59 protein-coding genes, 1 riboswitch and 1 other annotated feature (2 of these 61 running past the window's edge) are annotated in these 57,671 nt (G+C 35.6%); of the genes, 43 read left to right on the forward strand and 16 right to left on the reverse strand.

Going from position 1 to position 57,671, the window contains the following annotated elements; translation table 11 throughout:
* The 7 genes from FS802_RS26300 to FS802_RS26330 form a co-directional block, all read left to right on the forward strand.
* Positions 1-613 carry the end of a methyl-accepting chemotaxis protein gene (locus FS802_RS26300; protein ID WP_098653557.1) on the forward strand. The gene continues 1,127 nt to the left of window position 1, outside the view, so 613 of the gene's 1,740 nt are visible here — the last part of the coding sequence; the start codon falls outside the window, past its left edge; it ends in the stop codon at positions 611-613.
* A gap of 61 nt (positions 614-674) precedes the next feature.
* Positions 675-776: riboswitch (TPP riboswitch) on the forward strand.
* A gap of 100 nt (positions 777-876) precedes the next feature.
* Complete coding sequence (locus tag FS802_RS26305) at positions 877-1,197, forward strand: MTH1187 family thiamine-binding protein (protein WP_000082898.1); 321 nt, start codon at positions 877-879, stop codon at positions 1,195-1,197.
* Positions 1,169-1,942: an ABC transporter permease gene (locus FS802_RS26310; RefSeq protein WP_141542814.1), complete on the forward strand. Its 774-nt coding sequence runs from the start codon at positions 1,169-1,171 to the stop codon at positions 1,940-1,942. Before FS802_RS26305 ends, FS802_RS26310 begins: the two co-directional genes overlap by 29 nt.
* Complete coding sequence (locus FS802_RS26315; RefSeq protein WP_098653558.1) at positions 1,939-2,937, forward strand: ABC transporter substrate-binding protein; 999 nt, start codon at positions 1,939-1,941, stop codon at positions 2,935-2,937. Before FS802_RS26310 ends, FS802_RS26315 begins: the two co-directional genes overlap by 4 nt.
* Entirely contained in the window at positions 2,934-3,683 is a 750-nt protein-coding gene (locus FS802_RS26320) for an ABC transporter ATP-binding protein (RefSeq protein WP_000016075.1), read from the forward strand. Before FS802_RS26315 ends, FS802_RS26320 begins: the two co-directional genes overlap by 4 nt.
* Before the next feature lie 66 nt (positions 3,684-3,749).
* A complete protein-coding gene (locus tag FS802_RS26325) occupies positions 3,750-4,523 on the forward strand; it encodes a hypothetical protein (RefSeq protein ID WP_098653559.1) in 774 nt (257 codons plus the stop codon).
* Positions 4,524-4,828: 305 nt separating this feature from the next.
* Positions 4,829-6,373 carry an ABC-F family ATP-binding cassette domain-containing protein gene (locus FS802_RS26330; protein WP_098653560.1) on the forward strand — a complete coding sequence of 515 codons (1,545 nt, stop codon included), beginning with the start codon at positions 4,829-4,831 and terminating at the stop codon, positions 6,371-6,373.
* A gap of 448 nt (positions 6,374-6,821) precedes the next feature.
* Here the strand turns inward: FS802_RS26330 and FS802_RS26335 are convergent, their stop codons facing one another.
* Positions 6,822-8,846 carry a glycosyl hydrolase family 18 protein gene (locus FS802_RS26335; protein ID WP_098653561.1) on the reverse strand — a complete coding sequence of 675 codons (2,025 nt, stop codon included), beginning with the start codon at positions 8,844-8,846 and terminating at the stop codon, positions 6,822-6,824.
* A 372-nt stretch (positions 8,847-9,218) separates the two neighbouring features.
* Between FS802_RS26335 and FS802_RS26340 the strand changes: the two genes are divergently transcribed.
* From FS802_RS26340 to FS802_RS26375, 8 genes are all read left to right on the forward strand, one after another.
* Positions 9,219-9,590 carry a DnaJ family domain-containing protein gene (locus FS802_RS26340; RefSeq protein ID WP_098653562.1) on the forward strand — a complete coding sequence of 124 codons (372 nt, stop codon included), beginning with the start codon at positions 9,219-9,221 and terminating at the stop codon, positions 9,588-9,590.
* 10 nt (positions 9,591-9,600) lie between these two features.
* Positions 9,601-9,915, forward strand: a complete 315-nt coding sequence (locus FS802_RS26345) for a thioredoxin family protein (protein WP_098653563.1) — start codon at positions 9,601-9,603, stop codon at positions 9,913-9,915.
* Positions 9,916-9,928: 13 nt separating this feature from the next.
* Positions 9,929-10,180, forward strand: a complete 252-nt coding sequence (locus FS802_RS26350) for a hypothetical protein (RefSeq protein WP_000394367.1) — start codon at positions 9,929-9,931, stop codon at positions 10,178-10,180.
* Positions 10,181-10,305: 125 nt separating this feature from the next.
* Positions 10,306-10,449 (forward strand): hypothetical protein, encoded by a 144-nt coding sequence (locus FS802_RS26355; protein ID WP_000817980.1) that lies wholly within the window; start codon positions 10,306-10,308, stop codon positions 10,447-10,449.
* Between the two features lie 80 nt (positions 10,450-10,529).
* Positions 10,530-11,111 carry a TetR/AcrR family transcriptional regulator gene (locus FS802_RS26360; protein ID WP_098653565.1) on the forward strand — a complete coding sequence of 194 codons (582 nt, stop codon included), beginning with the start codon at positions 10,530-10,532 and terminating at the stop codon, positions 11,109-11,111.
* A 66-nt stretch (positions 11,112-11,177) separates the two neighbouring features.
* On the forward strand, positions 11,178-12,410 hold the full coding sequence (locus tag FS802_RS26365) for an MFS transporter (RefSeq protein WP_144525591.1): 1,233 nt from the start codon (positions 11,178-11,180) through the stop codon (positions 12,408-12,410).
* 56 nt (positions 12,411-12,466) lie between these two features.
* The gene (locus FS802_RS26370; RefSeq protein ID WP_098653596.1) at positions 12,467-12,718 is read left to right on the forward strand and encodes a helix-turn-helix transcriptional regulator; all 252 of its coding nucleotides are present in this window, start codon (positions 12,467-12,469) and stop codon (positions 12,716-12,718) included.
* Between the two features lie 12 nt (positions 12,719-12,730).
* Positions 12,731-13,123, forward strand: a complete 393-nt coding sequence (locus tag FS802_RS26375) for a hypothetical protein (protein ID WP_098653567.1) — start codon at positions 12,731-12,733, stop codon at positions 13,121-13,123.
* A 44-nt stretch (positions 13,124-13,167) separates the two neighbouring features.
* On the opposite strand, the gene FS802_RS26380 is transcribed toward FS802_RS26375, so the two are convergent.
* Both FS802_RS26380 and FS802_RS26385 read right to left on the reverse strand, forming a co-directional pair.
* Positions 13,168-14,451, reverse strand: coding sequence for an MFS transporter (locus FS802_RS26380; RefSeq protein WP_098653568.1), 1,284 nt, complete (start codon positions 14,449-14,451; stop codon positions 13,168-13,170).
* 108 nt (positions 14,452-14,559) lie between these two features.
* Positions 14,560-15,873, reverse strand: coding sequence for an alkaline phosphatase family protein (locus FS802_RS26385; RefSeq protein ID WP_098708049.1), 1,314 nt, complete (start codon positions 15,871-15,873; stop codon positions 14,560-14,562).
* Positions 15,874-16,027: 154 nt separating this feature from the next.
* Here FS802_RS26385 and FS802_RS26390 point away from each other — a divergent pair, with 154 nt between their 5' ends.
* A complete protein-coding gene (locus FS802_RS26390; protein ID WP_000383868.1) occupies positions 16,028-16,321 on the forward strand; it encodes a YesK-like family protein in 294 nt (97 codons plus the stop codon).
* Between the two features lie 93 nt (positions 16,322-16,414).
* Positions 16,415-16,622, forward strand: a binding site (T-box leader).
* Between the two features lie 46 nt (positions 16,623-16,668).
* Positions 16,669-18,099: a proline--tRNA ligase gene (proS, locus tag FS802_RS26395; RefSeq protein ID WP_001040946.1), complete on the forward strand. Its 1,431-nt coding sequence runs from the start codon at positions 16,669-16,671 to the stop codon at positions 18,097-18,099.
* Positions 18,100-18,213: 114 nt separating this feature from the next.
* On the opposite strand, the gene FS802_RS26400 is transcribed toward proS, so the two are convergent.
* Entirely contained in the window at positions 18,214-19,371 is a 1,158-nt protein-coding gene (locus tag FS802_RS26400) for a cell wall anchor protein (protein WP_144525593.1), read from the reverse strand.
* Positions 19,372-19,678: 307 nt separating this feature from the next.
* On the opposite strand from FS802_RS26400, the gene FS802_RS26405 reads away from it, so the two are divergent.
* The 7 genes from FS802_RS26405 (at position 19,679) to FS802_RS26435 (ending at position 26,259) form a co-directional block, all read left to right on the forward strand.
* Positions 19,679-20,548 (forward strand): ROK family protein, encoded by an 870-nt coding sequence (locus FS802_RS26405; RefSeq protein ID WP_098653571.1) that lies wholly within the window; start codon positions 19,679-19,681, stop codon positions 20,546-20,548.
* A gap of 137 nt (positions 20,549-20,685) precedes the next feature.
* A complete protein-coding gene (locus FS802_RS26410; RefSeq protein WP_064477237.1) occupies positions 20,686-21,282 on the forward strand; it encodes a TerD family protein in 597 nt (198 codons plus the stop codon).
* A gap of 23 nt (positions 21,283-21,305) precedes the next feature.
* Complete coding sequence (locus tag FS802_RS26415; RefSeq protein WP_000146727.1) at positions 21,306-21,890, forward strand: TerD family protein; 585 nt, start codon at positions 21,306-21,308, stop codon at positions 21,888-21,890.
* Between the two features lie 82 nt (positions 21,891-21,972).
* On the forward strand, positions 21,973-22,551 hold the full coding sequence (locus FS802_RS26420) for a TerD family protein (protein ID WP_098653572.1): 579 nt from the start codon (positions 21,973-21,975) through the stop codon (positions 22,549-22,551).
* A gap of 73 nt (positions 22,552-22,624) precedes the next feature.
* Positions 22,625-23,416, forward strand: a complete 792-nt coding sequence (locus FS802_RS26425) for a TerC family protein (RefSeq protein WP_064477238.1) — start codon at positions 22,625-22,627, stop codon at positions 23,414-23,416.
* A gap of 110 nt (positions 23,417-23,526) precedes the next feature.
* On the forward strand, positions 23,527-25,158 hold the full coding sequence (locus FS802_RS26430; protein WP_098653573.1) for a YceG family protein: 1,632 nt from the start codon (positions 23,527-23,529) through the stop codon (positions 25,156-25,158).
* A gap of 18 nt (positions 25,159-25,176) precedes the next feature.
* Entirely contained in the window at positions 25,177-26,259 is a 1,083-nt protein-coding gene (locus tag FS802_RS26435) for a toxic anion resistance protein (protein ID WP_098707308.1), read from the forward strand.
* Between the two features lie 82 nt (positions 26,260-26,341).
* On the opposite strand, the gene FS802_RS26440 is transcribed toward FS802_RS26435, so the two are convergent.
* Together FS802_RS26440 and FS802_RS26445 are read right to left on the reverse strand one after the other, a co-directional pair.
* A complete protein-coding gene (locus FS802_RS26440) occupies positions 26,342-29,008 on the reverse strand; it encodes a cation-translocating P-type ATPase (protein ID WP_098653575.1) in 2,667 nt (888 codons plus the stop codon).
* 192 nt (positions 29,009-29,200) lie between these two features.
* A complete protein-coding gene (locus FS802_RS26445; protein ID WP_000366197.1) occupies positions 29,201-29,425 on the reverse strand; it encodes a DUF1128 domain-containing protein in 225 nt (74 codons plus the stop codon).
* Between the two features lie 173 nt (positions 29,426-29,598).
* On the opposite strand from FS802_RS26445, the gene FS802_RS26450 reads away from it, so the two are divergent.
* From FS802_RS26450 to FS802_RS26460, 3 genes are read left to right on the forward strand one after another with little or no spacing between them, the layout of a single operon-like run.
* Positions 29,599-30,063 carry a low molecular weight protein-tyrosine-phosphatase gene (locus FS802_RS26450; protein ID WP_098653576.1) on the forward strand — a complete coding sequence of 155 codons (465 nt, stop codon included), beginning with the start codon at positions 29,599-29,601 and terminating at the stop codon, positions 30,061-30,063.
* 53 nt (positions 30,064-30,116) lie between these two features.
* Positions 30,117-30,632 carry a DUF4075 domain-containing protein gene (locus tag FS802_RS26455; protein ID WP_016133535.1) on the forward strand — a complete coding sequence of 172 codons (516 nt, stop codon included), beginning with the start codon at positions 30,117-30,119 and terminating at the stop codon, positions 30,630-30,632.
* Positions 30,633-30,638: 6 nt separating this feature from the next.
* On the forward strand, positions 30,639-31,508 hold the full coding sequence (locus FS802_RS26460; protein WP_001226522.1) for a YihY/virulence factor BrkB family protein: 870 nt from the start codon (positions 30,639-30,641) through the stop codon (positions 31,506-31,508).
* A gap of 184 nt (positions 31,509-31,692) precedes the next feature.
* Here the strand turns inward: FS802_RS26460 and FS802_RS26465 are convergent, their stop codons facing one another.
* The gene (locus FS802_RS26465) at positions 31,693-33,618 is read right to left on the reverse strand and encodes a heavy metal translocating P-type ATPase (RefSeq protein ID WP_098653579.1); all 1,926 of its coding nucleotides are present in this window, start codon (positions 33,616-33,618) and stop codon (positions 31,693-31,695) included.
* 269 nt (positions 33,619-33,887) lie between these two features.
* On the opposite strand from FS802_RS26465, the gene FS802_RS26470 reads away from it, so the two are divergent.
* Together FS802_RS26470 and FS802_RS26475 are read left to right on the forward strand one after the other, a co-directional pair.
* Positions 33,888-34,838 (forward strand): DMT family transporter, encoded by a 951-nt coding sequence (locus tag FS802_RS26470; RefSeq protein WP_098653580.1) that lies wholly within the window; start codon positions 33,888-33,890, stop codon positions 34,836-34,838.
* Positions 34,839-34,960: 122 nt separating this feature from the next.
* Entirely contained in the window at positions 34,961-35,641 is a 681-nt protein-coding gene (locus tag FS802_RS26475; RefSeq protein ID WP_046958161.1) for a lysoplasmalogenase, read from the forward strand.
* A 55-nt stretch (positions 35,642-35,696) separates the two neighbouring features.
* Here FS802_RS26475 and FS802_RS26480 read toward each other — a convergent pair whose 3' ends face one another.
* Positions 35,697-35,981, reverse strand: a complete 285-nt coding sequence (locus tag FS802_RS26480; protein WP_141545879.1) for a hypothetical protein — start codon at positions 35,979-35,981, stop codon at positions 35,697-35,699.
* Between the two features lie 188 nt (positions 35,982-36,169).
* Between FS802_RS26480 and lepB the strand changes: the two genes are divergently transcribed.
* The gene (lepB, locus tag FS802_RS26485; protein ID WP_098274760.1) at positions 36,170-36,706 is read left to right on the forward strand and encodes a signal peptidase I; all 537 of its coding nucleotides are present in this window, start codon (positions 36,170-36,172) and stop codon (positions 36,704-36,706) included.
* Positions 36,707-36,748: 42 nt separating this feature from the next.
* Here the strand turns inward: lepB and FS802_RS26490 are convergent, their stop codons facing one another.
* A complete protein-coding gene (locus tag FS802_RS26490; protein WP_098653582.1) occupies positions 36,749-39,511 on the reverse strand; it encodes a tetratricopeptide repeat protein in 2,763 nt (920 codons plus the stop codon).
* Between the two features lie 474 nt (positions 39,512-39,985).
* On the opposite strand from FS802_RS26490, the gene FS802_RS26495 reads away from it, so the two are divergent.
* Positions 39,986-40,579 (forward strand): DedA family protein, encoded by a 594-nt coding sequence (locus FS802_RS26495; RefSeq protein WP_000434862.1) that lies wholly within the window; start codon positions 39,986-39,988, stop codon positions 40,577-40,579.
* 11 nt (positions 40,580-40,590) lie between these two features.
* Here FS802_RS26495 and FS802_RS26500 read toward each other — a convergent pair whose 3' ends face one another.
* The 3 genes from FS802_RS26500 to FS802_RS26510 all read right to left on the reverse strand — a co-directional run bounded on the left by FS802_RS26500 (position 40,591) and on the right by FS802_RS26510 (position 41,881).
* Entirely contained in the window at positions 40,591-41,019 is a 429-nt protein-coding gene (locus FS802_RS26500) for an EamA family transporter (protein WP_000100307.1), read from the reverse strand.
* Between the two features lie 144 nt (positions 41,020-41,163).
* Positions 41,164-41,310 (reverse strand): BH0509 family protein, encoded by a 147-nt coding sequence (locus FS802_RS26505; protein WP_000817786.1) that lies wholly within the window; start codon positions 41,308-41,310, stop codon positions 41,164-41,166.
* A 154-nt stretch (positions 41,311-41,464) separates the two neighbouring features.
* Positions 41,465-41,881: a pyridoxamine 5'-phosphate oxidase family protein gene (locus FS802_RS26510; protein WP_000550224.1), complete on the reverse strand. Its 417-nt coding sequence runs from the start codon at positions 41,879-41,881 to the stop codon at positions 41,465-41,467.
* 179 nt (positions 41,882-42,060) lie between these two features.
* Between FS802_RS26510 and cax the strand changes: the two genes are divergently transcribed.
* On the forward strand, positions 42,061-43,116 hold the full coding sequence (gene cax, locus FS802_RS26515) for a calcium/proton exchanger (RefSeq protein WP_000482130.1): 1,056 nt from the start codon (positions 42,061-42,063) through the stop codon (positions 43,114-43,116).
* Positions 43,117-43,197: 81 nt separating this feature from the next.
* Complete coding sequence (locus FS802_RS26520; RefSeq protein WP_002096879.1) at positions 43,198-43,995, forward strand: YfkD famly protein; 798 nt, start codon at positions 43,198-43,200, stop codon at positions 43,993-43,995.
* Between the two features lie 118 nt (positions 43,996-44,113).
* Here FS802_RS26520 and yfkAB read toward each other — a convergent pair whose 3' ends face one another.
* Entirely contained in the window at positions 44,114-45,241 is a 1,128-nt protein-coding gene (gene yfkAB, locus FS802_RS26525; RefSeq protein ID WP_098116137.1) for a radical SAM/CxCxxxxC motif protein YfkAB, read from the reverse strand.
* Positions 45,242-45,454: 213 nt separating this feature from the next.
* Between yfkAB and FS802_RS26530 the strand changes: the two genes are divergently transcribed.
* The 6 genes from FS802_RS26530 to truA all read left to right on the forward strand — a co-directional run bounded on the left by FS802_RS26530 (position 45,455) and on the right by truA (position 51,380).
* Positions 45,455-45,637, forward strand: coding sequence for an SE1561 family protein (locus FS802_RS26530; RefSeq protein ID WP_000513547.1), 183 nt, complete (start codon positions 45,455-45,457; stop codon positions 45,635-45,637).
* A gap of 206 nt (positions 45,638-45,843) precedes the next feature.
* A complete protein-coding gene (gene fumA / locus FS802_RS26535) occupies positions 45,844-47,364 on the forward strand; it encodes a class I fumarate hydratase (protein WP_098656108.1) in 1,521 nt (506 codons plus the stop codon).
* Between the two features lie 126 nt (positions 47,365-47,490).
* The gene (gene pdaA / locus FS802_RS26540) at positions 47,491-48,273 is read left to right on the forward strand and encodes a delta-lactam-biosynthetic de-N-acetylase (RefSeq protein ID WP_000875958.1); all 783 of its coding nucleotides are present in this window, start codon (positions 47,491-47,493) and stop codon (positions 48,271-48,273) included.
* A gap of 59 nt (positions 48,274-48,332) precedes the next feature.
* Complete coding sequence (locus FS802_RS26545; protein WP_098653584.1) at positions 48,333-49,196, forward strand: DNA-3-methyladenine glycosylase family protein; 864 nt, start codon at positions 48,333-48,335, stop codon at positions 49,194-49,196.
* Positions 49,197-49,206: 10 nt separating this feature from the next.
* On the forward strand, positions 49,207-50,586 hold the full coding sequence (gene rlmD, locus FS802_RS26550) for a 23S rRNA (uracil(1939)-C(5))-methyltransferase RlmD (RefSeq protein WP_000615214.1): 1,380 nt from the start codon (positions 49,207-49,209) through the stop codon (positions 50,584-50,586).
* 56 nt (positions 50,587-50,642) lie between these two features.
* Positions 50,643-51,380: a tRNA pseudouridine(38-40) synthase TruA gene (gene truA, locus FS802_RS26555; RefSeq protein ID WP_001067305.1), complete on the forward strand. Its 738-nt coding sequence runs from the start codon at positions 50,643-50,645 to the stop codon at positions 51,378-51,380.
* A 53-nt stretch (positions 51,381-51,433) separates the two neighbouring features.
* On the opposite strand, the gene FS802_RS26560 is transcribed toward truA, so the two are convergent.
* Both FS802_RS26560 and FS802_RS26565 read right to left on the reverse strand, forming a co-directional pair.
* A complete protein-coding gene (locus tag FS802_RS26560) occupies positions 51,434-51,631 on the reverse strand; it encodes a hypothetical protein (protein ID WP_000063919.1) in 198 nt (65 codons plus the stop codon).
* A 106-nt stretch (positions 51,632-51,737) separates the two neighbouring features.
* Complete coding sequence (locus tag FS802_RS26565) at positions 51,738-53,141, reverse strand: sigma-54 interaction domain-containing protein (protein ID WP_098653585.1); 1,404 nt, start codon at positions 53,139-53,141, stop codon at positions 51,738-51,740.
* Between the two features lie 274 nt (positions 53,142-53,415).
* Between FS802_RS26565 and FS802_RS26570 the strand changes: the two genes are divergently transcribed.
* From FS802_RS26570 to FS802_RS26580, 3 genes are all read left to right on the forward strand, one after another.
* Complete coding sequence (locus FS802_RS26570) at positions 53,416-53,670, forward strand: biotin/lipoyl-containing protein (protein ID WP_000784766.1); 255 nt, start codon at positions 53,416-53,418, stop codon at positions 53,668-53,670.
* A gap of 99 nt (positions 53,671-53,769) precedes the next feature.
* Positions 53,770-55,191: an amino acid permease gene (locus FS802_RS26575; RefSeq protein WP_000969249.1), complete on the forward strand. Its 1,422-nt coding sequence runs from the start codon at positions 53,770-53,772 to the stop codon at positions 55,189-55,191.
* A gap of 108 nt (positions 55,192-55,299) precedes the next feature.
* Positions 55,300-56,574 carry an acetylornithine deacetylase gene (locus tag FS802_RS26580; RefSeq protein WP_098707304.1) on the forward strand — a complete coding sequence of 425 codons (1,275 nt, stop codon included), beginning with the start codon at positions 55,300-55,302 and terminating at the stop codon, positions 56,572-56,574.
* Between the two features lie 99 nt (positions 56,575-56,673).
* Here FS802_RS26580 and FS802_RS26585 read toward each other — a convergent pair whose 3' ends face one another.
* Positions 56,674-57,327 carry a DUF1232 domain-containing protein gene (locus FS802_RS26585; RefSeq protein WP_001136878.1) on the reverse strand — a complete coding sequence of 218 codons (654 nt, stop codon included), beginning with the start codon at positions 57,325-57,327 and terminating at the stop codon, positions 56,674-56,676.
* A 130-nt stretch (positions 57,328-57,457) separates the two neighbouring features.
* On the opposite strand from FS802_RS26585, the gene FS802_RS26590 reads away from it, so the two are divergent.
* Positions 57,458-57,671, forward strand: partial view of a manganese efflux pump gene (locus FS802_RS26590; RefSeq protein WP_098116134.1) — the start only. The gene runs 398 nt beyond the window's last position; only the first 214 of its 612 coding nucleotides appear in the window; the start codon lies at positions 57,458-57,460; its stop codon lies beyond the right edge, outside the window.

Raw genomic sequence — 57,671 nt, forward strand, 5'->3', positions numbered from 1 at the left:
TGCAGTACAAGATTTATCTTCTAGCATTCATTCTTTGGAAACAAGGTCAAAAGAAATTAGTGATATTGTAAATGTAATTACAGGTATTTCAAATCAAACGAATTCGTTAGCGTTACATGCTTCTATTGAAGCTTCACGTGCTGAGGCAACCGGAAAGGGATTTGCCGTTGTTGCTGATGAAGTGCGTAAATTAGCAGAGCAAACGGAAGCATCAGCAAAAGATATAGCGAAATTAATAGGGGAAACACAAGTTGAAACGGAAGAAGCTGTTGTTTCAATACAAAAAGCTTCAAAAGAAGTAGAATCCGGAATTAAACTTTTTCAAAGTAGTGGTGCTTTCTTTGAAAAAATTTCAAAATCAGCACAATCTGTTACAAATCAAGTTAGAGTTGTTTCTAGCAATTCAAGTGATATATTGCAAAATAGCCAAAATATTGTTCTTGTTGTAAATGAACTATCACTTATTGCAAATAAGTATGCAAATAGTAGTAATAATATTGAAGAAAGTATGAAAGAACAGGAAATGTCTGTACAAGATATTGCTGAATTAGCCAGTTCTTTAAGCTGGCTTTCACAGGAGTTACAAGAGTTAATAGGGGAATTCAAAAGTTAAATGAAATGATTATACGTGCTTTTGTTTGTTCAATAAAATAAATCATGCTACAATGAAAACGAATTAAGGACCGGGGAGCCAATTGGCTGAGAGGATGTAAACAAACATCGACCCTCCACCTGATCTGGATAATGCCAGCGTAGGGAGTTACTTAAAGTGATGTAGCATATGTTATTCTATAATAACTTGCATACAAGGCTTTCCTACGCAGTAGGAAAGCCTTTTCTTGTTTTAATATTTCATTTTATAAGGGGGATTTTACTATGTCACAACAAGTTACGATTTCATTTTCAGTAGTACCACAAGCGAAGAACAAAGATGTGTATTCTGTTGTTGATAAAGCAATTGAAGTTGTACAACAATCGGGAGTTCGTTATGAAGTAGGGGCAATGGAAACAACGCTGGAAGGAGAATTAGATGTACTTCTTGATGTCATTAAACGTGCGCAACAAGCTTGTGTAGATGCTGGAGCAGAAGAAGTGATTACTTCTATTAAAATCCATTATCGTCCAAGCACTGGTGTAACGATAGATGAAAAGGTTTGGAAGTACCGTGATGAATATGCAAAACCAGAAGCAATCTAAAATAATTACAACAATTTGGCTTATCCTTCTCATAGCGATATGGGAAGGATCTGTTTTATTATTTAAAATTGAACCGTGGATTTTACCGAAGCCTTCTGCCATTGTTCAAGAATTAATTGGAATGAAAGATTTACTATTACCGAATACGATGCAAACGTTACAAGAGGTTCTAATCGGACTGTTTTTTGCGATTTTAATTGGGACGAGTATTGCAATTATTATGGATGTTATCCCTTTATTTCGTATTTTAATAAATCCGTTGCTTGTTATTTCTCAAACGATTCCAATCGTTGTACTTGCACCGTTATTTATTATTTGGTTTGGATATGGAATGCTACCGAAAGTAATGGTAGTAATACTCGTTTGTTTCTTCCCGATTGCGCTTAGCATTTTAGAAGGTTTTCAAACGGTAGATAAAAATATGTTGAAGTTGTTGCAAACGATGAAGGCAACGAAATGGCAAGTTTACCAGAAAGTAAAGTTTCCAGCAGTGCTTCCATACTTTTTCTCTGGTTTAAAAATTGCAGTTACATATAGTGTAATGGGAGCAATTATTGGGGAATGGCTCGGTGCAAGCGAAGGATTAGGAGTTATGCTTACAAGGGCTACAAAATCCTTTTTAACAGCCCGAGTATTTGGTGTGGCAGCAATTATTGTTATGGTGACATTATGTCTGTATTTTATCGTGGAGTTTATGGCAAGAATAACAGCACCATGGATATATAGAAAGGACGGCAGAAAATGAAAAAAGGTTTAAAAGTTATGTTGGCTGCCTTATTAGCAGTAGGTGTGGCTGGATGTAATCCGGCGAAGAAAGAAGAAAGTGCAAGTAAAGATCAAAAAGTAAAAGTAGTATTAGATTGGTTTCCGAATACGAATCATACTGGCCTATATGTAGCGCAAGCGAAAGATTATTATAAAAAGAAAGGCCTAGATTTAGAAATTATTCAGCCTGGTGATAATGTGACAGCGGAGCAAATGATAGCTTCCGGAAAAGCCGACTTCGCAATAAGCGCACAAGAAAATGTAACGTTGGCTCGTGTGGAAGGTATTCCTGTTGTATCTGTAGGAGCAATCATCCAACATAATACTTCAGCTTTTGCATCACTTAAAAAAGATAATATGACGTCACCAAAAGATTTTGAAGGTAAACGTTACGGTGGCTGGGGAGGACCAGCAGAAGAAGCAACGTTAAAGACAATTATGGAGAAGCATCAAGCTGATTTTAATAAAGTTGAAAAAATCATCTTAGGACAAACAGATTTCTTTAAATCAATCGGTCGTGATGCAGACTTTGAATGGATATATTACGGATGGGATGGAATTGAAGCGAAGCGCCAAGGAAAAGAGTTAAATACGATTATGGTGAAAGACTTAGACCCAGCGCTTGATTTCTATAGCCCTGTTATTATTACGAGTGAAAAACATACGAAGCAAGATAAAGACTTTGTGAAAAAGTTTATGAGTGCAACGACAGAAGGTTATAATTTAGCAATTAAAGAACCGAAAGAAGCTGCTGATATTTTAATTAAAGCAGTTCCAGATGTGAATAAAGAATTAGTACAAGAAAGTCAAAAATGGTTAAGTACGAAGTATCAAGATGATGCAAAAGCGTGGGGAGTACAGAAGGAAGAAGTTTGGACGAATTACATGAATTTCTTATATGATAACAAAGTTATTAAGAAGAAAATTGATGTGAAAGATGCCTTTACAAATGAGTTCCTTCCAAGTGAAAAATGAGTGGATTACAAATAAAAGAGATTGTAAAAGCTTTTGATGGAAAGAATGTATTAGCAAATATTAGTGCTTCTATACGAGAGGGAGAGTTTGTTTCCTTTGTAGGACCGAGTGGTTGCGGGAAAAGCACATTATTAAATATGATTGCAAATGTTGAAAGCCCAACAAGTGGGAATGTAACGTATAAGGATAGGCACGTACAAGAGCAAGATGTTGTAAGTTATATGCCGCAGCAGGATTTATTACTACCTTGGCGATCAGCTTTGCAAAATATAGTTCTTCCATTGGAAATCGAAGGGAAACCGAAAAAACAAAGGCTGACAGAGGGAATGGAAGCATTAAAGCAATTTGAACTAGATGAATATGCAGACCATTATCCAGATGAATTGTCTGGTGGTATGCGTCAAAGAATTAGTTTTTTGCGCACATATTTATGTGAAAAGCCAATTATGCTACTTGATGAGCCTTTTGGAAAATTAGATGCCTTTACAAAAATGGAAGTACATAGCTGGCTTTTAAACTCTTGGCACCAAGAGAAGCAAACAATCGTTATGGTCACACATGACTTAGATGAGGCAATCTTGCTTTCGGATCGCGTATTTATTTTATCTCAAAGACCAGCCTCAATAGTTGGTGAGGTACAAGTGAAATTACCTAGGCCGAGAACGATGGATATGTTAACATCACTTGAGTTAAAAAAGGATAAGGAAGAAATTCTGAGAGTATTAGCCCCGTATATGAAAAAATAGAAAAAGCCTTTTAACAGTTTTTGGTATAATCGCTGTTAAGAGGCTTTTTTATATAGGGGGAGAAAGATGAAATCTATAGAGCAAATAGTTGATTCGTTAACAGCTGATAATCTTGAAGAAGGAAAGTCCTTATTAAAAAATCATATTTTATTGATGAAGTATGGTATGGAACATCATGAATTAAAAGAAGAGGAAATGACAGAAGTTTTAAAGTGGGTGCAAGGCCGGAATCAATTAAGAGAAGATGTTCCAGAATTACGCGATTTACATTTAGTTGAAAAATTTCAAGTGTTATTAGATGAATTTATTCATTCTATAATTTCAAATGGTTATGTGGAAGATGCGGTAGAAGTTTTAGAGAGTGTATTAAAAAGTATGGGAGCAGTCGCTCATATTGTAAAAATTATGTTTGTTGGCAAAAGAAAAGTTAATAGAAATTCTTTAGAAATGGTAGAAGAGTTAAAACGAGAGTGCTACAACTTAATGGAACAGCGTGCTGCTGTCGGGTTACATGCTCAAATCTTTCATGTTTTAGGTTTTGTTCATTCCATTCAGTTTGATTTAGAAGAAAGGTCGCAGGAACATGGACGAACTGTAATAGGCCTTTTAACGGATTTTAAGACGAAGGAATTGAAATCTGTACAACAATTTCAAAACGAAGAACATATTCCAGAAGTGAAAAATATGGTTAGTAAAGAGTATGGGGTAGAACTACAAAGAAGAATTTATATGTGGAAATCGTTAACGCTCATCTTTACAAGTCCATATGCATTAGAAAAGATGTATAAAGAAATTTACGCAGAAAATGAAAAAGCGGAGAAGGAACAAAAGAAAAAATAGAGAATAGAATATAACAGAGTAGTTTATACTCTTAATATAACAAATGTTAAAGGAGTGAAAGGATAAAATGACTTTATCAACTGTTCTTCAAATGGTTTTAGCTTGATGCGGGAGAAGTCTGCCCATTTTTAACGATTAAGCTAAATTGAAGACAGCAGGTAAAGAACCTTAATCCTTTTTTACGATAATATGTAATGGGTAAGGTGTATTCACCTTACCCATTTTTTATATATACAATTAAATAAGGCTTTATACTGTTGCTCTCTCTATTTAGCTTATGAACTATAAGTAGAGGAGAGAAAAAAATGAGTATATTAACAGTAGAAAATTTAAGTCATTCGTATGGTGAGAAAACCATTTTATATAATGCGTGTTTTCGACTATTAAAGGGCGAGCATGTTGGGTTAGTTGGGAAAAATGGAATTGGAAAATCAACATTGTTAAGGATTTTAACAGGAGAACTTATACATGATGACGGAAACATTGAATGGTTTCCACATGTGAAGATAGGTTTTTTACAGCAGCATATGGATTTACAAGAGGGGATAACAATTGAAGGATACTTACAAAGTGCATTTTCTAATTTGTATGGGATTGAATGCGAAATGTTAAAAATTGCTGAAGAAATGAATGGAGCAGGAGAAGTAGAAAAACTGTTAGTAAAGTATGGAGAATTACAAACTATATTGGAAAGCTCTAATTTCTATCAAATTCATACAGAAATTGAAGAAGTAGCAATCGGTTTAGGTTTATTTGAAATAGGGTTGAAAAAGGATGTTTCACAGTTAAGTGGAGGTCAGCGAACAAAGTTATTACTTGGGAAGCTCCTTTTAGAAAAAGCTGATGTTTTATTGCTAGATGAGCCAACAAACTATTTAGATACAGCCCATATAGAATGGTTGCAATCGTATTTGAGACTGTATGAAAAAGCTTATGTAATCATTTCACATGACGAAGTATTTTTGAACAGTATTACGAATGTTATTTATCATCTAGAAGAACGGAAAGTGAAGCGGTACGTAGGAAGTTATGAAAAATTTGTGCAAAGTTATCAATTGCAAAGGAAACAATTACAATCGGCGCATGCGAAACAACAAAAAGAAATTGCTCAGTTAGAAACATTTATTCAAAAAAATAAAATTCGAAAAGCAAAACAGGCCAAAAGTCGAGAGAAAGTATTGGAGAAAATGCAAAGGATTGAAAAGGTTAATCATGTACCTCGATCCCGTTTTGATTTCAATGTTTATGAGGCGCCAGTTAGTCGCATATTACAGGCTGAAAAATTAAGGATAGGATATAGTTCTCCGTTATTTCCAGAATTGAATTTGCAAGTAAAAAAAGGAGAAAAGATAGCGATTGTTGGTCATAATGGAATTGGAAAAACGACAATGTTAAAAACGTTATTAGGTCAAATAAAGCCGCTAAGCGGTTCAATTTCTGTTGGAGAACGAGTAAATCCTGCTTATTTTGCACAGGAAGAGTTTGCTTCAGAAACAACACCATTAGAAAGAGTTTGGGCAGAACGACCAGATATGACAAAGAAAGAAGTACGCCAAGCATTAGCAAAGTGTGGATTGAAAGAAGAACATGTATTAAAACCTATTCGTTTATTAAGCGGCGGGGAACAAACGAAAGTACGTTTATGTGAACTTATCGTAACGAAAAGCAATGTTTTAATTTTAGATGAACCGACTAATCATTTGGATATAGAAACAAAGAAGTCTTTGCAGGAAGCGTTACAACAATATAAAGGAACAGTTTTACTTGTCTCACATGAGCCTTCTTTCTATGAAGCATGGATAACAAAAGTATGGAATATAGAAGAATGGGACGCTGAACGATATGAATAAAGAAAAGGCATTAGCTTCTATAAGCTAATGCCTTTTCTTTGTGATTAACATGATTTTCGAGAACTCTTACATGAGAATTGTATGAAGAAGCACTCTTATGGTGCGCTTATAAGCGTGCTTTTTCTTATGTTATGTTTATATTTAGATGCCTTTCCCTAACAGGCGACTATCTTTCTTTATATATATATAGATAGTTTGAAATGGAATAAAAATAATTCCTATATGTAAAGGATAATGTGATTAGTATAGGAAGACAATAGAACTTAAAGGAAATTCATGTAAAATTCAGATGAACTTCACATGAACTTCATATTATAAACTAAATATAATTATAATAGGTTATTGTAATATTGATTTGTGATTTTTCATAAAATTAAAAGTTTGAATTTAGGATAGAGCACTCAAACCTAAATTCAAACTTTAGTGAAATAATTAATGGAGGTTACGTTTAGTTTTCGCTAATAGAAGCATTTAAAAGTTCGGTAGGATTGCCTGTTCCTGCCCCTCCGATTGTAATCGATCCACCAGGAGGAATTTCACCATTCCATCCTGCATTCGTAATTACGTAATGATTATTTATTTTACTACTAATTTTAGAATCCCAAACTTGTGTTAAATTGCCGTTATAATCAAATTCTAATTTCCAGTTTTTAATAGGGGTCGTTCCGCTATTTTTAATTACAATCGAGAAGTTGTAACCACTTCCCCAATTTGAAGTGACTGAAAAGGTAGCATTGCTATTTCCACCAGGAGGTGTTGTGTTAGCGTCATCTGTTTTTACAAGAATGGAAGTAGGCTGTGATTTATTCCCAGCAGCATCCTTTGCTAATACTGAAAAGGTGTATTCTGTATTAGGTTTTAAGTTTTTAATTGTAATACTATTTGTTGTTGTACTCCATTTCTCTTCTCCGGCAGTAATTTCATATTCATTAACTCCTACGTTATCAGTAGATGCAATCCAGTTTAATTGAACTGAGTTTGAATTTTTATTTGTAACAGCAATATTTTTTACGTTTGTTGGTGGTTCAGTATCTTTTTGAGTAATAGGTCCACCAAGTAATTCTTTTACTAGCGTATCAAGTAATTTTGGCCCACTACAACTATATTTTGGACTTGTACGGCAATCCCCGCTTAGTTCCCAAAACATTGCGCCACTTAAACCCTTTGTCTTTATATAGTCTGTTTTATATTTCATAGATTCGTTGTCATCATAGCTAATAAACGTGCCTGTAGTCGCATTATATAAATAAGGTACTTTCGCTACATCGTTCCAGTGGCGAACAAAACCATTTTTATTAACATAATTAGCTGCTAAATCACCATAATCGTACACACCTGTGTCACCGGTAGAATAATCATCCCAAGTACCTTTAGAAGCGAGCTTTCCGTCACTACCTGGTTTACAAGGTTGGTATTGCCCATTATTTTCTTTTCCGCAACTTTTCCATCCACGTCCGTAAAAAGGTACACCTAATACGAGTTTATCCGCTGGAACCCCTTCATTTGTATAAATGTCTATCGCACCATCTACGTAAAATTTCGTATCCGCCGCTGGGTCATTTGGATCTTTGTATAGTGCTGCATTATGGTTAGAAGTAGCTTCCCAGCCACCGTGGAAATCATATGTCATAATATTAATCCAATCCAGTATTTCAGAGATTTTCTTTAGCTCTGTATGATCCGCATAACGTTGGCTTGCACCTGACGCGATTGTTAGTAAATATTGTTTCCCATCTTCTGCAGTAGCTTTCGTTAATGCATTTCGAACATCTTGAAGGAGTAGGGTGAAGTTTTGTTTATCTTCAGGACGATAACTACCACCAGGAATCGTTTCAACACCTGGGTATTCCCAGTCTAAATCAACGCCGTCAAATCCATATTCGCGAAGAAAAGCTACTGTAGATTCAGCGAATACTTTTCTTGTTTTTTCATCAGCGGCCATATCAGAAAAACGGTTAGACCAAGTCCAGCCACCAACGGAAATAATTGTTTTTAAGTGAGGATACTTAGCTTTTAATCGTTTCAGTTCTCCGAAATTTCCACAACGGGCGTATTTATCACAATCTTCCCAAGTAGTACCTGATCCCGGATAAGATTTTGTGACATCAGCCCATGGTTCACCGAGTACGAGAGTGCCATTAGGAACCTCTTTATTTTGCAGTGGTACACCAGACTCTTTACAGTTCCACGTTTGTTTATTTGGATTATCGGGGTGAGTAGAAGGGTTTCCATGTTTTCCATTCCAGCAAATATCAGCGAAAGCATAGTTTAAATGAGTTAGCTTTGATGCATCAATGTCTGCAACTTGATAATTACGTCCGTAAATGCCCCATGAAGGAAAATACCCAACAATTTTTTGACCTTGCTTTGGTGAATCTGCTAATGCAATATTTGGAGTAATAAAGTTTGTGAGAAAAAGAGGTAAGAAGAGTAGTAGGGATAGTAATAGCAGTGTGAATTTTTTTGAGCTCATAGTCATTTCTCCTTTCAAAATAAAAGATATATTTAAAGGCATGCGCCAATAAATCAAAGTGAATCTAGACGTATGAAACGTCTAGATAAAAATGATAAGACATCACGAAGTCTATACAAGGGAGCTGGGGGTGATTAAATCGTAGCAAATGTAAGATTTAGTGTAAACGCTTTATTTGATTCGCAAAGATTTTCTCAATATGAAATGGCTCTAATACAGACTACACATGAAAATAAAATATTGATTAGGGAGGAAAAGGCTCCTTGTAATTAAATTTGAGAAAAAATTGCATAAAGTCAATTTGTAATAGCGTAGCAAGATGAGAAAATATCATGTAAAATAATAGTAAAAATATGTAAAGGAGCGAATGGTGTGGATGTCTTTTTGAACATTGCTGAAGAAAAAATTCGACAAGCAATACGGAATGGAGACCTTGATCATATTCCGGGAAAAGGAAAACCACTACAATTAGAAGACCTTTCAATGGTACCTTCAGAACTTAGAATGAGTTATAAAATCTTAAAAAATGCGGGTATGATTCCAACAGAAATGGAACTACAAAAAGATATATTAAAAATAGAAGACTTAATTGCGTGCTGTTATGATGAAGTAGAGAAAAAAGAATTACAAGAAGAGTTAACAGCAAAAACGCTGCGTTTTCAGCAGGTAATGGAAAAGAGAAAGATTAAAGATAGTTCAGCTTTTCGTATGTATCAGGATAAAGTATTTCGTAAATTACGCTAAGAGGGATAAGATGAATACATTTGAAACGATAGAAGAATTAGCGACATATATTGAAGGACAACAATTAGTACTGCTGTTTATTAAAACGGAAAATTGTGGTGTTTGTGATGTTATGCTAAGAAAATTAAATTGCGTATTAGAGAATTATGATTACGTAGAGAAAGTAGAAATATTACTACAAGACATGCAAGAGATCGCGGGGCGATATGCAGTATTTACAGGACCAACAGTTTTATTATTTTATAATGGAAAAGAGATCCTTCGTGAATCACGCTTTATTTCACTTGAAAATCTAGAAAGAACCATTCAATTATTCGAAGATTAAGGGAGGTTTTTATATGGAATTTATTATTGTCATACTATTATTTGTTGTAGTTGGAACAATTGTAACAGCAGTTCGATCGAACAAAAAGAAGGTAAATCTTACGAAACAAAATAACATTCATAATTCATCTAACAACTCATCACCATTATTTTTCTTTGCTGGATCTGATAATGATAGCTCGCATGGAGGTTCACATGATTGTGGAGGATCTTTCGGTGGAGATAGCGGAGGCAGCTGCGATGGTGGCGGAGGTGGCGGTGATTGATGAAAATGCGCCTTATATAGGCGTATTTCTTTTTAAACAAACGTTTGATTAGTTGGCTTACATATGCATAACAACAGTTAAACAAACGTTTGATTAATATTTTTAACGTACTAAGGGGAATAGAAATGAAAAGGGAACCGAAAGTGAAAAATAAGGGGAAAGTAGTGTTATTTTTATTAGCTGCAGGAGGCGTATTTCTTATTAAATTAGGATTTAAAATTGGAATAATACATATGATTCGAACGTGGTTTGAAAGTACGTTTTCTTAAATAAGGAATATAGCCTCTTGCGATAGAGGTTTTTTATTTGTTATTATTAGACTGAACGGTCGGTTTAAAGAGGTGTAAATATGAGAAGAAGTGCAGAAGAGATAAAGAAAGAAATTGCATATAAAGCAGAAAGTCTGTTTTCACAGAAGGGCTATGCAGCTACATCTATGGAAGAGATTTGTGAAATTACAGAGCGAAGTAAAGGAAGCATTTATTATCACTTTAAAAGTAAAGAAGAATTATTTTTATTTGTAGTGAAACAGCATACGTATGATTGGCTTGAAAAATGGAATGAAAAAGAGAAGTTGTATAGTACGAATATTGAAAAACTATATGGTCTCGCGGAATATCATGTCGAGGACATACAGCAACCAATTTCAAATGCAATAGAGGAATTCTCTATGAGCCAAGTTGTAAGTAAAGAGATTTTGGATGAACTATTGGCTCTAACTAGAGAATCATATGTTATGTTTGAGAAACTAATTGAAGCAGGCATACAGTCTGGAGAGTTTCGTGAAGATAATACGCGCGACCTTATGTATATTGTGAATGGATTATTATCAGGGCTTGGAGTACTTTACTACGAGTTAGATTATAAAGAGCTGCAACGTATTTATAAAAAGGCAATAGATGTATTGTTAAAAGGAATGGCAGCTGAATAATAAGTCAGTTGCTTTTCTTAAAAAACGAATTAGACCGAACGGTCGGTTTATGAAAGGGGAATGAAAATGAACGCTTTATTTAAAAACCGAGCATTTATGCTCGTTATGGCATCTGATATTTTACAACAATTTGCAATTTGGATCAGAAATATGGCTCTTTTATATTTCATAATGGAGCGAATGAATAATGATCCAGTTTCAGTTTCGTTGTTATCGGTTATGGAATATGCACCTATTTTTATTTTCTCATTTATCGGTGGTGCACTAGCTGATCGCTGGAATCCGAAAAGAACGATGGTTGCTGGAGACGTATTAAGCGTACTGTCTATTATAGGAATTGTCTTGTTGTTAAAGTTAGATTATTGGCAGGCTATATTTTTTGCAACACTCATTTCCGCGATTGTAGGTCAGTTTTCTCAGCCATCATCTTCGCGTATATTTAAGCGCTACGTAAAAGAAGAGCAGGTAGCAAATGCGATTGCATTTAACCAAACATTACAGTCATTATTTCTGATTTTTGGGCCAGTAGTAGGATCGCTTGTGTACACACAACTTGGTTTATTTACGTCACTATATAGCTTAATCATTTTATTTTTGTTATCAGCTATTGCTCTTTCGTTTTTACCAAAATGGGTGGAACAAGAGCAAGTGGCGAGAGATTCATTAAAAAATGATATAAAAGAAGGGTGGAAATACGTTCTTCATACGAAAAATTTACGTATGATTACGATCACTTTCACCATTATGGGCTTAGCTGTTGGACTAACGAATCCATTAGAAGTGTTTCTTGTAATAGAACGGCTTGGAATGGAAAAGGAAGCAGTTCAATATTTAGCCGCAGCTGATGGGATAGGTATGTTAATCGGTGGTATTGTTGCTGCAGTTTTCGCTTCAAAAGTGAACCCGAAAAAGATGTTTGTATTCGGTATGAGCATATTAGCAATGTCATTTTTAGTAGAAGGGCTATCTACATCATTTTGGATTACTAGTTTCATGAGGTTTGGAACAGGTATTTGTTTAGCTTGTGTTAATATCGTTGTCGGTACGCTTATGATTCAACTTGTACCAGAAAATATGATTGGAAGAGTAAATGGAACAATTTTACCACTGTTTATGGGGGCAATGTTAATCGGAACTTCACTAGCTGGAGGATTGAAGGAGATGACCTCACTAGTTACTGTATTTTGTATAGCAATGGCACTTATTTTATTTGCGATAGGGCCAGTTCTACGCATGCAAATAAATAAAGAAGATGTCGCTAATAAAGAGGAACTAACAAATTCGTTAGCTTCGAAATAATCATTGTAAGGGAGCAGGATTGCTCCCTTTTCTTGTGGCAATCTTTTGACAATGACATGCCCCAACTATATACTGGTAATGTAAAAACAATTTTACAGGTTAGGAGAAATGTTGTGAAAAATCAAATCTATGAATTACGCACTGAGAACAATATTTCACAAGGTGCATTGGCTGATAAGTGTAAAGTTTCTAGACAGACGATAAATGCAATTGAGAATAATAAATATGATCCAAGCTTAGCGTTAGCATTCCGTTTAGCTGAAGTATTAGGAACAACTGTTGATAAACTATTTTTGTACAAGTTGTAGGGGGAGTAGTTGTTGGGGAAAGAGAAAATAAGCCTTGTAGTTACGGCATTAGTAGCTATAAGTACGTTAGTGTTTGCACTTTATTATTGGTTAACTGAACTTCAAGTAAACTGGTATGCACTATTTATTTGTAGCATCACATTACATTATATGTTTAAAAGTTTGGCATCGCATAATGTGGAAGGGGCAACGGAGGAGAAAGAAGATGTAGAAAAACATGTATTAAAAACAAGTGCAAATGTTACGTATTATGTACTTGTTGTATTAATTTTTAGTTTGTTTTTCGCATCGGTAGGTTTTAATAAATGGATTGATTTTCATAACATACCGCTTTTGTTTGCGTTATGCGCTGCGATAGTTGTAAAGCCGGCTGTAGAATTTTTAATTGTAAGACGTTATCGCTAAAACTAAAGAAAAGATCCTCTTCTCATGAGAAGAGGATCTTTTTCTTATAGCGTTTTAGTTTTTGGACTAGGTGGTGTAACGGATGTATCATTTTCGGGAACTCTAGTTAGTAAGAATCCACCGATAACGAACAGCACAATAATACTAAGGACACCAGCGTTGGTTTTTCCTGTTAATTGCGTTGTAACACCGACTAATACTGGACCCATAATTGCCGCGAATTTACCAAAGATATTATAAAATCCGAAGAATTCATTTGCAGATTCTTTTGGTACTAGTTTAGCAAAATAGGAACGACTAAGTGCTTGAATACCACCTTGAGAAGTGGCAACTAACATTGCTAAAATCCAGAAATCGAGTGTCGTTTTTAAGAAATAAGCATATATGCAGATAATGATATAAATAATAATACCGACGTATAGCATTTTTTTACCTGTAAATGTTTCTGATAATTTTCCGTATAATAAGGCGAATGGACAAGCTACAATTTGTGTGACAAATAAGATGACTAATAGATTCGTTGCACTAATACCGAGATCTGTTCCGTAAGCGGTAGACATAGTAATAATTGTATCGACCCCGTCAATGTAGAAGAAGTAAGCGATTAGGAACATAAATACAGTTTTATATTCTTTAATATTTTTAAAAGTATCAGCAAGGCGTTTGAAGCTCATTGCAATTGGTCTAGGGTGACGTTCAATATAGTGCGTTTGCTCTACGTTTTTTAGCATTGGAATTGTAAATAATCCCCACCAAAGAGCTGTTATTGCGAATGAAATTTGACTGGCAATGCCGACTGATAAAGGGATAGTGCCTTTTTGAGCAAGAATAATAAGAGCGATACAACCGATGAAAGGAATAGTACTCCCAATATAGCCTAATGCAAAGCCTCGTGTAGAAATTCGGTCCATTCTATCTTTAGAGGTAACATCTACTAAAAATGCATCATAAAAAATGTTTGCTCCCGCAAAACCGACTAATGCGAGCATATAGCAGCCTAATAATAAGTACCACTGAGACGTTGGGACGACTGCTAGCATACTTGTAAATACGATACCGAGTCCAAAGAAGAATGTGAAAAATCGTTTTTTAAATCCTTTATAATCAGCAACTGTGCCGAGAATAGGAGCAAGTATAGAAATTAAAAGTGTAGCGAAAGAGTTCGCATATCCCCAATATGCCGTTGAAGTTGCACCAGATAGTCCGGCTTCTTTTGCAGCTGCTTTAAAGTAAATTGGAAATAATGCAGTGGTAATGACGAGCGAATATACCGAATTCGCCCAATCGTATAATATCCAGCTTTTTTCTTGTCTGGACATTTTTTTCATATAATGTTCCCCCTTAAATTTGTTCTACTAACAGTGTACAAAAATAAAAATTATAAAAAGAGAAACAGTGATGATTTTTACATAACTTTTACATATATACACAGTTCTTTACAATTGAAGTAAATCCTCTACAATTGATCCGTCTGTTTCACCTAAGTGTAAACCGAGTAGTCTAGCGATAGTTGGACCTTCATCAATAAGTCTCATATACGGAATGGTAACGCCGCTTTTTATCCCTTTCCCAGCAGCGATAAAAATTGTTTCATAGTTAGGTTTTGTTGGAGAGTATCCATGCGTACCAAATGTATATTTTTTACTAGGCGTAACATCTTTTTCAGTAATTTTTTTTATAAAATCGCCTGTATAGTTTTCAGTGAAATAATATCCTTCTTGTGCTTCCAACATAAATAAACAATTACCATCTGCACCGCAGTCTTTTGCAGCCTCATCATGAAGCATAAATTCAATACCGTTTTGTTTATTTTGAAGTAACTCTTCAAGTAGTAGTTGTATTTTTCGAATTGTATCCGTATCATTTTTGTCCTTCACATATACATAGGCTGAGCCGTCGCAACTTTGGCAATAGACCTTCCAGTCTACTAATTTTCCTTTTGAATTTATAGATATAAGCCCTTTTTGATGAAATAGTACATTTAATTGAATGGCTTTGTTTTCACTTAAAGCGCTATGATCACCGAGAGCGATAATTGTACTTTCTTCGTATAGGTCACTGTTTTTTAAAGCTTGAATAATTTTTCCTAGCCGTTCATCATGTCTATGGATAGCAGCTATTGTTTCGTTAGATTCAAAGCCGTGATAGTGTCTTTGAGTGTCTAAATCGGTGAAATGTACAAACATGACATTAGGCTTCTTCGTCTGGATTGTATGCACAGCAGAAGCAAGTACGAAATCATCGAGTTCAGGCTGTGATAAGCCATTTCTTATATGACCAAAACGCTGATTCAAATTTAATTGATATAGCGGGCTACCGCTAAATAATGAAACTAAAATTTGATTTTGCCACGGTCTATTTGGAAAAATTTCAGGTAAATTGTAATCAATATTTGCTCTGCCGGTAACAGGCCATAGAAGGGCAGCTGTCGTTAAATTTGCTTTATGTGCTTCATCGTATAACGTTGTTCCTTTAATGGATTTTCGGTACCAATGCCAATCTGGTGACTCGCGTCCAGGTTGAAGTAACGTATTGCTAACTACGCCATGTTTATTAGGGTAGTTTCCAGTAACGATTGTTGAGTGACTTGGATATGTTACAGAAGGATAAATAGGTTCCACTTTTCTCGCCATCGCGCCCTTGTTTATTAATGTTTGAAAATTAGGGAGTTTTTGTAATATAGGAAAATCTAAAGCTGATAAGCAATCGAAAGATAAAATAATGACGTGATTTGTTAATGCTTTATCCATAAAGTTCCCTCCTGATTATATAAAACCTATTCTTATATATTACTATTAATACCTAGTAATAAAAATATATTTCTAGGTAAAAATTTATTATTTATTTTCAGAAAAATTAAACATATAATTAAGTATAAGGGAATGAATGGAAGGAGGGAATACTATGGATTGGCTAGATGGATTTAGTATCTTTTACATCATTGGCGGAATTACGATTATCCTTGTATTTGCTATTTCGTATTTACTAAAGAAACGGTTTCCAAACAAACAGTTCGATATTATATTTGCACTTAGTTTAATACTTCTGTGTTTAGCATCCTTTCCGGTTACGATGATGGTGATTGGTGGATGGGAAGGAATGGGATATGGATTTATTGGTTTCTTCGTTCTACTTGGTACACTTATCGGTATGATTGCACATCAACTGGTAAAAATCTCGCGAAAAAGCTACGTATAAAACTGCAGAAAATGAAAAGAATATATAAAAATGAGAAAATTAGCTATTGTTTAAAAAAAGAATTTGTATTATGATAATCAACAAATTTATTTCGTTATAACGATGAAAAAGGACTAGTACATGTTCAACCTTTTTAGCAGAGAGAGAATCCGCCAGGCTGAAAGATTCTTAAAAAGGCGATATGGAACCTACCTTTGCGTTCTGCATATGCAGCGGGAATTTCCCGTTATCAAAAAGAGAGCATGCACAATTTTTTGTGCATGAATCAGGGTGGTAACGCCGGCAAAGCTCGGTCCCTATTTAGGGACGCGGGCTTTTTTGTATTTTCAAAAGGAGGAAGATTGACTATGGCAAAAGAACAAGTACAGGCGATTACGAAGATGGAAGAGGATTTTGCACAGTGGTACACAGATATTGTAAAAAAAGCAGAACTTGTTGATTATTCAAGTGTAAAAGGGTGTATGATTCTACGCCCGTACGGTTATGCCTTATGGGAAAATATGCAGAAAGTTATGGATGAAAAGTTAAAAGCAACTGGTCATGAAAATGTATATATGCCAATGTTTATTCCAGAAAGTTTATTGCAAAAAGAGAAGGATCATGTAGAAGGATTTGCTCCTGAAGTAGCATGGGTGACACATGGCGGGGATGAAAAATTAGCGGAGAGACTTTGTATACGGCCTACATCTGAAACTTTATTCTGTGAGCATTTTTCAAAAATTGTGCAATCCTATAATGATTTGCCAAAGCTATATAATCAGTGGTGTTCAGTAGTTCGTTGGGAGAAAACAACGAGACCATTCCTTCGTACAACGGAATTCTTATGGCAAGAGGGTCATACAATTCATGAAACAGCAGAAGAATCGCAAGCTGAAACGTTACATATTTTAAATCTATATGCTTCTTTCTGTGAAGATTACTTAGCGATACCAGTAATTAAAGGGCAAAAAACAGAAAAAGAAAAGTTTGCAGGAGCAAAGGCAACTTATACGATCGAAAGTTTAATGCATGATGGGAAAGCACTTCAAACAGGAACATCCCATAACTTTGGAACGAATTTCTCTGAAGCATTTGATATTAAATTTTTAGATCGCAACGGTAAGTGGCAATATGTACACCAAACATCTTGGGGTGTATCAACAAGAATGATAGGTGGACTTATTATGGTTCATAGCGATAATAATGGTCTTGTAATGCCTCCTAAAGTCGCACCAGTACAAGTTGTTATTGTGCCGATTGCTCAGCATAAAGAAGGAGTTTTAGCGAAAGCAACAGAGTTACAAGAACATATTCAAAAGGTTGCACGAGTAAAAATAGATGCTAGTAATAAAACACCAGGCTGGAAATTTAATGAGTATGAAATGAAGGGCATTCCAATTCGATTAGAAGTTGGTCCTAAAGATATTGAAAAGAATCAAGTTGTACTTGTTAGAAGAGATACGAAAGAAAAAGAATTTATATCAATGGATCAATTAGAAAAACGTATTCCAGCACTACTTGAGGAAATTCATAATTCTTTATTTAATAAAGCAAAAGTATTTCGCGATGAGAATACGTATAGTGCGACGAATTTCGAAGAGATGAAAAAAGTAGCTGATGAAAAGCAAGGATTTATTAAGGCAATGTGGTGCGGAGAATTAGCTTGTGAAGAGAAACTAAAAGAAGAAGTTGGAGTATCTTCTCGCTGTATGCCTTTTGAGCAAGAGCATTTAGCTGACCAATGTATTTGTTGTGGTAAAGAAGCTAAACAAATGGTGTATTGGGGAAAAGCGTATTAATGCTTTTTTGATAGATGATAAAAAGGACTTTGGGCTGCATAATAAAATGCAATCCAAAGTCCTTTTTAGTTTTGCAATTTGTTTCATGTATGTTTTAGATGGAAGGATGTGTTTTTATTTTGCGTTTTTACGGCGAATAAATAGTAACATACCGATTAGGAATGTTGAAAGTCCCATTAAAATAGATGCAGGATAATGCGTTGCCGTATTAGGTAACTTATCGCCTTCTTTTTTCACATTATCTTTTACATTACCACCTTGGGATCCGTTGCCACCTTGAGAACTGCTATCGCTTTTAACGCGGTTGCCGCCTTGAGAGCCATTACCACCTTGAGAACTGCTATCGCCTTTAACACGGTTACCACCTTGAGAACCGTTGCCACCAGAACCGTTGCCACCAGAACCGTTGCCACCAGAACCGTTGCCACCAGAACCACTGCCGCCAGAACCGCTACCACCAGAACCGTTGCCACCAGAACCGTTGCCACCAGAACCGCTGCCGCCAGAACCGTTACCACCGGAGCCATTGCCACCAGAGCCATTGCCACCAGAACCACTGCCACCAGAACCGTTGCCGCCGGAGCCATTGCCATCAGAACCATTGCCGCCGGAGCCATTGCCACCAGAGCCATTGCCACCAGAACCACTGCCACCAGAACCGTTGCCGCCGGAGCCATTGCCATCAGAACCATTGCCGCCGGAGCCATTGCCACCAGAGCCATTGCCACCAGAACCACTGCCGCCAGAACCGTTGCCATCAGAACCGTTACCACCAGAACCATTGCCACCAGAACCGTTACCACCGGAACCGTTGCCGCCAGAGCCATTGCCACCAGAACCGTTGCCGCCAGAACCACTGCCACCAGAACCGTTGCCACCAGAACCGTTGCCGCCAGAACCACTGCCATCAGAACCGTTGCCACCAGAACCGTTGCCACCAGAACCGTTGCCGCCAGAACCGTTGCCACCAGAGCCACTGCCATCAGAACTGTTACCACCAGAGCCACTGCCATCAGAACTGTTACCACCGGAACCATTACCACCAGAACCACTGCCATCAGAACCATTGCCACCAGAACCACTATCGTCCTGAGAACCACTGTTTCCTGGTGGCTTATTATTATCTTTTGAGTTGCCTTCTGCTAAATGATTGTTATTTTGTACAATTGCGTTTGCTGCTGGAGAGAAGTTTTCCGTTGCTGCATTACCGATATTTAAACCGCTAAAAAAAGATAAAGAGAGTGTTGATGCTAAAATGAAGATTTTCGTCATTGTTTTCCTCCTAAGAAATTAATATTCCATCTAAAATACATCCCTTTGTAATATTTCTTAGGAAAAAGAGTTTTATGCAAAAAAAACTATATATAGAAAAAGGTGGTGTGTTTTTGAAGAGAGAAAAGAGTTAATGTAAACTCTTTATCCCGCTATTTGACGGGTAGTAAGATTCCCACCTGAAAATTCAGCGAAAGCAAAGAATTTAGGTGGGGGATGAACAAAACCCCACTGATTAAAGTTTCACTTTATAAATAGTGGAGCAGTGAGAATTTTACACTCATTACAGTAGAGGAAGTGACAGCAGATGAAAGAATATATTGCATTTGATATTGGTGGTACACAAATTAAATATGGAATTGTTTCAGAAACAGGGACAGTACTAAAGCATAAAACAGTTTCAACAGAAATTCATTTGGGTGGGGAACAAATCATTCAAAAACTTATTCTTCTATCCCGAAAATTAATGAATGAACATACAATTTCGGGAATTGGCATTAGTACTACGGGAATTGTTAATATTCATAAAGGAGTTGTAACGGGAGGGGTGGAGCATATTCCGAACTACGCGACTATTCCTATTATTGATAGATTGCAAGAGGTATTACAAGTTCCTGTATCCGTTGAAAATGATGTGAATTGTGCAGCTTTGGGTGAGAAGTGGAAAGGTATTGGAAACGGAAAAAGAAATTTTATTATGCTTACTCTTGGAACTGGTATTGGAGGAGCGATTTTTATAGATGGAGAGTTATACAGAGGACATTCTTTTAGTGCTGGTGAATGGGGAAATATGTTAATAGAAGGAAAGCCGTTTGAAGGGGTCGCTTCCATTTCAGGGTTAATTCGTCTTGTGCGAAAATATAAAGGTGAAAGTGATTGGAATGGAAAAACGATTTTCGAACTGTATGATAAAGGAGATAGAGAAGTTACACAAGCGGTTGAGGTTTTCTTTAAACATTTAGCGATTGGAATTAGTAACCTTGCTTATATTTTTAATCCAGAAATGATTGTTATAGGTGGAGGAATTACTGGTAGGGGAAATCAGTTCTTAAAAGAAGTAAAAAGAGAAGTAGAAAAATATTTAAATAAAGAGATTTATAATAATTGTGAGATTGAACTTGCACAAAACGGAAATTGTGCAGGAATGGTTGGTGCTATTTACCACTTCTTACATTAGCATAAATAAGTTATATGAATGTTTTCATATAACTGAGAATTTATCCTTTTTATCACTAGGTAAATAATGCTACAATATAAGGGAAGAATACAATATTTTCCGATTTGGAAAATGCTTTGTAGAAAGGAAGAAACTTCATGCCTATTATTTTAGAAAAAGGTCAAAAGATCGATTTAACGAAAGGACAACCAAAAGTAGCAAAACTACAGGTTGGCTTAGGCTGGGATCCAATTGGACAATCAGGTGGGTTTCTGTCTTCATTATTTGGAAGTAAACCAAGTGTAGATTGTGATGCATCTGTTGTTATGTTAGAAGGGGATCGCTTTTTAAACAAAAACGATTTAGTTTACTTCGGAAACAAACTTTCTACTTGTGGTAGTATTATTCATTCAGGAGATAATTTAACAGGTGAAGGCGCTGGTGACGACGAAACAATTTTCGTAGAATTACATAAAGTTCCGAGCCGTATTAATCGTTTAGTATTCGTTGTAAATATTTATGACTGTGTAAATCGTCGTCAAGATTTCGGGATGATTCGTAATGCATATATTCGTATTCAAAACCCGCAAACTGGTGAAGAATTAGCACGCTATAATTTATCGGATAATTATGCTGGCAAAACGACTCTAATTGCAGGTGAAATGTATCGCCACGGAAGTGAATGGAAGTTTTCAGCTGTTGGAGAAGGCACACAAGATAAAAACTTAAGTGAGATTGTATCACGTTATCAATAAAATAAACCGAGGAGGAATTGAATATGGCATCAATTTCATTGAAAAAAGGACAAAAGGTAGACTTAACAAAAACAAATCCAGGTCTTTCAAAAGTTCTTGTAGGACTTGGTTGGGATACGAATCGTTATGACGGACAAAACGATTTCGATTTAGATGTTAGTATTTTCTTAGTAGGTGCTAACGGTAAAGTTTCAGGTGCAGAGGATTTCGTCTTTTATAATAATCCAAAAGGTGCGAATGGTGCTGTCGAGCATTTAGGAGATAACCGAACTGGCGAAGGTGAAGGCGATGACGAATCGATTAAAGTAGATTTAAAAAATGTACCTGCGCATATCGAGCGTATTTGTTTCTCAATCACAATTTACGATGGAGAAGGTCGTAGCCAAAACTTCGGACAAGTTTCTAACTCTTTCGTACGTATTTTAGATGAAGAAAAGAATGCAGAGTTAATTCGTTACGATTTAGGAGAAGATTTCTCTATTGAAACAGCTGTTGTAGTAGGGGAATTATACCGTCATGCAGGTGACTGGAAGTTCAATGCAATCGGAAGTGGATTCCAGGGCGGATTAGCGTCTCTATGTAATAATTTCGGTTTAGATGTAGAGTAATAGATTTTATATATCCATCGGTGAAACATATGTTTACTGATGGGTATATTTTTTAAGATATAAAATATAGAGGTGAATGTAAATGGTTATTCAATTGCAAAAAGGACAGAAGATTGATTTAGGTAAGACAAGCCCTGGCTTAACAAAAACAGTAATTGGTCTTGGATGGGATATTAAATCTTATGACGGTGGATCAGATTTCGATTTAGATGCATCAGCATTCCTATTAGATGCGAATGGAAAATGTACGAAGGAAACTGATTTTATTTTCTATAATAATTTACAGTCTCCTTGTGAATCTGTTCTACATACAGGAGATAACCGCACAGGTGAAGGTGAAGGCGATGATGAACAACTTGTTGTAGACTTGAAGAAAGTTCCGGCAGATGTGCACAGAATTGCTATTACAGTTACAATTTATGATGGAGAAGGCCGTAATCAAAACTTTGGACAAGTTGGAAATGCATTCGTTCGTTTAGCAAATGAAGAAACGAATGAAGAAGTTCTTCGTTTTGATTTAGGGGAAGATTTCTCCATCGAAACAGCAGTTGTCTTTTGTGAATTATACCGTCATAATGGACAGTGGAAGTTTAATGCAGTAGGAAGCGGTTTCCAAGGTGGATTAGGTGCGCTTGTAAGAGCGTATGGCTTGGATGCATAAGAAGGGAAACGATATTCGTTTCCTTTTTTTGACCTTTCTATAAATCTAGCAAAGAATAGGGGATAAAGGTAAGATGAGTATTTTGCAAGGAATCCTTGATACGTATGCTCAGTTTTTCGACTTGGACATGTGGATTAGAGTGTTGCAAGATCCAGTATCTTGGGGATTAATAGGTACACTTGTTGTACTTGAAGGGTTGTTATCTGCTGATAACGCACTTGTATTAGCGGTAATGGTAAAGCACCTTCCGGAAGAAAAGCGTAAAAAAGCATTATTCTATGGACTTATTGGAGCTTATGTATTCCGTTTTATTGCGATTGGAATTGGAATGTTCTTAATTAAATTAGCGTGGGTAAAAGTGTTAGGTGCACTTTACTTAGCTTGGCTTTCGGTTAAATACTTCATTGACAAAAGAAAAGGTAACGCAGAAGAAGAGGAAGCTCATGGTATGAACCAAAACAGTATTCTCTTCAGAATGTTTGGTGTCTTTTGGGGAACAGTTGCGATGGTTGAATTAATGGATATCGCGTTCTCTGTAGATAGCGTACTTGCTGCATTTGGTGTATCAAATCAAGTTTGGATTCTATTATTAGGCGGAATGCTTGGTATTTTAATGATGCGCGGTATCGCTGGCGTATTCTTAAAATTGTTAGAGCGTATTCCAGAACTTGAAACGACAGCATATATTTTAATCTTAATTATTGCAGCAAAAATGTTATTGTCTGTTATTCATATTGAAGTAAGCCATACGCTATTCTTTATTATTTTAGTTGTAGCATTTGGAGCAACGTTTATACTTCACTACATGAAGAATTCTGGACAAGCTAAAGAAGAAGTTGCAGCTACTAAAAATAATCATAAATAATTGAAATGGGTTTGCTCGTTATGCGAGCGCCCATTTTTTATAACTAAAAATAGTTTATAATAGAAGAGAGACTTTATAAAAAAAGTAAATGTTTTTGGAGGTGAACTGTTGTGTTTTCACGTTTTACACTTCAACCATGTGCATTAAAAGACGAATCAGATTTAAAGCAATTTGAAGCGCTTTTAGAAAAACGCCCACAATATGAACTGACAGAGAATGAGATGAAGTTTAGTTATATAGCAACTCGTATTCTTGGTGTTCCTAATGATGTAGATGAATATTTCAATGAGCTATTTGATTATAGTGAAGTAAAAGGGATTGTGGTTTTGCATGAACAAAATTTAAATAAGGTGATTGATCCCGAAAAACTGCGCCATATTCAAGAGGTTTTTACATTACATCAAGAAGCACCGAATGGCCTTACAGTAAATAGGCTTGTCGCCCATCTGTCTGGAAAACAACTATTACCACAAGTAGACAATCCTGACTTACAGCATTATATACATACGACGTTTATTTCTGTATTGAAATTGTATGAAAAACAACATAACCAATCATTAAAAACAGAAGGATTCCGTCGTTTCTTAATCGATATGATTAAGTTAAGTGACAATTACGTAGCGAAGTGGTTCTCTACGATTAATTATAAGAAACAAATGCCGCGCATTATTTGGTACGGTGATGCACAGGAAAGCCGTATATATTTCTTATACTTTCTTATTATGCTCGGTTGCGATGTACTTTATTATCACCCAGAAGGAAAAGATGGATTTGAGAATGTTGATGAGGAAGGAAGAAGTTTTGTTGTGTCTCATCCAGGTCGGATTTCTCTTGAGCCATTTCCAGATCGCCGCCGTGAGCGAGTTGCGACAGTAGCGTATCAGGCTTCAAAAGAAATTGAACAAGTACTTCACCATGATAACTCACTGCTGTACAAGCCATGGCAATTTCGTTCCTATACGCCTGTAGCTCGTACGCTCAAAACAACGTATGATGAACTCTTTTTAATTACGAAAGAAAAGGCATTTGTGCGTCCAACATTCTTTGTTGAAAATAAACACATTTATATCCCTTCTTTATTTGCGAAAATATCAGGTGTTTCAAAAAATGATAAAGAGTATTTTCAGCGATTAAAGGCTGTTACATCATTTGATAACAGTTTATTAATTAATACATTCCCGTTTACGAAAGAACAAAAAGCAAATTTCCAATATCATTACCGAGATGCTTTAGACCGCGGTGGGAAATTACATCCAGATTTAATTATGAACAGTCATTGGTGGCCACATAAACGTTTGCCAGAAGGATTGCAGCATGGTATTGCAGAGGCGATCATCCATACGTGCGAAAGTGAAATGTGTAAACCCATTGCGAAAGAGACGAAACAAGATGTAGCACTGTATGTTTTCGCACAGCTTTCTCAAATACCACCGAACATTTTAGAGCAACTTGAGAAATTTGATTACTCGCAAGAAGTACCTAAAATTGTTATATTTAATAATGAGAAGAGCGGAGAATTAAGCCGTTCTGATGCTGTTTTATTACTATTTTTAAATCAAATAGGAGTAGATGTATTCCACTTCAATCCAACGGGACGAAATGATATTGAACCGTATATTGATGCAGCAGCATTTGATTCACATTGGCTTGAAGAAGTTAATTTCGATCTTGAGTTTCATGGTTCATCAGCCTATAAAAATTTATCACAAACAATAAAAGGACTATTTCGTCCATTTTTATAAGGAAAGGGAGAATAACATATGAATAACCCAGTCGTACTAGATTCGAAAACAGAATTAAATGAGCAAACAGCACAAGATGTTCGCTTGCAACTTAGACAAGATGCGGATGTACAACGTATTTATAATGCAGTAGATATTAAAGATCAGTTAGAATTAATCGAGCTTGGAAAAGAACCATCTATGGAAATTTCACGTTTCGCTGATCAAATTTTACATACAATGTCTTTATCAAAAATAGAAGACTCCGGAGAATTATTAAAACAGCTTGGTAAAATTATGGACAGATTCGATAGCAAAGACTTTGCGGAAGAGAAAAGCGGTTTCTTCTCACGTATGTTCAAAAAAGCTGATAAAATGATTGAACAGATCTTTAGTAAGTACCAAACAATGGGTCGCGAAATGGATAAAGTATACGTAGAAATTACAAAGTATCAAGATGAAATGAAAAAATCAATCGGTACGTTAGATGGTTTATATGAGCAAAATTTAAAATATTATTTAGACTTAGAAAAGTATGTAGTAGCAGGAGAAATGTTATTAGAGCGTTTAAATACAGAGTTGGTTCCAATGTACGAAGAGCGCGTACGCAACAATGACCAATTAGCAGGTATTGAATTAGAGTCACTTAAAAACTCTGTTGAAATTTTAGAACAGCGTATTGATGATTTAGAAAAAGCACGTATGGTTGCGTTACTTACAGCACCACAAATTCGTATGATTCAACGTGGTAATAATAAATTAATTGGTAAAATCAATACAGCATTTATTACAACGATTCCTATCTTTAAAAATGGTATTATTCAAGCGGTAAATGCGAAACGTCAAAAGCTTGTTGCAGATTCTATGGCTGAACTTGATCGCCGCACAAATGAATTACTTAAGAAAAATGCACAAAATATCGCAACGCAAAGTGTGGAAGTAGCGAGATTATCAGGTTCTTCTAGTATTAAGATGGAAACACTTGAGGAAACTTGGAACATTATTTCAAGAGGTATGCAAGAAACACAACAAATTGAAGAGCAAAATAAACGTGAGCGTGAAGAAAGCCGCAAGCGTATGGCTACGTTAACAGAGAACATAAAAAAAGAATTACAAGGATAAAGTGAAACTTTAATCAGTAGGGACATCTCCCGCAAATAGTGAAATAAATGAAAAGGCAATGAGGAATAATCCTCATTGCCTTTTAGTTTCTCTTTACTAATTTAATGATCTCATTCACAACAAGTGGAATGATACTTAATAAGAGAACAAATCCCCAATCTCGCATCGTTAATGCATGTACACCGAATATATTTGCAAGAGGTGGAATGGAGATAATACACACTTGCATAAGAACACCGATAAGAAGGGAGAAGACTAAATATTTATTTGTAAAGATCCCAATTGAAAAAATGGATTTCGTTCTTGAACGTAAGTTAAATGAATGAACGAGCTGAGAAAAACTAAGAACGACAAATGCCATCGTTTGAGCGTGTAATAGGGCATCTTCATCAATTTTCTCTGGGAAAAGAGGAAATAAATTTGTATCTCCGGTATAGAATTTTGCCCCGGCGATAAAGGCTGCTAACGTTAAAAGTCCAATGACAGCCCCATTGAAAATAAGAAAAGGAACGCTACCACTAAACAAGCTTTCTTTCGCATGTCGTGGTTTTTCTTTCATCACATCTGGATCTTCAGGATCAACCCCAAGTGATAATGCAGGCAGTGTATCTGTAATTAAATTGACCCACAAAATGTGAATAGGTCGTAGTGGTGTTGCCCAACCGAGTAAAATAGCTAAAAATAAAGCGATAATTTCTCCAAAGTTACAAGAGAGTAGGAAGAGAATTGATTTTTTTATGTTACGATAAATATTTCTACCTTCCTCAACAGCTTTCACGATAGATGAGAAATTATCATCTGTTAACACTACATCCGCTGCCCCTTTTGCAACGTCTGTTCCTGTAATGCCCATCGCTACGCCAACATCAGCCTGCTTTAAAGATGGAGCATCATTGACACCATCACCAGTCATAGAAACGATATTTCCTTTTGCACGTAATGCTTTTACAATCTTTACTTTATGCTCTGGAGAGACTCTGGCAAATACATTTAAGTGATTAATTTTATTTGCTAGTTCTGTATCTGGGATGTTATCTAATTCAGTTCCAATCATAATTTCAGATATTTCTTTGGCAATACCAAGTTCTTTGGCAATTGCAAAGGCGGTATCTTTATGGTCACCAGTAATCATAACTGTGCGAATACCGGCTTTTTTACATTCTGTAATGGAATCTTTTACTTCAGTTCGCGGTGGATCAATCATACCGACAAGACCAATAAAGATGAGATTTTCTTCGAGATGATCTATAATCACATCGTTTGAATTGTATTGTTTAAATGCGAATGAAAGTACTCTTAAAGCCTCTTGAGACATTGCCCCGGCAGCTTCTAATATTTGATTTTTATCAGCATCTGTTAGAACCTCGATTTTACCGTTTTTAAATATGTGGGTACATCGAGGTAAGAGTTTATCAATAGCACCTTTCGTCATGCTATAGTAGCTGTCATCGTATGTATGAACAGTTGACATCATTTTACGGTCTGAATCGAAAGGCAGCTCGTTAACGCGTTCATGTATCTTTTCTAAATGATCTTTTTGCATGTTAAAAGTGTTTCCAGCAACAAGAAGGGCAATTTCTGTAGGGTCCCCTGTTTGTGAGTCGGAACTGTAAGAAGCATCGTTGCATAGCACCATATTTTCTAACAATAGACGTTGTACATCATTATTTACATTTAAGTTTTCTAAGTGGTCGTATGTGTTATCACTATAAAAGTGAGTAACGGTCATTTTATTTTGCGTTAACGTACCTGTTTTATCTGAACAAATAATTGTGACAGAACCGAGAGCTTCGACAGCTGGTAGTTTACGAATGATAACATTTTGTTTAATCATTCGCTGCACACCAATTGCAAGAACGATGGAAACAATAGCCGGCAAGCCTTCTGGAATAGCTGCAACGGCTAAACTAATAGCAGTCATAAACATTTCTAACGTATCTCGTCCTTGTAAAAAACCGATGATAAACATAATGACGCAAATAGATACAGCAACAAAGCCTAAATACTTACCGACTTGTGCTAAGCTCTTTTGAAGTGGTGTCATATCATCGTCGGCTTCATGTAAAAGGGTAGCAATCTTACCAATTTGTGAGTTCATTCCAGTTTCAACAGCGACACCGACTCCGCGCCCATATGTTACTAGTGTCGACATAAAGGCCATATTTTTTTGATCGCCTAATGGTACTTGCTCATCACTTTGCATAGAAGGGTGGTAAATTGCATCTTTATCAACAGGGACAGATTCACCAGTTAGAGCAGATTCTTCAACTTTTAAATTTGCGGTTTCAATAAGTCGCAAATCACATGGGATATAACGTCCTGCATCCAGCATGACAATATCACCTGGAACGACTTGTTCAGATGGAATTTCTTTTAGTTCACCATCTCGCTTGACGATAGCTTTAGGTGTCGCCATCTTTTTCAATGCCTCTAAAGCTTGTTCTGCTTTCGATTCTTGGATGACACCGATAACAGCGTTTAAAACTACAACGAGCGCGATAATACTTGCATCAGCCCATTCACCTACAAAGGCAGAAATAAGGGCAGCAATAATAAGGACATATACGAGGACGTCATTAATTTGGGCGAAAATACGCTGCCATAACGTGCGTTTTTGTTTTGTAGCTAATTCATTAGAACCGTATTGCTTTAAACGTTGATTTACGATTTCATCTGTTAAACCGTGTTGTTCGTTTGTTTCTAAGTCGATTAATGTTTGATCTTTCGTCTTACTGTACCAATTGCTCATAAGTAAGCACCTCCAGTAAAAACAGTTAGCAATGGTAGTGTTGCTATTATTTGTGAGTAGTATGTATGGAGAAAAAATCTAAGGTGAGGTTCTACTTCCATTGTACAGTATTTTACAGTTGGTTGAGGGAAAGAGAAAAGTTGTCATGAATTTGTTGGAAATAAAAAAAGCCTCATATAAACGAGGCTTTTTTTACTTTTTAATTAATGTACCTAATTCTTCTGTAATAGCTTGCATTTCACTGATGCTGAATGTTTCACGTTTCATAACATGCTCATAAATGTCACGTAAGTCTTCGTACATTTCTTCATTAAAGCTAGCAGCTCTCATCGCTCCAGCATTAACCATACGTAATTTTTCTTTAATAGCTTCGACCATATATTCAACGTTTTCTTCTGACTTTACGGATAAATCCACCGAAGTGTCCCCCTTTAAAATAACATAAGGATATCTTAACATTTTTTATCATTTTCGTTAATGAATCTTTTCAATCCTATTAAATTAGTAGGGATTTCCTTTATAATTAATAATTGGTTGTTTATACTATAAGTATATATAAAGAAATGCACCAAGAAGGGAAGAACAAAAATATGGTTCAAGTATTGTTTGTTTGTCTTGGGAACATTTGCCGTTCACCGATGGCAGAAGCAATTTTTCGAGATCTTGTCGTAAAAGAGGGACTCGAGGAGAAAATTGTCATTGATTCTGCAGGAACTGGAGATTGGCATGTTGGCCATCCGCCACATAAAGGAACACAAAAAATTTTAAAAGAAAATGCAGTCACTTTTGAAGGAATTAAAGCAAGGCAGGTAGAAAAAGAAGACTTAACAAAGTTTGATTATATTATTGCCATGGACAACAGGAATATAGCAGATTTAAAAAGTTTAGGTAAAACTGGAGGCTATATTGGTAGACTGTCCGATTTTGTTCCAGACGGTGGCTGGACAGACGTTCCCGACCCTTACTATACAGGGAATTTCCAAGAAGTATATGACCTTGTAACAGAAGGGTGTGCAAAGCTATTAGCTTTCATTCGAAATGAACAAGGAATATGAGGAAGCTTAGAAAGAAATACTTTCTAATATAAGAAATGAAAGGGTGAAGGAATATGGCAAAGAAAAATAATATTGCTCGAAACATTGCGATTGGTGTAGCTGCAGGTGTAGCTGTATCTATGTTGAAGAAGGAAAACCGTGAAAAAGTAAAAAATACTGCGGAAAAAGCAAAAACAAAGATGATTGAAATCGGTGAAAATGCGAAGATAAAAGAAAAAGTGCAAACTGTTACAGATAAAGGACGCGAACTCGCTGACTTCAATGTAGTAAAAGCGAAAGTAGCAGAAATTAAAAAATTGACGCCGTCTGTTGTAGAGACGTTAAAAGAAACGAAAGAAATTTTTAGTAAGAAAAAGGTTGAGCCAGCAGAGAAGCCAGAAACGATTGAAATTCAAGCTGTATCTTCAAAGGTAGATGAGCTGAAAGCAGAAGAAGAGCCAGTAGTTGCTGAAGATGGCGGTATGAAAGAAGCGCGTGAACTATTTATGAAAGACTCAAATGTAGAGGAAAAAAAAACTGAAGCGTACATTGAGTTGAAGCAAGATAAAGAAGAGAAGAAAAGCGTTTAAATATATATGAGAAAAATTTTAGAAAAGGTGAGGAGACATCGTACTTATTCGTTTGGTAAAGACTTATATGACCGAACGATGCGCGATGATGTAGCGGGCTTGGCAGCACAGCTCGCTTATTTCTTCTTGCTTGCAATTTTTCCTGGGCTCGTTTTCTTAATTACGCTTCTTGGATTTATTCCCATTCAAACAGAGGATGTGCTTAGTTTATTAGAGGTTTATGTACCAGATGATGCAATGAACTTAATTGAGGTAAATGTAGATAAAGTTGTAAATCAGCAAAATGGTGGTTTATTATCATTTGGTTTATTATCCATGTTATGGTTTGCCTCAAATGGTGTTAATGCGGTTATGAATGCTTTTAACCGCGCCTATGACGTGAAAGAAACACGTTCTTTTATTACAACAAGAGCGTTATCAATTGTGTTTACATTAGCTATCATTTTTATGATTGTCTTTGCTTTAATTGTCCCGGTATTCGGACAAGTTATTGGAGCAGCGGTGTTTAAAGCACTCGGTTTATCAGATAGTTTCTCTTTCGTATGGAGCATTACACGCTTAGTAGCGAGTTTCTTCGTACTATTTGCCTTGTTTAGTTTCTTATATACATTTGCACCAGATCGAAAGTTAAAAAGAAGAGAAGTCATTTCAGGAGCAACATTTGCTACTGTAGGATGGATTGTGGTATCGTACTCATTTGCTTATTATGTAGATAAGTTTGCGAATTACGCCAATACATATGGTGGTCTCGGTGGTATCATTATTTTAATGTTATGGTTTTACTTAACTGGATGGGTAATTTTACTTGGCGGTGAAATTAATGGTTTACTCCATCATTATAGGACGGGTGACAATAATTCCCGTAATGAAAAATGACCTCTTGTTCCATAATAATAGGGAACAGGGGGGATATTTCATGAGTAATAATAAAAAGAACCACAACAACAAAAATAACAATAAACAAAAGAGCAGTTCGCATCCAAAGCATAAAACGAGTAGTAGTGCGAATGGGCATAATAGCTACCATTAAAAAAACGGGTCCTCTATGAGGGACCCGTTTTTATTTGTTTCCTTTTAATAATCGTAATCCATTTAAAATGACAAGAATCGTACTTCCTTCATGCCCAATCACACCGAATGGAAGAGCTAAAAATTGCAAGAAGTTTGAACAAATCAGCATTGCAATTACAGCTAGTGAAAAGATTACGTTTTGCTTTACAATACGGTTCATTCGTTTTGATAAGCGGATTGCTTGGGAAAGGCGAGATAATTCGTTTTTCATAAGTACAACGTCTGCAGTCTCTAAAGCTACGTCTGTTCCTTCACCCATTGCTACACCAATGCTGGCAGTAGCGAGTGCAGGAGCATCATTTATACCATCTCCGACCATTGCTACTGTCCCGTATTTTTCTTTTAGCTTTTTAATCGTTTCAACTTTTGTTTCTGGTAAGCATGATGCGTAATATTCCTTTATATTACTTTCAGAGGCAATTGCTTTTGCCGTTTCTTCATTATCTCCAGTAATCATAATTGCTTCGACACCAATGCTTTGTAATTCACGAATAGCAGCTATTGTTTCTTGGCGAAGCGTATCTTTTAAAGCGATAAGTCCAAGAATGCCTCTCTCATCACTAATATAAACGACAGTTTTACCTTCTTTTTCAAGGGAGGCAGAAATACCATTATGAAATGTCTTTGTTTCTTCACCGATAAAATCAGCTTTACCTATTTTATAAGCTTTGTTTTCAAATATTCCTTTGAGTCCAAAACCAGTTACATCTTCAACATTTTCTGGTTTTTTTAATGCAACGTCATACGCATGTTGTGCATATTTAACGATAGATTCAGCTAAAGGGTGTGTAGAGTGACTTTCAATTGATGCTGTAATAGAAAGTACTTCTTTTTCTGTCATACTTTCTCGAACATATACATCTGTTACGGTAGGTTTTCCTTCTGTTAATGTTCCTGTTTTATCAAAGGCGATCGCTTTTACTGAAGCGAGGCGTTCTAAATGTATGCCACCTTTAAAGAGAATTCCATTTCTTGCTCCGTTAGAAATTGCAGACAATGTTGCTGGTGTAATGGCAGCAACGAGTGCACAAGGAGATGCGACTACAAGTAAGATCATAGCGCGATAAAACGTTTCATTCCAGCTCCAGTCAAGTAAGAAATGAGGGACGAACATCATAAGCGCAACAACGAGTAGTACACCTTTTACGTATGTTCCTTCAAACTTTTCGATGAATAGTTGTGATGGTGATTTTTCACTTTGTGCACTTTGGACGAGACGGATAATCTTTTGGAATAATGTTTGATCGCTCGGCTTCGTAATTTTAACTTCGATAGCACCGCGTAAATTTACGGTACCGGCAAATACTTCATCGCCATGCTTTTTTTCATTTGGAATAGGTTCTCCAGTAATTGCTGCTTCATCGATATTTGTTTCACCGTTATGAATCGTACCGTCAGCAGGAACGCGCTCACCTGGCTTAATTAAAATAATGTCGTTAATTTGTAATCGTCCAACAGGAACACGTTCTTCGGGTCCATTTGAAATACGTAATGCTTCTTCAGGTTGTAAATCAAGAAGCGCTGAAATTTCTTTTTGACTTTTACTTAATGTATAAGATTCCATCGCACCGCTTAGTGCGAAGATAAAGATTAAAATTGCACCTTCTGCCCAGTAGCCAATGATTGCAGCACCGATAGCAGCAAAGAGCATGAGCATTTCGACATTTAGCTCTTTCTCTTCAATGGTATCTTCAATACCTTCTTTCGCTTTTGCATATCCACCAACTATATAAGCAAGGATATAGCAAGTAATGCCTACATTCATTGCATCGTTCTTTGTGAATAACCAACCAGCTAAAATGAAAATACCAGATGCGATTGCAAATATAAGTTCATGATGTTTCGTTAATGTATCCCATAAAGAGGGATGAGAAATAGACTTTTGTACTTGTAATGTTTTTACTTCTGAGTTCATTACTACTCGCTCCTTCCAAATTCTTATTGAGAAAAAGAATCAAAATCGAAACCCCTATAAAACGACGAAAGCTGCCATCCATAATGGATAGCAGCATTTCTGTTGAATCTGATTTTAATAGTTATTATGTTGTAATTATTCTATAGTATAGCATATGTTTTCGTTAGATGATATGTTTTGTTTGCGTATAAACTGAAAACTTGTGTTTTCACACTTCCTTTGGTATATATGAATATTGTTCATAAAAAGATCGGAAAGGAAGACAACAAGTGAAGACAGAGAAATTTTTTACCCATCCGATTGGCGTACTAATTGCTGCAATAGTAGCGACTTTTTTGTGGGGGAGCGCATTCCCATTTATTAAATTAAGTTATGCTGAACTTGGAATTCAGCCACAAGAAGTTGGGGAGCAAATATTATTTGCTGGTTATCGTTTCTTTTTATCTGGAGTCATGCTCTTATTATTCTTTAAAGTGTTAGGAAAAGATATGAGCTTCAAAAAAGGAACGGGGAAGCAGTTAGTACAAATTGGTTTATTTCAAACATTTCTTCAATATATATGTTTTTATATTGGAATGAGTTATAGTTCTGGTATTGAGGGAGCTATCATTTCAGGAACATCATCATTCTTTCAAATTTTACTCGCTCACTTTTTATATAAAGATGACGCTCTCAATATGAGAAAAATAATTGGGGTCTCTATCGGCTTTTGTGGTGTCATTTTAGTAAATGTACCGAGTGATGGTAGTTTGTCATTCCATTTCGGAATCGGTAGCTTATTACTTCTTAGTGCAGCAATGTTGTATTCATATGGAAACATATTGGCGAAAGAAGGTAGCAAAACATTAGATGTTGGCTATATGACAGCATATCAAATGATTTTTGGTTCTATAGGGCTATTATGTATAGGAGCTCTGCAAGTTGGAGTAATGCCATTTACATTTAGTGTACATGCAATATTTATGCTTATCTATTTATCTTTCTTATCCGCAGCAGGCTTTTGCATTTGGAATACAATTATGAAGTATAACAAGGTTGGAAAAGTATCAATGTACATGTTCTTTATACCCGTATTTGGTGTGTTATTATCGAGCATGTTTTTAGGAGAAGCAATTCATTCATTTGTATTATTCGGTTTGGCATGTGTAGCCGCGGGAATTATCGTGGTGAATCGGACGACAGCTAAGCAGAAAAGGGCGAACGAAAAACAAGTAGCATAGATAACAGGAAAACGATTACAATGGAAGAACAGTACTGTTCTTCTTTTTTTATATAGAAAAAGGATAATAGACTAGGTGTAACGAAAAAAGATACAAAAAGCATTTATTGAGGAGAACATGTTATGAATCTACTTTACATGGTGTTAATTGGACAAATAATTCTTTTTTTAATTGGTGCAATGTACGCAATAGGACAGACAAAAAAAACAAGAAATAATATGCCGTTACCTTTAGCGGTGCGTCTTATTCTTAGTTTTTCTTTAACAGGGAGTGCAATTTGGATATGGTTACAAGATCCATCAGTAGCGTATAGTACGTGGGTTGCACTAGGTATGACGTTATCAACTGTAGGAGATTTATTTATGGCAGGTTTGATTCCAATTGGTCATCGATTAATTGGAGGGATGATTACTTTCGCGCTTGCGCATTGTTTTTATGTAAAAGCATTTTTGCAAACAGGCATCTCATGGAATGGTTTTTGGATTGGTTTACTCGTATACGGACTCTTTCTAATTATAGGATGGTTCTTTTTTATACGAAATGATAAACAAGATAAATTGTTTACGATAGGAGCTCTAATTTACGGATTGTGGGTTGGAGGAATGGCTTGCTTTGCATTCGCCCTATACTATGAGAATACAGGAATATGGTGGATACCGGCTTTTGGTGGTTTACTATTTGTGATTTCTGATTTTATTATAGGCGTGACAGATATTGGAGGGCGCAAATTAAAGTATGAACCACTTTGGATTTGGTTTACATATGTAGCGGCTCAAATGTGTATTGTATATGTGGGAATATAAAAAGATACTCTCAAAAATAGTGGATAGACTATTTTGAGAGTATCTTTTTTTGTTACTATGCTACGATGTTTTTTTGTTGTAGAGCAGAAAGGCTATATTTATCAGCTGCTTTATAACCTTGAGCTAATAAATCATTGATGTAAAGCTTGTTGTAAATAAAGCAGAAGACTAGGTTAGAGAATCTGAACGTAAACATGCTAGCGATTAAAATAATTAAAAACCATTTCCAATCTCCACGGAATATAGCAGGGAAGAAACGAAAGAAAAATACAGTCCAACTAAAACCAATTTTTGCTTGTTTAATTTGGCCGGTATTTTCATTTTTAAGCATAACTTTCATAGAAAAAGTCCTCTTAAGTAAATAAAAATATAAAATAATAAACTCGAAATATATTATATTTAAATAATATATTTTTGAATATTATTATTTAAAAGTTTGTAATATTACAATTTTATAATTCAGAATTTTGTGGAAATCACACAGTTGAAGTCCTTATAATAAAAGTAAAAAGATGATGAGATGGTGGAATGATGCAAAAGAAAAAACGTTTGCGTGAATTCTTTGGAACAATTGCAATTGCATGTTTGTTAGTGTTTTTAGCGAAAATTTTTGTGTTTTTTCCTACGACTGTAAAAGGAGCGTCCATGAAGCCGACGTTACAAGATGGGGATAAGCTGATTGTTAATAAGTTAGCAAAGCAGTTTGAAAGTTATGGGAGAGAAGATATTATTGTTGTGAAGACGGATAATTTTTATGTGAAAAGGGTTATTGGTTTGCCTGGCGATGTAATCGAGGTGAGAAATGATCAATTATATGTGAATCATGAAGTGACACAGGAAGCTTATTTGTATAGTAATAAAAAACAAGCTGAAAAAAAACTTATGAATTTAACAGAGGACTTTGGACCGATTACAGTTCCTAAAAATAAGATTTTTGTTATGGGAGATAATCGCCTAATAAGCAGAGATAGTAGAAATGGTTTGGGACTTATTGATAGAGAAGATGTATTAGGAGAATTAGCGGCAATTTATTATCCATTTGAACATATGAAAATAATGAATTAAAGTAAAAAACCAAGCAAACTGAAATTTGCTTGGTTTTTTATGTTAAATCGTAGGAGACTCATTAAATTCATAGACGTCTTCATTGTTTTTGTTTGTACTTAAAACGAATTTGTGCTGCAATAGTTGCAGTTTAAAGAATGCTAACGGATCGTGATAAGTTTCTGGGTTGCTTCTTAATGTTGTTAATGTTTGCTCGTCTTCCTGTATTTCAAGTTGAGCTGCTTCTACATTTTGTTTCAATATGCTAAGTGGATCTTTAAAGAACATCATGATATCTCGTTCTAATGCGCCTTCAAATACTTCAAATTGAAGGAAGAATTGTTTTGAGATTGTTTGAGCAATTTCCGTATAGTCTTCCGTTTCAATGTATTGTTTATATTTGTTTGCGAGCATAGACTGATTTTTTTGCATGTTACCAAATAGTTTTCCCGCACTCTTTAAGAAAAATTGTGTCGGTGTAAAGCGTAATAAAATATTGATGTTCGTTACTGTAATTCTATTTGTCATGCGTACAACATCTCGATGCCAATCATCTAGTAATTTGAAATCACAAGGAAGTTTCATGCGTTCTTCTTTATATAATTTATTAAACGTTTCACTCATTTCATCTAAATAAGATTGAGCTTGAATAAATTCATTATGAGCTGTTTCAATCCACTCTTGAATAGAACCAGTAAATTTAGGAAGAAGTACTTGTTGTACATGTTTTTGAACTCGTTCGTTCATCGCAGTATTTAATTCTTCATGAACTAATTTGAAGTCGCTATCTTCTTGAACAAGGTCAGAACAACTCTGTAATAATTCAGGGATTTGAGAATGGATATCTCGTGTGATTTCTTCTTTCGTTAAAAGATAAGATTCTGTAATAGAACGAATTTTATCTTTTTCAAGGGCAGTAAGGTTGTTAATAAATCCATTTAATTTAACTGAGATATGTTTATTCCAGCGTACTGATTTCACTAATGTATTTTCTAACTCCACACGTTCATTTACAAGGTATGCGATTGTCTTTTGAGTAAACCATATTAGTTTTTCTATACGTTCTTGTTCCATGTTACGTTCTGCCAAATTAGAAAGAATAGACTCTGTCACGTCCCCAAGTTGCTGGCTACTCTCTTGTGAAGGAGAGTATGGGAAGAACTGTGCATTTGGGAAATGGACTTTAATCTTACTCATTAGTTTTTCATTATTGGTCGTATTATTTGTGTGTAATACGAAATGAATTTGTAAATTTGGCACTTGTTCCCGTAAATAAAGTAATGTATCAAGTGCTTCACCATGTAATGGTGAAGCAGAATTTAATACGTAAATAAGGCTATCTGCTGCTTGTAAGTATTCAAAATATGAGCTGTTTTTATCCACTTGCCCTTGAACAGGTGGCGTAACAAGAAATGCGAATTTATTTTTTCTTAAAAATCTACTTGGTAACTTAATTTCTATACATTTTTTCTCAAGTTCTGATCCGGAAGGTGTAGCCATTCTTTGATGGAATTCATCAAAGTTAGGTATATTGTGTACATCTAACGCAGTGAATTCTGTTATTTCAGTTTGGCTATCATCTTTAAATAGAATAGGAGTTGTTACAGTCTCAGTTAAGATGTTCTCTCCTAGTATTGAATTGATGAATGATGATTTATCCTGGTCACTAGTTCCCGCTATTAGTAATTGTGTAACATTTAAATCACACAGTTCGTGAACGAGTAACGTAAATTGATGACTTAAATCCACATCGTTTTTTTCAGCCCATACAGCAATTGTTTCGAATAAATGAGAAACTGTTTCCATATTTACATTTGTTTCAGCTGTTGAATTAGAAAGTAGGGCTCCAGCACTTTTTACGAGTAATGACTCTAAAGTTGTAGGTGAAACTTCATTCCATGCTAACACTGCAGCAGAGACAAATAGGGCATCTTTTGCTTGCGTTAAACTAAACCAATTGGTTAATAAATCTGGTACAAGTCCCTGCATTTCATGCATGAAATGCTCACCAGTAATTAACTCAAAGTACGTATCTTGATAGCGTTCAACAATTTCATGCCAATCGTCATTGTTGTCTGTTTCAATATGTAAGAATAAATGATTTATTGTTTGAATCCAAGGTAGATGTAAGTTTTCATTTTGATAGCTGTTCCAAAGCGCAATAACAAGTTCTTTAAATTGGACTTGATCAATTGCATATAAAGCTTTTAAAGATTCATAGAAATATTCTGGTTTGATTTGTTTCGTGAATCCTTGATTCACATAATTGATTAAAGTATCGAACCAGTGTAACGATTTTGTTCGAATTCCTTCTTGAACGGCAAGTTCGATAGCATTATTCCAATCTTCTTGTTTTTCATAGAATGAGCGAGCAATTGCAGTGATATTAGGATAGTCAGGTTGAAATGCAACAGCCTCACTAATCGTCTTAAATGCTAGACCTAAACGATCTTGTTCGATGTAAAGAGAAAGAAGTTGTAAGGAAACTTCCATTGTAAGAGTTGTATCTTCCGTTTGAATAGATTGATAAATCTCTTCTGCTTTTGGCAAGAATCCTAGTTCAAAATAAGAATCCGCAATATTTTTGGTTGCCCAAAGTGCAAGTTCGTTATTTACTTTCTCCCATTTAAATATCGCTGCTTCAAAGTCTTTATTTTGGTAATAAAATTCACCTTGGGCAAAGCGGATATTAGAAATGTTGGAGAATTCATTTGTAGATTCATTTATATATGCTTCACCGAGTACTTCTGATACTGGAGTAGAAGTTTCTTCTGTTAAAAATGTTTTATAGTAAACCTTTTGGATAAATTGATTTTCAATGGTCATGTTCGTTCCCCCTGTATAATTTAGAAAAATGATGTTGTATGTAAAGGGTGTATGTTCTTTTAATAGGTAGAAGTTGCATTATATCGACCAAACTATGTTTTTGCTAGATATATCATTTTTCCTGAGAGTTAAACCGTTGCGAAAAGTAACTTTCCTTTATTGTAACAAAAAAACAAGCATATGAATTTTTATTTTTTAATCCGGCTATTTGCGGGTAGTAAGACTAGCGCTTCAAAAATCGGTGAATACAAGGGAAGTAGGCGGGAGTCGGGCGCACAATTGGTGTGTGCTAAAAATTAGTGAGGATGAGCAAATCACCACTGATTAATGGTTCACTTTCTTCCTGCTAAAGGAATGGATAGAAGTAGAGTTCATTATAAAAACAATGTATAGTGAATATGTATACCATGTTTGTCTGAAAGATAGAAAGGGCACAATGTGGAATAACGATCGTGCATAGGATGTGTTTTCCAAATGGAACAACATATTGGCGAGTTAATCGCGCATTATGGGTATTTTGGAATTATTATAGCGTTGGCCGGTGGAATTGTTGGATTACCGATACCAGACGAGTTTTTATTGACCTTCGTTGGTTATAACGTTTCTAAAGGAGTTATGTCAGGAACTGCTGCTTTTTTAAGCGGGATGGCTGGTGCGATGTTAGGTATTACATTAAGCTACATATTAGGTTTAAAACTTGGACTTCCTGTTTTAAAAAAATATGGGCCGAAGATTAGAATTAAAGAACATCACATTGAAAAAACGCATATTTTATTTGAAAAGTATGGCCCCTTTCTTTTAATGATTGGTTACTTTATCCCGGGAGTACGTCATTTAACAGCATATTTTGCTGGGATGTCGAATTTAACACTTTGGCGTTTTTGTTTGTATGCTTACGGTGGTGCGCTTATTTGGATAAGTGTTTTTATTGGACTTGGCTGGAAGTTAGGAGAGAAATGGCGTTTCGTTGAGTATAGTTTACATCATTATGGAATATGGATTTTATTCATTTCAGTAATTGTTATATGTATTGTATGGTTTTACATAAAGAAAAAGAAAAACCGCTAATAGCGGTTTTTTTAGCTGAAAGCAATAAATAATACACCAGCTGTAATAAAGACTACACCAACGCCAGTCATAAAGTTTAATTTTTCACCGAGTATAATCATCGCGAGAATGATAGAAAATACGACGCTTAATTTATCGACAGGAGCCACTTGTGAAACTTTCCCTGTTTTGAGGGCAAGAAAATAAAATAGCCATGACGAAGCACCTGCAACCCCACTTAATGTGATAAAGAGCAGTGCTTTTTTATTTAGCAGTACGTCGCCAATATTTTGAAATTTACCTTGGATAATAATAACGCCTACCATAAATAATGCCATAATAATAGAACGAACCGTTGTTGCAACATTGGCATCGATTCCATCTAAACCAATCTTTCCGAAAATAGATACAAGGGCAGCAGCAATTGCTGATAATAGTGCGAATAAGAGCCATGAACTCATAGTAAAATTCCTCCAATCTTACATTATTATACATGAAAACCATTCTCATGTATAAAGTGAAACTTTAATGAGTGGGATTTTACCGCCCCGCAAATAACGAAATAATCCCCACCTTATATTGCTAATAAGGTGGGGATTATTATACTACTCTGCAATTTCCTCATACAAAAAGTACGTTACATTATAAATATGTTCTACTTCATCGTCTGTCATAAACAATAATTCATCACGCTCAATCCCTTTTTTCTTTTCAATAAACTCAATCATGTTTTTACGTTCTTCTCTTTTCATCAATTTTATTTCTCCTCTCAATCTGTTTTAATACAGTTTATTTAAGCTACTGCTATTATATAACAGAATCTTTAGAAAGTTCCACCTATTTTATTGTTTTTTTCAGAAGAACTTTTCGACAAAACAAGCCCACCTAAAGGGGGCTTGTTTTATTTTATAGTCGTAAAAACTCAGGCTCCGTCGTACCAGCACCATCGATGTAATAAATTGTGTCGGGATTGATTTTTATTAATACGTAATTAGGGTCTTCAGGACCAAGTAACCAACGTTTTAAGCTATTATTCCAAAACTTGTTTTTTAATGTGGAGTCTTCCTCGATGGAAGCTAAGCCTTCAACTTCAATATAATCTTCATCTAATTTTTTTCCTTCACGTCCAAGTAGTACATGTACATTTGGATTGTTTTCGATATCTGTTATCTTTTTTGATTTCCGATCTGTTGCAACATATAACACAAAATCTTCGTGGAAAAACATCATAAAGGTACTATGAGGTTTATTTTCACGTACAGTAGATAATACACCAGTTCGTTGACCGCAAATAATAGTTTCAATTTTTTCTTTTAAATGCATGCTTTTAGCCCCTGTTCATAATTTATTGTTTTCTCCATTTAAACAAGATAATTTAAATATCTTTCATACTGTTTTCTTCAATCCGATTTTTTAAACGTAATTGTGATGAAATCGGACAAGTTAGGAGAAGAATAATAATAATATCGAGGAGAAATACATACGATGGAAGGATGAAAAGCATGTTTAATAAAATATTTCTTATAGTAGCGCTGATCGGGGTACCACTTTCTGTACTTGGAAAAATGCTTCATTGGCCTCAAACAATTATGTTCGCTGTGTATTGTATTACTATTATCGCATTAGCGGGTTTTATGGGGAGAGCGACAGAAAGTTTGGCGATTGTCTCGGGACCTAGAATAGGCGGATTATTAAATGCTACTTTCGGTAATGCTGTTGAACTAATCATTTCGATTTTTGCACTTCAGGCAGGATTAATTGAAGTGGTGTTAGCCTCATTAACGGGTTCTGTACTTGGAAATTTATTATTAGTAGGAGGGCTATCCTTCTTTGTAGGAGGGCTTAAATACAAAAGACAAAGTTTTAATGTGTATGATGCAAGGCATAATTCAGCTTTATTAATCTTTGCTGTAGTAGTAGCTTTTGTTATTCCAGAGATTTTTTCAATGAAGATGGATGCTGGAAAGACCTATCAATTAAGTATCGGTGTTTCTATCATTATGATTATTATGTACCTTGCTGCACTGCTATTTAAGCTCGTTACGCATCGGGGTGTATATCAACATAAAACGGATGAAGTAGCTCATGAGGAAGAACCAGAGTGGTCGAAAGGTAAAGCGCTACTTATTTTAGCAATAGCGACAATTGCGGTAGCTTATGTGTCAGAGGCGCTTGTGCATACATTTGAGACAGTTGCAAAATCATTTGGTTGGTCAGAATTATTTATAGGGGTTATTATCGTTGCAATTGTTGGGAATGCAGCGGAACATGCATCTGCAATTATTATGGCGTATAAAAATAAAGTAAATATTGCAGTTGAAATTGCAATAGGTTCTACGTTACAAATTGCCATGTTTGTTGCTCCTGTATTAGTACTGCTTTCTATGTTCTTTGCACAAAGGATGCCTTTAGTATTTACAATACCAGAACTTGTTTCTATGATTACAGCTGTTTTCTTAACGATTGCGATTTCAAATGATGGAGATACAAATTGGTTTGAAGGCGGTACGTTATTAGCGGCGTATGTCATTATGGGAATTGGTTTTTATTTATTATGAAAAACAGGCATAACAATTGTGTTGAGAGAAAACAATAAACAAAGTAGTATATATACCTTTACGTAGGAAGGAGCCAGACAGGTGAAACGAGTATACAGCATATGTCTTTCAACTATGGTCTCGTTTATTCTATTATTTCCTAACATGAGTTTTGCAAAGACAACGGTAGAAACAAAAATGCCTTCATCTGTATTAAATATTTCTAAAGACAATACGTTTCCAAATGATGCGCAAGATTTGCCGCGCTTACAGCCGAGTAAGTTTGCTCAAGAACTATTGAAAACAGCAAATATTAAAATTGAAAATCCGGACTTAATTCGAATGTTTAATGAAACGACAATTTCGAATGCGCCGCTTGCGGTAGGGTACCGAGCAAAGATTTATTTAGGTCAATGGGCTTTGAATTATGAATCGGTTGAGACATCGATTAATTGGGAATATAAACAAGTAAATCGCAATGTGTACGATAATCGCGGAGGAGATCGCTTATATCCGCTACGCTATAAGCAAGAAACGCAAAAGACGGTTGAAGGTGATTTAACAGCAGATATGAAAAATACTGCGGATGTGAAAAAAATGATGCTTCTCAAAGCACTTGAAAAAGTACAATTGCCGCTATCATTTAAAACGACCATTGGTTATGGTACTGGACATGAGCGTGTGTATAATATTAGTCCGAGTCAACTTGGATATTTATACGCTTATACACCAGCAGTAAATGAAAAAGGAAAAGTAACATTTGGAGAAGTGTATCTTGTGTTAAAGGGAAATCAAAAAAGGCTTGTTGTAAAAAATATTACTTCTCAAGGAATTGGAGCGGCGATTCCAATTCACGATCATTTGTATTTTAAATTCATTTCATCTTCTCACTCGCAATAATATGAAAAAACGTCAGCTTATAAGCTGACGTTTTTATTTATCCCGCTATTTGTGGGCAATTGGTTCAACTAATAATCAGTGGGGAATGAACAAAACCCCCACTGATTAAAGTTGAACTTTAAAATGTTATGTTTGCTGTTTTTGATAAGAAATCTTCTGTCGGATAGTAGCTATTTTTTACAAGAACATTTGGTCCAAGGCATTTTACTGCAGGACAGTGACAGCTTAATGATTGTGCTGTTTTTGAAGCACTCCATTTGTCATACGCTTCTTGTAGTGTGTTTGTTTGTACGTTACCTAGAAGAGGAACGTCACCGAAATCAGTTACAATAATATTTCCATCGAAAATGTTGACGTTTAAACGAGAACGACCATCTGGATCGTTACGAACTGTTACATTTTTGCTTTCTTGTAATTTCTTAAATGTGGCGATGTCTCGCTCGTCATCGCTACAAGCGTAGAAAGGTAAAGTTCCAAATAACATCCATATATTTTCATCGCGAATTTCTAGTAAATGCTCAATTGCATCACGAATTTCAGCTTTTGTTAAAATTTCTAGATTGCTCGCAAAATCACTCGGATACATCGGGTGAACTTCATGACGTTTACAGCCCATCTCTTCGACAATTTGACGATGAATATGTTCAATATGTGGTAGAGTTCTTTTGTTTAACATCGTTTCAGCTGATACGAGTACACCTGCATCTGATAGAGCTTTACTATTTGTAATCATTCGTTCAAATAATTTTGCACGTTGTTCATAAGTAGGTTTACGTTCCATCATTGCAAATCCACCTTCAACGAAGTCATCAATTGTTCCCCAGTTATGGGATATATGCAATACGTCTAAATAAGGAATAATTTGTTCGTAACGTGCTAAATCTATAGTTAAGTTTGAGTTGATTTGAGTGCGAACGCCTCGTTCATGGGCGTATTTTAAGAGTGGTGTTACATAGTTGTCGACGGATTTCTTTGAAAGCATTGGTTCTCCGCCAGTAATACTTAAAGAACGTAAATGAGGAATCTCATCTAATCGTTTTAATAAAAGCTCCATCGGAAGCGGATTTGGATCTTTCGGCTGTAATGTGTAACCAACAGCACAATGCTCGCAACGCATATTGCATAACGTTGTCGTTGTAAACTCAACGTTTGTTAATAGTAGTTTGCCGTACTCTTCAAGGTCCATATACGCTTCCCATGGATCGTAAGAAGGAGTAATCGGCTTCATTTTTTGTGATATCGTCATATGAAATACTCCTTTGACTATTGAAATAACAATTTGTCCATTCTCTATAATAGAAGAATATGTACTTTTTATAAAGTGAAACTTTTTTGTGAAAAAAGAGAGAGGGCTTACATTTGAATGAATGACTGTGACAAAATTGATGAAATTTCATGCCCATAGCAATCATTTTTGCGGTATAATAAAAGCAACTCGAATTAAAAGGAGAGTGCCTTCATGGGAAAAGCAATTGAAGATAAAGATTCACAACTAGTATATTTAAAAGAACGTTTAAATATGTTCATTGAAGTAATTGATACAATTGAACCTGAAGAAGTAGAGTTAGAGGATGTAGATCGTCTTCTTGCGATGTTAGATGAATTAGAATTAAAATGTGAGCAATTTAAAAAAGACGAATAATATATTAAAAAGGCTGCCAATGCAAAATTGGCAGCCTTTTTCTGTATGGATAATAGAAGGACGGTAGAAAAAAAGGTATAATCAAGTTGTGAAAAATTTCATTTATGCTTTAATAGCGTGAAACAAATAAAAAGCTGAAGAGCATAACAATGGAATTTTCAGCTCATAACGTTTTGGTAGCGTTCACAATTGAGGGGGAAGTAACAATGGAAAAGCTTCAAGAAAGCATGTATCAACTAATTGTTGAAACGTCAACGAACTTACCGAAAGATGTTCGTCGTGCGATTCAACAAGCGAAAGAACGAGAAAATGCAGGGACTCGTTCTGCGATGGCACTTGGCACAATTACGAATAATATTAAAATGGCTGATGATAACATCTCGCCAATTTGCCAAGATACAGGGATGCCAACGTTTAAAATTTATACACCAGTTGGTGTGAATCAATTAAAGTTGAAGGAAGCTATCTATAATGCGCTTGAGCGGGCGACAAAAGATGGTAAACTTCGTCCCAATTCTGTTGATTCTCTTTTTGGAGACAATAGTGGAAATAATTTAGGGCCAGGTACACCGGTTATTAAGTTTGAACAATGGGAAAAAGATTATATTGATGCACGCTTAATTCTAAAGGGTGGTGGCTGTGAGAATAAAAATATACAGTATAGCTTACCGTGTGAATTAGAAGGACTTGGACGCGCTGGTCGTGATTTAGAAGGAATTCGTAAATGCCTTCTTCATGCTGTATATCAAGCGCAAGGTCAAGGTTGTAGTGCAGGTGTAATTGGTGTTGGTATCGGGGGAGACCGCACATCAGGTTACGAATTAGCAAAAAATCAATTATTCCGTACATTAGATGATGTCAATCCAGTACCAGAGTTACAAAAACTTGAAGAGTACGTATTAGAAAATGCGAATAAGCTTGGCATTGGTACGATGGGATTTGGCGGAGAAACGACTTTACTTGGTTGTAAAATTGGCGTGTATAATCGTCTGCCCGCTAGTTTCTACGTATCTGTTGCGTATAATTGCTGGGCATATCGCCGCCTTGGCGTAACAATCGATCCTGAAACAGGTAAAATTATGGACTGGCTATATCAAGAAGGTGAGGATACACTTCAGCAAGAAGCGCAAGAAAAAACAGAGCAACGTGAGATCGTATTACAAGCACCAATTACAGAAGAGCAAATTCGTGAACTTCGCGTTGGTGATGTTGTAACAATTAATGGCATGATGTATACAGGTCGTGACGCAATCCATAAGCATTTAATGGATAACGATTGTCCAGTAGATTTAAAAGGACAAGTTATTTATCACTGTGGTCCAGTTGTCGTGAAAGATGAAAATGAAAACTGGCAAATTAAAGCGGCAGGTCCAACGACGAGTATTCGTGAAGAACCGTACCAAGGCGATATTATGAAGAAATTCGGTATTCGCGCTGTCATTGGAAAAGGTGGTATGGGTGCAAAAACATTAGCGGCTTTAGAAGAGCACGGTGGTGTATATTTAAATGCAATTGGCGGTGCAGCGCAATATTATGCTGAATGTATTAAAGAAGTAAAAGATGTTGATTTCTTACAATTTGGTATTCCAGAGGCAATGTGGCATTTACGTATCGAAGGATTTAAAGCAGTTGTAACGATGGATTCTCATGGTAATAGCTTACATGCAGATGTTGATAAAACATCACTTGAAAAATTAGCTAGCTTTAAAGAGCCAGTATTTAAGTAAACAAAAATGCATCTCGAATGATTCGAGATGCATTTTTTTGGTATATATAGAAAAACATGTTCAGCATGAAAGAATGCACGGCAACAGAAACTACAAGTACGATTATATATGGAAAGGAGACTATTTATGAAATATAAATGGTTATATATCGGTCTCATTTTTTCAATTATGATGGCACTTGTTCCAGTTTCAGCATTAGCTTATACAAATACTCCACATAACTGGGGAATCCCGCGTCCTAAAAATGAAACAGTACCAGATGCAGGAAAGTTATATACAGATTTACTACAAAAAAATGGTGGGTTTTATTTAGGGGATACAAAGAAAAAAGATATTTATTTAACATTCGATAATGGGTACGAGAATGGATACACAGGGAAAATCTTAGATGTATTAAAAGAGAAAAAAGTACCGGCAACTTTCTTTGTAACGGGTCATTATATTAAAACACAAAAAGATTTGTTATTAAGAATGAAGGATGAAGGACATATTATTGGAAACCATTCGTGGAGTCATCCTGATTTTACAACGGTAAATGATGCGAAACTTCGTGAAGAATTAACGAGTGTAACGGAAGAGATTAAAAAAGTAACTGGGCAAAAAGAAGTAAAATATGTACGTCCGCCGCGCGGCGTATTTAGTGAAAGAACATTGGCTCTTACGAAAGAAATGGGCTATTATAATGTATTTTGGTCACTTGCATTTTTGGATTGGAAAGTGGACGAGCAAAGAGGATGGCAATATGCACATAATAATGTAATGACGATGATTCATCCAGGATCTGTTTTATTACTTCATGCAATATCAAAAGATAATGCAGAAGCACTTGCGAAAATCATTGATGATTTGCGCGAGAAAGGGTATCATTTTAAAAGTCTAGATGACTTAGTAAAAAGCAATCAACCGTAAGCATGTATGCTTGCGGTTTTCTCATGCTATAATGATGTGTAAAAAGGATGGGGACACGTATGTGGAGCGAACATGTTACGTTAGAGTATCCGTATCATTTTGAAGAAGTATTAAAACGTTTATCTTTTGATCCTCTTAACGTCATTCAATTAGATGAGAAAGTCATTTATGTCCCGCTTTGTATAGACGAGGAACAGATTGTTGTTCGCTTGCAAGGGATTGGTACTGTTCAAAATCCACAGTTTTGGATCTCTAGTCAGGCAGGAGATCAAGAGAAAGTCATGAAACGAATGAGGGCCATTTTTCATTGGAATGAACCGTTTCGAGATATACAAAATCATTTTTTAAACACATCATTACGTCCACTATTTGAAACATATGCTTATACTCCAATTATTTTAGAGTTTGATTATTTTGCTTGTCTTCTTCGCTGTATCATTCATCAACAAATAAATTTGAAATTTGCTACTGTGTTAACAGAACAGTTTGTGAAACGATATGGAACAGAGAAGAACGGTGTATTCTTTTTCCCCACTCCAGAAATAGTAGCAAATATTTCAATAGAAGAATTGAGAGAGCAGAAGTTTAGTCAGCGAAAGGCTGAATATATAGTAGGGTTAGGTCGAAGTATTGTCAGCGGTACGTTAAATTTAGCGAGTATAGAAACCAGGGCGGATGAAGAGGTTTCCGCACAATTGTTACCAATTAGGGGGATTGGTACATGGACAGTGCAAAATTTTTTAATGTTTGGGCTTGGACGGAAAAATATGTTTCCGAAAGCGGACATTGGGATTCAGCGTGCAGTGCAAGGTGTATTTCAATTAGATGATAAACCTGATGATGCATTTTTAGAAAAAGTGAAACAAGAGTGTGAACCATACTGCAGTTATGCAGCGTTATATTTATGGAAAAGTATAGAGTAGAGGTGTAATAATGATACAAAAGCAACATGAGAGTAAGTTGGAAGTTGGTCAAACGTTTCCTGTGACAATTAAACGTCTTGGGATTAACGGAGAAGGCGTTGGTTATTTTAAGAGACAAGTTGTTTTCATTCCAGGGGCATTACCAGGAGAAGAAGTTGTTGCTGAAACAACGAAAATTCAGCGTGGCTTCGCTGAAGCGAAAGTGAAAAAAGTTCGTAAAGCTTCACCACATCGTGTGAAAGCACCATGTCCGGTATATGAAGAGTGTGGCGGTTGTCAGCTGCAACATTTAGATTATAAAGAACAATTAAATCAAAAGCGTGATATTGTTGTACAAGCATTCGAGAAGTATATGAACAACAGTTTGGAAGAAAAAATTCGTCCAACGCTTGGTATGGAAAACCCATGGCATTATCGTAATAAGAGTCAATTACAAGTGGGACGTAAAGACGAAAAGGTTATTACAGGGCTGTATAAGCAAAACTCACATCAGTTAATTGATATTGCTCACTGTATGATTCAACATAAAGCAACGAATGAAGCGACAAAAGTTGTAAGACGTATATTAGAAAAATTAAATGTTTCTATTTACAATGAGAAAAAACAAAAAGGTTTAGTACGCACAATTGTGACACGTACTGCAGTTCAAACAGGGGAAGTACAAGTTACACTTATTACAACAAAAGAAGAATTACCAAATAAAGATCAATTTATCGCAGAAGTACAAAAACAGATGCCAGCTGTTAAATCAATTATGCAAAACGTAAACTGGCGTAAAACATCTGTTATTTTCGGTGATAAAACATTTAAATTAGCTGGAAAAGAAGTAATTCAAGAAACACTAGGTGATTTATCATTTGAATTATCAGCACGTGCATTCTTCCAGTTAAATCCAGAACAAACAGTTGTTTTATACGATGAAGCGAAAAAAGCAGCTGCTTTAACAGGCGATGAGAAAATTGTAGATGCGTATTGTGGTGTTGGTACAATCGGTCTTTGGCTTGCAAATGATGCAGCGGAAGTACGTGGTATGGATGTAATTCCAGAAGCGATTGAAGATGCAAGAAAAAATGCGAAGCGTCACGGATTTACAAATACGAAATATGAAGCAGGTAAAGCTGAACAATGGTTACCGAAATGGGTAAAAGAAGGATGGCGTCCAGATGTAATTGTTGTCGATCCACCTCGTACAGGTTGCGATGATAAATTACTGGAAACAATTTTAAAAGTGAAACCAAAACAAGTTGTTTACGTATCATGTAATCCTTCTTCATTAGCACGTGATGTACAAGCATTAATGAAGAGTTATGAAGTGGAATATGTACAACCAGTTGATATGTTCCCACATACAGCCCATGTAGAAAATGTAGTGAAGCTTGTTAGAAAGTAAAGTGTATTCATATTCCCTCACGATATGAGGGAATATTTTCTATGAAGGAGATTAAAATGAATAATTATAAATTAACGATTCAGTACGATGGTGCACGTTTTAAAGGATGGCAACGTCTCGGTAATAACGATAATACAATTCAAGGGAAAATCGAGAGTGTCATATCTGAAATGATCGGAAAAGAAATTGAAATTATCGGTTGTAGTAGAACAGATGCGGGTGTACATGCTTTGAATCAAGTTGCTAACTTTCAGAGTGATGAGAAGTTAGTGGAACATAAAGTGAAAAAATATTTAAATCAATATTTACCCAATGATATTAGCATTACGAGTGTAGAAGAAGTACAAGATCGCTTCCATGCTCGTTACAATTCTAAAGCAAAAACATATCTTTATAAAATTTGGAATGAAGAGCATACAAATCCATTTATGCGTAAATACAGCATGCATGTGAATAAAAAATTAAATGTGAAAAGCATGAAAGAAGCTGCGAAACATTTAGTTGGTTCACATGACTTTACTGCTTTTTCAAATGCGAAATCAAAGAAAAAGTCTATGGTTCGAGAAGTATATACACTTGAAGTGATGGAAGAAGCAGGATTTGTACAAATTAGAGTAAGTGGTAACGGATTCCTTCATAACATGGTACGAAAAATTGTTGGAGCATTAATTGAAGTTGGATTAGGACAATTAGATGCGGACGCAATCCCAAATATTTTAGAGGAAAAACAACGTAATCAAATTAATTGTCTTGCTGAGGCGAGTGGTTTGTATTTGGAGAATGTTGAATTTTAATAAACAATAAAAAAATCGAGCTGTGTAAGCTCGATTTTTTTATTGTTTTGGCATTAAGAAGATTTTTCTTTCTTCATACGTATCTTCAAATTCCAAAAAGCAGCAAGCATAATAGCTGCAAAGGAGCCGCTAATTGTTGCTAATAGTTTTGCATAAGGATAAGCATTCATATCAACTAGTAACATCATACATACAATGGTAGGGAAGAAGGCTAAGTATTGTAATAACTTTAATTTGTTATCATTACTCATATATATCGTTCCTTTCTAGTATGTTATATGTTTATTGTAGAATATTTTTCCGATTTTTATTTGCGCTTAGAAGCGGATGCATCCTACATTTGATTAAAGTTTCATTTCATATGTGTAGATGCAATTTTTTAATTCGATATTGTAAGTTTTGCCTACTTAATCCTAAAAACTTTGCAGCCTGTGAGATATTACCGTGATACTCTGTCAGAATTTGATTGATGTAGTTCTTCTCCATTGCCTCTATTGTGTGCTTTAACGTTTTAGGTGCATCAGCCTCGTTATTAGTTAGGAAAGGTTGCATATTGAATTCTTTTTTTATTCGTTCGCGAAAGCGAGTGGGAAGATGAAACACTGTAATGATATTTTCATCTTCAACTAAATTCATTGAACCTTCAATGATATGTTCCAATTCTCGTACGTTTCCAGGCCAATCATATGCATACAAAAATTCTCTTACATGTACATCTAGATCCGTTACGCCAAGTCCAAATTGAATGTTGTACTTTTCGATAAAGTGCTGCACAAGATCAGGAATATCTTCTTTTCGTTCACGTAAAGGCGGGAGACATAAAGTAACGACGCTTAATCGGTAATATAAGTCTTCCCGTAATCGATTGTGTGTAATAGCTTCAAGAGGATCTTCATTAATAGTTGCTATAATACGAACATCAATTTCTTTTTCTTGTGTGCCTCCGATTCTTCGTATTGTTTTTTCTTGTATAGCTCGTAGTAACTTCGCTTGAAGTGCTGGACTTAATGAGTTGATCTCATCTAATAACAAAGTTCCTCCATTTGCTTCTTCAAATAAACCAGCTTTATCGATAGCTCCTGTAAATGCACCTCGGTTCGTACCAAATAATAAGCTTTCCATGAGTGTATCAGGTATAGCGGCACAGTTTTGTGAAATAAATGGTTTTGTTGAACGTTGACTTTCATTATGGATACTTTGTGCAAATAGTTCTTTACCGGTCCCTGTTTCTCCTACGAGAAGTATGGATGAGGATGTACGAATTACTCTCTTTGCTTCTGTAATGACAGATTGAAGAGCATTAGAATCACCGATTATGTGATCAAAGGTAAATTTATTATTTTGTTTTCGAGAAAGGTTCGTTTTCATCGTTTGTTTGAAATGGCTAATCTCTGATGAAATTTCAATAGCGCCTTTAATTTTTCCGTTTTCTATTATAGGGAAAGTATTGTTAATCGTTGTAATTTCTTGCCCTTTATTGTTAAAATACGTTTGTTTTATATTTTTGTTTGTTTTTCCTAATTTTAATGCCTCTATAAGAGTACTATTTTTATTTTCTTCAAATGCGAATACTTCTATAGGACTTTTATATAGCACATCTGAGCGTTCCATTGATTCAATTTCCATCATTTTGCGGTTATAGATAATCGTTTTACTTTCCTCATTAATAATATGAATCCCGATATCGAGCTCATTAAGTAAAGTTTCATATAGCATATTCATTTCAATGATCTGTTTAAAATTAATTTCTTCTGTACGCATAGATTATCTTCTCCTCATTTCACCCTATGAAGACTGACTTTTTATAATTTTATTAAAATTCTTATAAAATCGCAAAATTTTTTTGCTATTTTCTCTTTAAAATTTCTCAAATGATAGAAAAATTTTGCGGTTATGAAGATTTTTTTTTGAGAAACCTTCATTTTAAATAGGAATTGGAGATTGGTACGCATTTTGCATAAATAATAGTTGAAATCTCTAAAGGAGGGATATGCAACGTTTCAGTACCAATTAATAAGAAGGAGGAGTTTATAAAGTGAAGATGGTTATAGAAGGCGTGTATAGTCCTTGTTATGGGAAAGTAGAGAAGTTATTTGTTACGGAAAGTTCTTACGTATACGAGTGGGAGAAATTAGCGTTAATTGAAACAATAGATAAACAGAAAGTAGAAATTAAAGTAGGGATCAGTGGATATATCGAATCATTAGAAGTAGTAGAAGGACAAGCTATCGCTGATAAAAAGTTATTAATAACAGTGAGGGATGATCTTTTAATAACAGGTAGTGATTGATACTATGTATTTTGCTCTTTTCAATAATTATTCTTATTATGAATATTTTTAAAAACGCTTACATGAAATGGGTTTCCAAAGGGAAAAGGGGGGATTTATATGATGGATCAAAACCAAGGGTTAAAACGGGAATTGAAAAGCAGGCACATATTTATGATTGCACTTGGAGGAGTTATTGGTACCGGTCTTTTTTTAGGGTCTGGGTATACAATTCATGAAGCTGGGCCTGGAGGAGCGATTGTAGCGTATCTTGTTGGAGGATTTGTTATGTATTTAACGATGCTCTGTCTTGGAGAGTTAGCTGTTGCGATGCCTGACGCAGGATCTTATCAAACGTATGCTACAAAGCACATTTCCCCTGCAGCGGGTTATGTAGTCGGCTGGATGTCGTGGCTAAACTGGTCTGCTACGATAGGTATTGAACTGATTGCAGTTAGTATTTTAATGAAACGATGGTTTCCTGATGTACCGTCATGGATTTGGTGTGTAGTGTTTGCGGTGCTTCTTTTTGCTATCAATGCGTTATCTTCAAGAAGTTTTGCAGAAGTTGAATTTTGGTTTGCAAGTATTAAAGTAATTACAATCATTGCATTTATTATTTTAGGCGGGGCAGCAATGTTTGGTTTTCTAGATATGAAAGGAAACGAACCCGCACCGATGTTCTCTAGCTTTACTGATTATGGTGGGTTGTTTCCAAATGGATTATCAGCCATTTTAATTACTATGATTGCAGTTAATTTTTCCTTCCAAGGAACGGAACTAGTTGGTATTGCAGCTGGAGAGAGTGAAAATCCAGAGAAAACGATCCCGAAGGCAATTAATAATACAGTTTGGCGTATACTTGTGTTCTTTGTATTATCTATTTTCATTCTTGCAGGCTTATTCCCTTGGCAGCAAGCAGGAGTGATAGAAAGTCCATTCGTAGTTGTATTTGATAAAATTGGCATTCCTTATGCAGCCGATATTATAAATTTCGTTATTATTACAGCGGTTCTATCCGTTGCGAATTCAGGATTATATGCAACTTCTCGTATGCTATGGTCTATGTCTAACCAAGGCATGATTAGTCCAATTTTCGGTAAGTTATCTAAAAATGGTGTTCCTATTTATGCATTGATTGTAAGTACAATTGTAGGTTGCCTTTCATTACTATCAGGTATTTATGCGGAAGATACAGTTTATTTATGGCTACTTTCTATTGCCGGGTTTGGGGCGATATTAGTTTGGGCATCTATTGCTCTATCTAACTTATTGGCTAGAAGGTCATACATTAAGCAGGGCGGGGATGTGAAGGACTTGAAATTTAAAACACCGCTGTATCCATTCGTACCACTGCTTGCGTTAGTATTAAATGTAACAGTAATTGTTGGTATGGCTTTTATTCCAGAACAAAGAATGGCATTATATTGTGGTATTCCATTTATGATTGTTTGTTTACTGTTTTACCGCGCGACAAGAAATAAGGCACGTAAGGTAGAACATATTGAAAAAACAAATACAACAGAGGCAGAAAGTTTATAAATATATTAGAAACTTATGCTAAAAAAAGAGACTGTAAAATTGTAAACAGTCTCTTTTTTTGTGACAATAAACCTGGAAACATACTATGTATGCAAAGGGGAATTAGCGATGAATCAAGAAGTTTCACAGCTATTAGAACAGATTGATTTACGAAAAGATGAGTTACTAGAGCTTACAAAGACTTTAATTCGTTTTGAAACACCAGCACCGCCGGCGAGAAACACAAATGAAGCGCAAGAATTTGTTGCAGATTTTCTAAGAAAACGAAATTTTATTGTTGATAAATGGGATGTATATCCGAATGACCCGAACGTTGTTGGGGTGAGAAAAGGGATAGAAAGTGACACACATAAAAGTCTTATTATTAATGGACATGTGGATGTAGCTGAAGTATCAGCAGATGAAGCGTGGGAAACCAATCCGTTTGAGCCATTTATAAAAGATGGTTGGTTAGTTGGACGTGGTGCGGCAGATATGAAAGGAGGACTGGCTGGAGCACTATTTGCTATTCAACTTTTACAAGAAGCTGGCATTGAATTACCTGGAGATTTAATCTTTCAATCAGTAATTGGGGAAGAAGTTGGAGAAGCAGGTACACTTCAATGCTGTAAAAGAGGTTATGATGCTGATTTTGCAGTCGTAGTGGATACAAGTGATTTACATATGCAAGGACAGGGCGGCGTAATTACTGGATGGATTACTGTGAAAAGCCCCCAGACGTTTCATGATGCAACACGCAGGCAAATGATTCATGCTGGAGGACGTTTATTCGGAGCGAGTGCGATTGAAAAAATGATGAAAATTGTGCAAAGTTTACAAGAATTAGAGCGTCATTGGGCAGTTATGAAAACATATGAAGGTTATCCATCTGGAACAACAACAATTAACCCAGCTGTTATTGAAGGCGGACGGCATGCAGCGTTTATTGCGGATGAGTGCCGGTTATGGATAACGGTGCACTTCTATCCGAATGAAACACATGAACAAATAATAAAAGAAATTGAAGAGTATATTGAGAAAGTAGCGGCTGCCGATCCATGGTTAAGTGAAAATCCACCACAATTTAAGTGGGGCGGAGAATCAATGATTGTGGATCGTGGCGAAATTTTCCCTTCTTTAGAAGTAGATCGTGAACATGCAGCAGTAAAAACGCTTAGCTCAGTACACGAATCAATTCTATCTAAAAATGCAATTTTAGATATGTCTGCAACGGTAACGGATGGTGGTTGGTTTAGTGAATTTCATATTCCAGCTGTTATTTACGGACCAGGTACATTAGAAGAAGCTCATTCAATAAATGAGAAAGTTGAAGTAGAACAGTTAATTGAATTTACAAAAGTAATAACAGCATTTATATATGAATGGTGTCATACAAAAAAATAGATTAGTGTGTTGAAATCGTACAGGTATGTATACTTGTACGATTTTTTAGTGAACTATTTCAGAGTTGAACAGAAACAACTGAAATAGTTCTTTATTTTTCTATGTCTTTCGTTTTAGTTCGATTAATTTCTCTTTCGCTAATTCAACAGCAATTGCATCATCTAAATAGCCAATTGGAAAGAGATAGTCGGGAATAATATCTGTCGATAAAATGAAATACAGTAATGCGCCTCCAAGAACTGCACGCTCTTCTTTTGAGATAGTTTCATTGCAAAATTGTTGATACATATCGGTTAATTGTTCAATAAAAGGACCAGCGCTATCAATTTGTTCTAATTTACTGGCGAAACTTTCATGAATACGTTTTTCGCCTTCTGTTGTCTGAGCATAGCGTTCATAGTTTTCAAGTTCTTGTTTTACGCGAGTTGTTGTATAGTCGAAATCGAATAAGTTAGAGGATTGCAGCGTTTGCTGAATTGTATCAAGAGATGTGTACATATCCGTCTTTTCTTTATTAATGTGAGGAGAATCAGGATACATTTCATCAAATAACAATTGGGGTGGAACTTGCAAACATTCTGCAAATTTTTGTAGATGTTTTTGTTTTGGCGGTTGTTTACCATTCATAATTCTTGAGATTGTTGCGGGATCAATATTTGTATGCATTCCTAATTGGCGCATGGATAAGGCACGTTCTTTTAAAAGTTTTTTTATTAATGTACTAAGCCGCTCATTTGGATTTTCTCTAGGCATAGTGAAGGCACTCCTTTTTTATTGTTGAAAAAATGTTGAGCATTTATTACATGTATATGAAACAGACAGGCACAGTTGCTCAACATTTTCATAAGATGCATGGAAAAGTGAGAAAAAGGGGTGGCTGTTTATGAGTACGGCAGGTCTATTTTCAATTTTTTTAATCGGGATTGCTTCTAATTTAGATAATGCAGGTGTTGGGATTGCATATGGCATTCGTAAAATTCGAATTTCGTGGCTTAACAATTTTATCATCGCATTTTTTGGGTTTTTATTTACTTTGTTAGCTGGATTTTTTGGGAACTGGATAGCGTTATTTATTTCAGAGTTTACTGCAAACCTGA

Source organism: Bacillus sp. DE0042 (assembly GCF_007680225.1).
Classification (GTDB): domain Bacteria; phylum Bacillota; class Bacilli; order Bacillales; family Bacillaceae_G; genus Bacillus_A; species Bacillus_A wiedmannii.

What these genes read in the sequence shown, in the direction of transcription:
- FS802_RS26435 (WP_098707308.1), top strand. Translation starts at nt 25,177, where the DNA reads ATGAATAACCCAGTCGTACTAGATTCGAAAACAGAATTAAATGAGCAA.
- FS802_RS26585 (WP_001136878.1), bottom strand. Translation starts at nt 57,327, where the DNA reads ATGCCTAGAGAAAATCCAAATGAGCGGCTTAGTACATTAATAAAAAAA.
- FS802_RS26305 (WP_000082898.1), top strand. Translation starts at nt 877, where the DNA reads ATGTCACAACAAGTTACGATTTCATTTTCAGTAGTACCACAAGCGAAG.
- FS802_RS26460 (WP_001226522.1), top strand. Translation starts at nt 30,639, where the DNA reads ATGAGAAAAATTTTAGAAAAGGTGAGGAGACATCGTACTTATTCGTTT.
- FS802_RS26420 (WP_098653572.1), top strand. Translation starts at nt 21,973, where the DNA reads ATGGTTATTCAATTGCAAAAAGGACAGAAGATTGATTTAGGTAAGACA.
- lepB (WP_098274760.1), top strand. Translation starts at nt 36,170, where the DNA reads ATGATGCAAAAGAAAAAACGTTTGCGTGAATTCTTTGGAACAATTGCA.
- FS802_RS26360 (WP_098653565.1), top strand. Translation starts at nt 10,530, where the DNA reads ATGAGAAGAAGTGCAGAAGAGATAAAGAAAGAAATTGCATATAAAGCA.
- rlmD (WP_000615214.1), top strand. Translation starts at nt 49,207, where the DNA reads ATGATACAAAAGCAACATGAGAGTAAGTTGGAAGTTGGTCAAACGTTT.
- FS802_RS26370 (WP_098653596.1), top strand. Translation starts at nt 12,467, where the DNA reads ATGCCCCAACTATATACTGGTAATGTAAAAACAATTTTACAGGTTAGG.
- FS802_RS26310 (WP_141542814.1), top strand. Translation starts at nt 1,169, where the DNA reads ATGAATATGCAAAACCAGAAGCAATCTAAAATAATTACAACAATTTGG.
- FS802_RS26425 (WP_064477238.1), top strand. Translation starts at nt 22,625, where the DNA reads ATGAGTATTTTGCAAGGAATCCTTGATACGTATGCTCAGTTTTTCGAC.
- FS802_RS26475 (WP_046958161.1), top strand. Translation starts at nt 34,961, where the DNA reads ATGAATCTACTTTACATGGTGTTAATTGGACAAATAATTCTTTTTTTA.
- FS802_RS26385 (WP_098708049.1), bottom strand. Translation starts at nt 15,873, where the DNA reads ATGGATAAAGCATTAACAAATCACGTCATTATTTTATCTTTCGATTGC.
- FS802_RS26490 (WP_098653582.1), bottom strand. Translation starts at nt 39,511, where the DNA reads ATGACCATTGAAAATCAATTTATCCAAAAGGTTTACTATAAAACATTT.
- FS802_RS26355 (WP_000817980.1), top strand. Translation starts at nt 10,306, where the DNA reads ATGAAAAGGGAACCGAAAGTGAAAAATAAGGGGAAAGTAGTGTTATTT.
- FS802_RS26330 (WP_098653560.1), top strand. Translation starts at nt 4,829, where the DNA reads ATGAGTATATTAACAGTAGAAAATTTAAGTCATTCGTATGGTGAGAAA.
- FS802_RS26530 (WP_000513547.1), top strand. Translation starts at nt 45,455, where the DNA reads ATGGGAAAAGCAATTGAAGATAAAGATTCACAACTAGTATATTTAAAA.
- yfkAB (WP_098116137.1), bottom strand. Translation starts at nt 45,241, where the DNA reads ATGACGATATCACAAAAAATGAAGCCGATTACTCCTTCTTACGATCCA.
- proS (WP_001040946.1), top strand. Translation starts at nt 16,669, where the DNA reads ATGGCAAAAGAACAAGTACAGGCGATTACGAAGATGGAAGAGGATTTT.
- FS802_RS26320 (WP_000016075.1), top strand. Translation starts at nt 2,934, where the DNA reads ATGAGTGGATTACAAATAAAAGAGATTGTAAAAGCTTTTGATGGAAAG.
- FS802_RS26415 (WP_000146727.1), top strand. Translation starts at nt 21,306, where the DNA reads ATGGCATCAATTTCATTGAAAAAAGGACAAAAGGTAGACTTAACAAAA.
- FS802_RS26410 (WP_064477237.1), top strand. Translation starts at nt 20,686, where the DNA reads ATGCCTATTATTTTAGAAAAAGGTCAAAAGATCGATTTAACGAAAGGA.
- FS802_RS26345 (WP_098653563.1), top strand. Translation starts at nt 9,601, where the DNA reads ATGAATACATTTGAAACGATAGAAGAATTAGCGACATATATTGAAGGA.
- FS802_RS26510 (WP_000550224.1), bottom strand. Translation starts at nt 41,881, where the DNA reads ATGCATTTAAAAGAAAAAATTGAAACTATTATTTGCGGTCAACGAACT.
- FS802_RS26350 (WP_000394367.1), top strand. Translation starts at nt 9,929, where the DNA reads ATGGAATTTATTATTGTCATACTATTATTTGTTGTAGTTGGAACAATT.
- FS802_RS26455 (WP_016133535.1), top strand. Translation starts at nt 30,117, where the DNA reads ATGGCAAAGAAAAATAATATTGCTCGAAACATTGCGATTGGTGTAGCT.
- FS802_RS26440 (WP_098653575.1), bottom strand. Translation starts at nt 29,008, where the DNA reads ATGAGCAATTGGTACAGTAAGACGAAAGATCAAACATTAATCGACTTA.
- FS802_RS26405 (WP_098653571.1), top strand. Translation starts at nt 19,679, where the DNA reads ATGAAAGAATATATTGCATTTGATATTGGTGGTACACAAATTAAATAT.
- FS802_RS26560 (WP_000063919.1), bottom strand. Translation starts at nt 51,631, where the DNA reads ATGAGTAATGATAACAAATTAAAGTTATTACAATACTTAGCCTTCTTC.
- FS802_RS26545 (WP_098653584.1), top strand. Translation starts at nt 48,333, where the DNA reads ATGTGGAGCGAACATGTTACGTTAGAGTATCCGTATCATTTTGAAGAA.
- FS802_RS26380 (WP_098653568.1), bottom strand. Translation starts at nt 14,451, where the DNA reads ATGAAAAAAATGTCCAGACAAGAAAAAAGCTGGATATTATACGATTGG.
- truA (WP_001067305.1), top strand. Translation starts at nt 50,643, where the DNA reads ATGAATAATTATAAATTAACGATTCAGTACGATGGTGCACGTTTTAAA.
- FS802_RS26390 (WP_000383868.1), top strand. Translation starts at nt 16,028, where the DNA reads ATGGATTGGCTAGATGGATTTAGTATCTTTTACATCATTGGCGGAATT.
- cax (WP_000482130.1), top strand. Translation starts at nt 42,061, where the DNA reads ATGTTTAATAAAATATTTCTTATAGTAGCGCTGATCGGGGTACCACTT.
- FS802_RS26500 (WP_000100307.1), bottom strand. Translation starts at nt 41,019, where the DNA reads ATGAGTTCATGGCTCTTATTCGCACTATTATCAGCAATTGCTGCTGCC.
- FS802_RS26465 (WP_098653579.1), bottom strand. Translation starts at nt 33,618, where the DNA reads ATGAACTCAGAAGTAAAAACATTACAAGTACAAAAGTCTATTTCTCAT.
- FS802_RS26315 (WP_098653558.1), top strand. Translation starts at nt 1,939, where the DNA reads ATGAAAAAAGGTTTAAAAGTTATGTTGGCTGCCTTATTAGCAGTAGGT.
- FS802_RS26335 (WP_098653561.1), bottom strand. Translation starts at nt 8,846, where the DNA reads ATGAGCTCAAAAAAATTCACACTGCTATTACTATCCCTACTACTCTTC.
- pdaA (WP_000875958.1), top strand. Translation starts at nt 47,491, where the DNA reads ATGAAATATAAATGGTTATATATCGGTCTCATTTTTTCAATTATGATG.
- FS802_RS26505 (WP_000817786.1), bottom strand. Translation starts at nt 41,310, where the DNA reads ATGAAAAGAGAAGAACGTAAAAACATGATTGAGTTTATTGAAAAGAAA.
- FS802_RS26495 (WP_000434862.1), top strand. Translation starts at nt 39,986, where the DNA reads ATGGAACAACATATTGGCGAGTTAATCGCGCATTATGGGTATTTTGGA.
- FS802_RS26575 (WP_000969249.1), top strand. Translation starts at nt 53,770, where the DNA reads ATGATGGATCAAAACCAAGGGTTAAAACGGGAATTGAAAAGCAGGCAC.
- fumA (WP_098656108.1), top strand. Translation starts at nt 45,844, where the DNA reads ATGGAAAAGCTTCAAGAAAGCATGTATCAACTAATTGTTGAAACGTCA.
- FS802_RS26450 (WP_098653576.1), top strand. Translation starts at nt 29,599, where the DNA reads ATGGTTCAAGTATTGTTTGTTTGTCTTGGGAACATTTGCCGTTCACCG.
- FS802_RS26580 (WP_098707304.1), top strand. Translation starts at nt 55,300, where the DNA reads ATGAATCAAGAAGTTTCACAGCTATTAGAACAGATTGATTTACGAAAA.
- FS802_RS26565 (WP_098653585.1), bottom strand. Translation starts at nt 53,141, where the DNA reads ATGCGTACAGAAGAAATTAATTTTAAACAGATCATTGAAATGAATATG.
- FS802_RS26480 (WP_141545879.1), bottom strand. Translation starts at nt 35,981, where the DNA reads ATGAAAGTTATGCTTAAAAATGAAAATACCGGCCAAATTAAACAAGCA.
- FS802_RS26325 (WP_098653559.1), top strand. Translation starts at nt 3,750, where the DNA reads ATGAAATCTATAGAGCAAATAGTTGATTCGTTAACAGCTGATAATCTT.
- FS802_RS26365 (WP_144525591.1), top strand. Translation starts at nt 11,178, where the DNA reads ATGAACGCTTTATTTAAAAACCGAGCATTTATGCTCGTTATGGCATCT.
- FS802_RS26400 (WP_144525593.1), bottom strand. Translation starts at nt 19,371, where the DNA reads ATGACGAAAATCTTCATTTTAGCATCAACACTCTCTTTATCTTTTTTT.